A 57,671-nucleotide genomic window follows, 5' to 3' on the forward strand; every position below is an offset into this window, starting at 1 on the left:
GTTCGCCGAGCCCGAACTCCCGGATATCGTCTACCTGGAACAGCTGACCAGCGCCTTATATCTCGACCGGCGCGAGGACTTGGCACTGTATCTGTCGGTCATGGACCGGCTCAGTGTGCAGGCCGCGCCGCCGGACCAGTCGCGCGGAATCATCGCCGACTACGCACACAAGCGCTGAGCGGCTGATGATGTACCGCCGGTCGAATACGGCCCGGCGGTCGGCGGGGACCTGCGTCAGGCTTTGATGAAACTGGACGCCACCCGCCAGAACGTCGCCGGTTGCAACGTGTTGAAGTCCCAATCTTCGGCCAGCGCGTGCACTGTGGCGACGATCCGATCGATATCGAAATCGTGTCGCGTTGCGGCACCGGTCGATTCGATCGCGTCGATGACGAACTCGACGGCAGTTTCTCGCGACGAGGTGGTGATGGTATGGCCGTTGCGGCCGGAAAGTGTGTTCATATCAATACCGTTCGCCTGCGGGGTGGCCAGGATGATGTCGGCCTCGATGCCCCGGATGCCGGGGTAGCAAATTCGCGGCGATCTCGACCGTCGGCTCACTCACGCGGCCTCCCCTGAACTGTCCCGCTGTATAGCGGTGTGCGAGCGAGTCTAGGTCTATGTTACTTGCAGATGCAAGTACATCTGCACGATCGATTTCGGTGCAGCGACCCGTTCCGGGGCCGGCAAATCCTCAGTTGCGCAGGTCGGCGACGGCCTCGGCGATCGGAGCCGAGCCCGCGACCAGTTCGAGCGTGCTCTGCGCGGTATGGGCGGCGCCTAGCAGGGTCGCGATAACCGCCGCGACATCGGCGCGAGCAATATCTCCGCGTTCGAGCCGCGGAGTGGCCAGGGTTACCATGCCGGTGCCCGGGCTATCGGTGAGCCTGCCAGGCCGCAGAATCGTCCAGTCCAGATCGCGGCTCCGCAGATCGTCCTCGGCCTGAGTCTTGGCATCCAGGTAGGCCGCCCACACCTCGTCGCTGCCCGGTGCGGGCGGAAGCCCGGTGCCCATGGCCGATATCTGGACGAAGCGCCGGACACCCGCGCGTTCGGCGGCCTCGGCCAACAGCACCGAACCGTCGCGGTCGACGGTGTATTTGCGCGCGGTTCCACTGCCGGGTCCGGCACCCGCGGCGAAGACGGCTGCATCGGCACCGTGCAGGGTGACGGCCAGATCCTCGATGCGGGCGCGCTCGAGGTCAAGCACCACGGGTTCGGCGCCGGTGGCGTACACCTCAGGTGCATGTTCGGGATTGCGGATCAACGAGACGACGCTGTTGCCGTTGCCGGTGAGCAGCTCGGCGAGCAGGAGGGCGATCTTGCCGTGTCCGCCCGCGATCACAATGCGCATGCTGTGGTCCTTTCACCTCAACGTTCCGGTCCGCCGGGATTGCACGTGGCCTCGACGGTGGCCGGGTATCCCACATCCGGCCGCCATGGTTCCAGATTCCAGCTCGGTTTGCCCGGGGCCACCAGCCTGGCCCATTCCCAATGGCAGCGGAACTGGTCACGCATCCCGCGGCTGTCCGCGGTGGGGGCGGCAGCCACGATCTCGGCCCACGCCCGGTTCTCGCTGCCCGGGTAGGTGGTATCGCGTCCAGCGCGGCTGGGATACACCAGCAGCCGCGGGCCGTCGATGGTATCGGTCCACTCGACGCTGTCGATCAAAGGAATGCCCGCATACGGGTCGACAGCGGGCACCGTGGGCGGGGGCAGCGGGGCCGAGGTATGCGGGGACGAGGGTGGCGACATGGTGACATCGACGGAGGCGACGGTGGTGGACGAGGGGCTGGTTCCGGCGGGGACGGAGGTGCCTGCGCCGCAGGCAGTGAGTGTGACGGTCAGCGTCGCGGACAGCCCGGCGACGGTACGCGACGCTGTCAGCATGGCCGCTCCTCCCGGTTCTCCAACCTCTCGCCCGACGGGGGTGTAACCGAGCCTAGCCGGGAACATCCGGGTCGCCGGATTTTCGCGGTGTAACTCGCAGCGATAGCGGCAGTCCCGATAACGATAGCTCCCGCTACATCTGGGCCGGTCCTTCTTCGCCACCGCCGCCGAACCGGCCAGCCGTCGCCGAAACCGTTGTTCGCAAGCGGCGGCGCTGAGGTGTCTGGTGTCGAGAATCGCTTATCCGAGGATTGCGGTCAGGTCGAGGTGTGCGAGCCGGTCGTGGTCGGAGAGGATGTCGATGGCGGTGATGCGGTTGTTGTCGACGGTGAAGCTGATGACCGAGAACGGGTTGCCGTCGAGAGTGTTGACCAGCCCGGCGCTACCGTTGACGACCGCCGGGTGGACGGTGCAGAGAGTGGCCATGCGCTGGAAGGTTTCGGCTTGTCCTGCGACGGCGGTGGCGCCGCGGATCACGCGCATCGCCTCGCCTGCGTCGGCGCGCAACACCACATCGGGGTCGAGCATGCGGAGTAGTTCGTCGAAGTCGCCGCCGCGTGCAGCGGTGAGGAAGGCGTCGACGACGCGGCGTTGCCGGGGCAGGTCCGGATCGGGGCCCGGGGACGCACCCTGGACTCGGCGCCGCGCCTGGCTGGCCAGTTTCTTGGCGGTTTGCGGGGTGCGGTCGACGATGGGTGCGATCTGCTCGTAGGGCATGGCGAACATATCGTGCAGGACGAAGGCGAGTCGTTCGGCCGGGCTCAGCGATTCCAGCACGACCAGCAGCGCCAAACCCACCGAATCGGCGAGCAGCGCTTCGTGTTCCGGGTCGGGGGTGTGCTCGCTGGTGATCACCGGGTCTGGCAGGTGGCCGGTTTCGAGGGGTTCCTCCTGGCGGGTTTTGCGTGTGCGCAGCATGTCCAGGCAGACCCGCCCGACGACAGTGGTGAGCCAGCCACCGAGGTTGCCGACGTCGGTGGTGTCGGTGCGGGCCAGGCGCAGCCACGCCTCCTGTACCGCGTCGTCGGCTTCGGTGAGCGAGCCGAGCATCCGGTAGGCGACCGCCCGCAGGTGGGTGCGGTGCCCTTCGAACTCCTCGGCCAGGAACTGTTCATCGTGCACGGGGTCCTCCTCGATCTTGTCCCGTACCGATGACGAACCGGCGGCGACAAACGTGACCCTATCCCTTCGTTGGCCTGTCGTATGGCCGTCCGATCGCCTGGTCGACCCGTGCACGAGACGCGGAGCGGGGGCGCACTGCTCATCGGCGCTCCGAACAGCAGTTTCCCTGTGGCGGTCACGTTTTCTCGCCGCCGTACGTCAGGGCAGCAGAACACGATCCGCGGCGGCCGCCGGAGCAGGAAGCTCCCGCTGCGCGGCCGCTGGAGCTGCTACCGAAGGGAACAACACTGTGAATGCGTTCGAAGTACACGGCACCGTCGCCGATGGTTTCGACAACGTGCGGGCCGAGTTCTCCGCCGTCGTCGCCGAGGAGGGCGGGGAATCCGGCGCGCAGCTGGCCGCGTTCGTCCGCGGCCGTCAGGTGGTGGACCTGTGGGCGGGCCCGCAGGTCACCGCCACCACGCTGACCGGCCTGCACTCGTCGAGCAAAGGGGCCGCGGGCCTGGTGATGGCGCTGCTGATCCAGGACGGAGTGCTCGACATCGACCGACCGGTTGCCCACTATTGGCCGCGGTTCGCCGCTGCCGGTAAAGAGCACATCACGGTGCGCGACGTGCTTGTGCACCGCGCCGGGATCGTCGGCGTCGACGGTGGTTTCACCATCGCCGAACTGGCCGATGAGCAGGTCATCGCCGAACGGCTGGTGGGGCAGCGACCCTACTTCGCACCGCGCACCGTGCACGGCTACGGCGGGTTCGTCATGTACGCGATCCTCGGTCAGGTGGTGCGTGCGGCCACCGGGAGCACCGTCCAGGAGCTGTTCGAGCAGCGCATCCGCGCCCCTTACGGGCTGGATGTGTATCTGGGTCTGCCCGAGGAACTGGATCATCGCTACCTGCCGATCGAACCGTGGCGGGCCACACCGGAGATGGAAGCGGCCTTCGCCGCGAACTCGCCCACCCCCCACGGCATCGCGGGAATCTCCTACAACCTCAATGCGCGCGGCTTCACCGCCGCCGATGTCATGGCGCTGCCCAACGACACGAAGCTGCGCCGCCTCGGGCAGGGCTCGGCCGGCGGTGTCGGCAGTGCGCGCGGCCTGGCGGCAATGTATGCGGCGGCCACCACCGGCGTAGGCAGCCGGCCACCGCTGCTGACCCTGGAAACCATCGCCACCATTTCCGCAGTCCATTCCAGCGGTGCGGATCTGGTGCGTGGCGATCGTGCACCGTACGCGTTGGGTTTCGAAGCCAAGAGCTTGCTGCATCCGTTCCTCGGTGTGCACGCCTTCGGGCACACCGGCTCCGCCGGCTCGGACGGATTCGCCGACCCACACAGCGGACTCACCTACGGCTACACCCGCCGCCGCGCCGCATTCGCGTTCAACGCCCACGAAAACGCCCGGCTGGCCGCCGCCGTTCACCGCGCCGCGACCGACACCGCACTCGCCTCGGCCGCCTGACCCCTCCATCCACCCTCTTCACCACCAGGAGCAACACGACCATGTCTACCCGTTCCACCTCGTTGATCCGTTCCCGCGGCCTGAAACTCGCGCGCTGGGTTCCCGTGGCCGCCGTACTGGCCGAGACCGCGATCGGCGCGTACTGGGACCTCGCCCGGATCTCCTATGTCCGCGAGTCGTTCGACCACCTCGGCTACCCGATGTACTTCGCGACCATCCTCGGCGTCGCCAAGACCGCCGCGCTCGCCGCGATCCTCACCCCCGGCCATCCCCGTACCAAGGAATGGGCCTACGCCGGGCTGGTCTTCGTCTACGGCGGCGCCGCCACCTCGCACATGGCCGCCGGTGACGGCCCGGACAAGTGGGCCATGCCGCTGTTCTTCGTTGCCTGCACCTTCGCCGCCCGCGCCTGGCTGCCGCAGGGCACGTCCACCAACGCCACGCTGCGCGCACTCGGCGCCTCCTGGCGCCGCCCCCAGACCGCCTGACCCCACAGAGTTCCACCACAACAGATAAGGAAAACCACAACCATGAACGCGAACACCACCACACAGCAGCGCAGCGGTTCCCGTCTGCCCAACCCCCAGCAGCTCGTCCCCGAGCTCGGCGAGATCGGTGCGGCGCTGTTCAAAGCCACCGGCAACGGTTCGATCCCACCGACCACGATCAGTCTGGTCCAGCTGCGCGCCGGTCAGATCGTCGGCAGCACCTACCTGATTGTCCTGCACGCGGGCAACCTGCGCACTGCTGGTGCCTCCGAGGAACGGATCGCCGCGGTGGCGACCTGGCACGACGCCCCCTATTTCACCGAGGCCGAACGTGCCGCGCTCGCCCTGGTCGAGGCTGTCCTGCAACCGTCACCGCAGGGTGATCGGGTGCCAGATGAGCTCTACGCCCGCGCCACCGAACATTACGACGACAAAGCCCTGGCCACCCTCGCGATGGCCATCGGTCAGGTGAACTTCTTCGTCCCGCTGGCACTCATCGGCAAACCGTTGCCCGGCCGGCCCCCGGCCGAACAGTGGACACCCGTATCGGCCTGACAGTCCGACCATCTGCTGCGGGGCCGGGGCAAACCCCGGCCACGCAGCGTTGCTGCTCACTGTCTGCATGTGAGAGCCAGCCGCACGGCCCAATAGGCCCACGCCGCCAGCGAGACGATGCCGCCGCCGAGGCCGAGGATCACGACCGACACCGCGCCGGACGAGGCGGCCGCGATGGCCAGCAACGGGTTGCCCATCGACCCCGACACCTATATCGCCGACGCGCAATCCATCCGCGTCGGTAAGGAACTGGAAGCGCGCAGCATCACCGTCGAGTACCTCGACTGCTCGGTGTCGCGACTGTTCGGCGGCGCATTCCGCTGTACAACCCACCGCTGCTCCGCACCAACTGATCACAGCGATTCGCCAAACAACTCTGGCGCCGCCGCTGAAGAGCGGCGCGCTAGCCCACCTTCCGGTAGCGGTCGGATGGGGAGGCTGCGAACAGGAGAGAGGAAAAGTTGTGGCGCCAGCGCAGCGGCAACCGGTGTCGTTTCTCGATGAGACAGGTGAGACCGTGTGGCACCACTAGAATGGTCAGGCGTGGAGCCACCAATGGCGAAGGACTTCTCTGCATACGGACTGTCGCATTGGGTTGTGCTTGCCGTGTTCGCGGCGGGGGCGCTGGTGGTTGTCTTGGTCGGGCGAAGGCAGAGCAATCCTTGCGCCGCAATATGTTTCAGCCGGGCATTCGGTGCGGTGACGTTGGTGCTGTATGCGGTGATCTACCTCTCCACGTTGTTTCCACCAATGATCGGTCGCTCGGTTCCGCTGCGCTTGACCGATCTCGCGACCATCGTCGCCGGCTATGCCCTGTGGTCACGTCGGCGCTGGGCGTATGCGCTGACGTACTATTGGTGCCTCACCTTGAGTACGCAGGCGCTACTGACGCCGGCGTTGGAGAGCCCGGACTTCCCACATTACGAGTTCCTGGCCTTCTGGACGATTCACCTGCTCGTCGTTTGGGCGGCGATCTACTTGACCTGGGGTGTGGGTATGCGCCCGGACTGGCGCAGCTACCGGTTTGCTGTGGCAGCGACGGTGATGTGGGTCGCGGTCACCTTCGCTTTCAATTCCATCGCCGACACCAACTACGGTTTCGTCAACCGGAAACCTTCGACCCCGTCATTGCTCGATGTACTCGGGCCATGGCCCTGGTATCTGGGCAGTGTGGCTGTTTTACTGCTCGCTGTATGGGCGTTGATGACTTGGCCCTGGGTCCGAGCCAGTGCCTCGTCGGACAACCTTCGGTAAGTAATCCATGCGGCTCCTCGGCCGACAGCGAAGTCGCGGAGCGGTGTGATGTGTCCGCGCCGGCCGATCGAGCACTCGAAGCCGCCGCCGAGCGCGGCACCCACAAGGAGTTGCACACGCTCGGCGGTCGATACGCGGCGCTACTCGCCTGCGGAAGCGGCGACGCCGGCGCGGCGGCCGAAGAATGTGCCGTCGCCGAGCGAGGTGCCGCTGATGTAGCCCCATGAGTGCAGGCCCGATGTCGCGCGTCCGGCCGCGAAGAGGCCGGGGATCGGGGTGCCGTCGAGGTTGAGGACCCGGCCGTCGACGGTGGTGTGCAAGCCGCCGATGGTGAAGACCTCGGCGCCGCCACCGCCGCTCCCGCCGTACTCCGGCGGGGTGATGCCGCGCTGGACGTCGATCGCCGCGAACGGGGATCGCAGCGGCCGCAGCCAGCGGGCCGACTTACGGAAGTACGGGTCCTTACCTTCGGCGGCAAACCGGTTGTACTCGCCGACGGTGTTCTGCAGAGCGCCCTCGGGCATGCCGATCTCACGTTCGAGTTCCTCGAGGGTTTCGGCGACGAAATGTGGCTGCACGCCCCAGCGCTCGTCGACTGGCACCTCTTCGTAGGCTTGCTCGTCGAGGATCACCCACACCTTCAGGTTGTGCTTGAACAGTGCCGCCTGTCCCACCAGACCGGGATAAACGTCCTCGTTGATGAATCGCTGTCCGACACTGTTGACGATCATGCCGCGCACCATCATGCCCGGCACGAGTGAGATACCGATCTGGCCCGCGGACATGTGCCTCACCGCCGCACCGACGGCCTGCGCGATCGCGATGCCGCGGCCGTCGTCACCGCCGTCGCTGTTGACGCCCAGACCCACCAGTTGCGGGGCGTGCTGGGCGAGCATTTCCTTGTTGTCGGCGAAGCCGCCGGTGGTGATGACGACACCACGCCGCGCGCGATAGGTCACGGTCTCGTTGAAGTGGCGGGCCACGACGCCGACGACCCGACCAGCGTCGAGGATCAGCCGCAGCGCGGTGGTGTCCGTGTGCACCGCGACGTCGGTCTTGTCGACGGCTGCGCTCAGGACCGCCATGAGCACCTTGCCGCCGAAGCCGTCAGAAGTCACGCGGTGTCCGCGTGGGGCCGGTTCGGCGATCTCGTAGAACGGATAGGCGTTCTCGCCCATCCACATCAGTCCGTCGTCGGTGGGCGGCACCCACGCGGGGGAGTCCCACAGCGACGGTTTGAACGGCACCCCGTGGTCGACGAGCCACCGGTAGTGTGCGACGCTCTCGCGGCTGTAGAGCCCCACTTTCTCCTGGTCGGCGTCCGGGCCGAGCGCGGCGAGCAGGAACTTCTCCATATTCTCGGCGGTATCGGTGAACCCGCACGCCTCCTGGATCGGGGTGCCGCCGCCGAGGTAGATCTCGCCGCCCGACAACGCCGACGACCCGCCACCACCGCTCTGCCGCTCGAGCAGGATCACCTCGGCACCCGCGGTATTCGCCTCGAGTGCGGCCGCCGCGCCCGCACAGCCGTAGCCGATGATCAGGACGTCGGTCTCGTGGTCGTAGGCGTCGATCTCTGTGGCGTCGATCGGTGTGACGGGTACGCGTGCACTCATCCGGTTCTCCTGTCGTCGACACTGGCCTTCAGTGTGGTGACGGTCACAATAAGTTCGGCGCGTCGGGGCGAGTAGGGGATCGACCGGTGAGCGGGATACGGCGGCGAGTTCGTCTTCGGTGGCCCGGGCGCCCGTTACCGCCGCTGCCGAGCACGTCGGTGAGGTGATCGCCCCCGCTTCCCGCGGTCGACGGCGCGACTGTTATCTCCGAGGTCGCCTACGACCGCGCGACCATCACCGGCGTTGACGACAACCGAAGAAGACCGGGCGTACCAGGATCGGCGGCTAGGCGCATTCCGGGCACTTCGCCCGGTCGCCCGACAGAGCTGGGCGCTGTAATCCCCGACTGTGCAGGGTGTCTCGACCGCGGGCGGCGTCGCCCTCGACCGTCGACGGAGTCTTGTCGCTTGCGTCTGAACGCGGGGCGCGAAACACTGAACGGTTCGATCCAATGCGAAGAAGCGTAGAGGGATGGCTTGGGCGAGAAGGGGTTTCCGCAGTATGCGCGGAAGCAGCGTGACTCACCGTGGGTGGCGCGCCGCGGCAGCGTCGAGACCAGCTCGCTCGTTTCTTCGGTGAGATGGTTCGGACATGCCGCATGAACCGTGGTCGACGCTGGAGCCGGAGCGTGTGGAAGCGCCCGCGTCGACCCACTTTCCGGCGCCGGACTCGATGCGATTGCCCGAGGACCGGCGGTCGCTGAAAGGTTCGATGGTTCCTCGGCGAACGCTCGGAGTTTCACGAAATGCTCAACATAGCCAATGGAAAGGTGTGCAATGATCGCATCGACACAAACCCGACTGAAACAGCATGGTTTGGAAGTGGAATCCCTGCCCGAAGTCGAGGAAATTTTTCCTATCCAATTCCGTGAACCCATCGAGTTGGCCAGACGAACACTTGCCCTGCATGCGCTACTGGGCGTCATCTTCCACCCGCAACCAAAAGAAGTATCAGAATGGTTGAGTGCGGAGAATTTTCTGCACGAGTTGACAGATCGAGAAAGGTGGGCATTTTCAATAACCGAGTTGCCCGAAGAGGAGATGCTGTGGAAGCAAGCAGCGATGCAAACGAATCTACTGACCTGGCGAGCAGAGTCCCTGTATGTCCTGCTGTGGGCTTCAGGAGAGATTTCGAGCCTGCTCGGACCTGATGAAAGAATGGAAGGCTCACTGATCGCCGAATGCTTGCCTGCACTGGGCGAGCCCGTGCAGCCCTTCATTCAAAAAGCCGAAATGCGTCCCCGGCGGGAGATACTCGCAGAACTGCACTACTATTTCGTCCTCAATCATATTGCCGAGGAGATATATGAGCAAAGCGGAGAAAGTATCGACGGCTTGGAACCTATGGTGGTAGGAGAGCGGCTCTACGCTTTGCATTGGATTGCCTGTGCCGGCCAGTCGAAATGGGATGCCGACGAAGAATAGAAGACAGGAACGTCCACCCCTATAAATTTCGCACCTGAAAGGACGAATGCAACCCGCTGGGGTCACGCGCGCCTGACCGGATCGGTGGCCTCAGCTCGGCGTGCTGCCGAAACTGCCCTCCAGCCGGTTCCGCGAACCCGGGTGGATCAGTCGGGCCGCACTCACCAGACCGGTGGACGACCAGGTTCGCCGCCGGATCAACAGGCACGGTTCCGAACGCGGGATGCCGAGTAGTCGGCATTCCTCGGCGTCGGCCAGGACTGCCTCGACGATATGCTCACCACGCTCCAGCGGCGCTACCTCGCTGAGGTAGGTGTTCGGGGTCAATGCGGTGAAATCCTGCTCGAGATACTCCGGTGCCTCGGCCGGGTTGACGTAGCGGTCCTCCACCTGAATCGGCACGTCATCCTCGAAATGCACGAGCAGCGAATGGAACACCTTGCCCCCCAGGGCGTTACCCAGCACCGGATGGCCGAACTCGGCCTCCTCAGCCTGGACGAACACCACTTCGGTGCGGTGCCGGTGCCCGCGCTGCTGGATCTCGTCGGCGATGTTCTTCACCTCGAACAGCGGTGACGCTGTCTTGGTCGGCGCTACGAAGGTGCCGACGCCCATCACCCGGTGCAGGACGCCCTCGGCGGTGAGGTCGCGCAGTGCCCGGTTGATCGTCATCCGGGACAGGCCCAAGGCGTTGACGAGTTGGTTCTCGGAGGGGATCTGGTCGCCTTCCTGCCACCGGCCGCCTTTGATCTGCGACGTGATCAACTGTTTGACGCGCTCGTACGCGGCGAACTCGGTACCGAGTCCGTCGTACAATGCGGTCAGTTCCGCATCGACTATTTCGATCGCCATCACCGACATCCGTTCCCTTGCCTCGCCGGGTTTTTACACCGACACGTATGGTCATCGCACGAGCGCCCGCGGCTGCCGGCTCGCGGCCGAGTCCCGGTCGCCCGATTCCGGGATCGCCCCGAGGATACGTGGGGTCCGATCCGCTGGTCGGCCGTCGAAGTTGCCTTCATATCACTACCTTCCGGCGGAAGTGTCGCCGCTTCCGCCAGGGATCCTTGACAGACGCCTGTATATACAGGACTATACGCCTTATTCTCGTTGTAGTGGCTCGGCACACACCCGTCTTTTCGAGGAGAACTCATGATCGACGCTTCCACTACGCCCGAGCCCGGCCCGCGTCCCGTATCCGCCGATCACGGCAGCGAGCTGAGCACTCTCGGCTGGCAGCAAGAGGGCGCACTGCGGATGCTGATGAACAATCTCGACCCCGAGGTTGCCGAGCGCCCCGACGATCTCGTCGTCTACGGCGGCACCGGCCGGGCCGCACGCAGCTGGGCCGCTTTCGACGCGATCGTCCGCACCCTGAAGACGCTGAAATCCGATGAGACGCTGCTGGTGCAGTCCGGCAAGCCGGTAGGCGTCTTCCGCACCCACGAGTGGGCGCCCCGTGTGCTATTGGCGAACTCGAATCTCGTCGGCGACTGGGCCAACTGGGAAGAGTTCCGCAAGCTGGAGCAGCTCGGCCTGATCATGTACGGCCAGATGACCGCCGGCTCGTGGATCTACATCGGCAGCCAGGGCATCCTGCAGGGCACTTACGAAACTTTCGGTGCGGTCGCGCGTAAACGTTTCGGTGGCTCGCTGGCAGGCACCATCACGCTCACCGCGGGTCTCGGTGGCATGGGCGGCGCCCAGCCGCTGGCGGTGACGATGAACGAGGGCGTCGCCGTCTGCGTGGAATGCGATCCCGCGCGTATCGACCGCCGCATCGACCATGGCTACCTCGACACCAAGGCCGAGACGGTGCAGGAGGCACTGGATCTGGCGATCCGCGCTCGCGACGAGCGCAGGCCCCTGTCCATCGGCCTACTCGGCAATGCCGCCGAAATCTTCCCGCAGCTGCTGGCCATGGAAGCGCCGATCGACATCGTCACCGATCAGACCTCCGCGCACGATCCGCTGTCCTACCTGCCGATCGGCATCACACCCGAGGACTGGCACAAGCTCGCCGACAAGGACCCCGGCTGGTTCACCACCGAAGCGCGGGCATCGATGGCCGCACACGTCGAGGCCATGGTCGGCTTCATGGACAGGGGCGCGGAGGTCTTCGACTACGGCAACTCCATCCGCGACGAGGCCCGCAAGGGTGGATACACCCGCTCATTCGAATTCCCCGGCTTCGTCCCCGCCTATATCCGGCCACTGTTCGAGGAAGGCCTCGGCCCGTTCCGCTGGGCCGCGCTGTCCGGCGACCCGAAAGATATCGCCGCCACCGATCGGGCGATCCTGGAACTGTTCCCGGAAAACGAGCACCTGAAGCGGTGGATCACCATGGCGGGCGAGAAAGTGAAGTTCGAGGGTTTGCCCGCGCGGATCTGCTGGCTCGGCTACGGCGAACGGCATCGCGCCGGGCTGAAATTCAACGAGATGGTCGCCTCGGGCGAGCTCTGCGCGCCCATCGCCATCGGCCGCGACCACCTCGATTCCGGCTCCGTGGCCTCCCCCTACCGGGAGACCGAGGCGATGGCCGACGGCTCCGACGCCATCGCCGACTGGCCACTGCTCAACGCCCTGGTCAATACCGCCTCCGGCGCCTCATGGGTATCGATCCACCACGGCGGCGGCGTCGGTATGGGCCGCTCCATCCACGCCGGACAGGTGTGCATCGCCGACGGCACCGAACTGGCCGCTCAGAAGCTGGAGCGCGTGCTCACCAACGATCCGGGTATGGGCGTCATCCGGCACCTCGACGCAGGCTATGAACGGGCCGCCGCGGTTGCCCGCGAGCGCGGTGTGCGCGTCCCGATGCAGGAGGGCTGACCTTCCACCGGTCGCCACGACCCCGGAGTTGCGTGAGGGGCAGCTCCGGGGTCTTTCATCATGTTCCCATGGAACGACGCTGCCCCTGCGTTTCACAGCAGGGGCAGCGTCGCCGGAGGTTCAGTCCAGCGGGCCGATGACCGACTCCGCCCCCGCCACCAGCGCGCCCGAGGCGGCTAATCGGACGGCTTTCTCGATTTCAGGAGAGAGGTGGCGGTCGGTGCCAGGACCGTCGATGTGCTCACGGAGCACGGCGCGCACGGCCGCGGTCGCCGGGGACGGTTCGAGGGGGGCGCGCAGGTCAAGGGCCCGCGCCGCGGTCAGCGCCTCGATGGCGAGAACCCGGGTGAGGCCGTCGATGGCGCGGCGGAGTTTGCGGGCCGCCGACCAGCCCATCGAGACGTGGTCCTCCTGCATGGCCGAGGACGGGATCGAGTCGACGCTGGCCGGTGCGGCGAGGCGCTTGAGTTCGGAGACGATGGCGGCCTGGGTGTACTGCGCGATCATGTGGCCGCTGTCTACGCCCGGATCGTCGGCGAGAAACGGCGGCAGCCCGTGACTGCGTGCCTTGTCCAGGAAGCGGTCGGTGCGGCGTTCGCTGATGCTGGCCAGATCCGCAACCACGATGGCGAGGAAGTCCAGCACATAGGCCACCGGGGCGCCGTGGAAATTGCCGTTCGACTCGACCCGGCCGTCCAGGGTGACGACCGGATTGTCGATCGCGCTCGCCAACTCCCAGCCCGCCACCCGCTCGGCGTGTGCGAGTGTGTCCCGCGCACCGCCCGCGACCTGCGGCGCGCACCGCAACGAGTAGGCGTCCTGCACGAGGGTGCAATCCGGGGTGGCGTGACTGGCCACGATGGCCGAACCGGCCAGCAGACGTGTCATATTCGCTGCCGCTGTGCCCTGGCCGGGATGCGGACGCAACGTCTGCAGGTCGGGTGCGAAGACCTTGTCGGTGCCGAGCAGCCCCTCCACGCTCATCGCCGCGGTCACATCAGCCAGCCGGAGCAGCCCCCGCAGGTCATGGCAGGCCAGCACCAGCATGCCGAGCATGCCGTCGGTGCCGTTGATCAGGGCCAGTCCCTCTTTTTCCTCCAGTTCGACCGGCTCGATGCCCGCCGCCGACAGTGCGTGCGCGGCCGGCACGAGTTCACCGTCGGCATCGCGCACCGTGCCTTCACCGAGCAGCGCCAGGGCCACATGCGCCAACGGGGCCAGATCGCCCGAGCATCCCAGGCTGCCGTATTCGTGCACCACCGGCGTGATCCCCGCGGACAGCAGCGCCGCGTAGGTCTGCGCGACCACCGGCCGCACCCCGGTCCGGCCGGTGGCCAGTGTGGACAACCGCAGCAGCATCAGCGCGCGGACCACCTCGCGCTCGACCTCGGGGCCGGAACCGGCCGCATGGGATCGCACCAGGCTGCGCTGCAATTGCTTACGCAATGCCAAGGGAATGTGGCGGACCGCGAGCGCACCGAAACCGGTCGACACGCCGTAGACGGGCTTCGGGTCCGCGGCCAGCGCCTCGATGCGTTTGCGGCTGTCCCCGATGGCGGCCAGCGATTCCTCCGACAACCGCACCGGGGCGCCGTACCGGGCCACGCGCACCACGTCTTCCGGAGTCACCGCACCGGTTCCGACTTCGACAGGTTCGGTGGTGGCCGTTGCGTTTCGCACGGCGTCGCTGCTCACAGTTTCTTCTCCATTCCGTAGCAGGGATAGGACAACGAATTTCAGGCGGGATCGGCGGCGCGCAGGTTCGTCACCTCGTCCGGCTCGATGCGGCCCGGGCGCACCCACTGCCGGTAGGCGAGGAACAGCAGCGCCAGCCACACCGCACCGACGACCAAGGCGACCCGGCTGTCGGCGTCGAAGGCGATCACCACGATCACGAAAACCAGGAATCCGATGGTGATCAGCTGCCCGTATGGCCAGAACGGCACCGGGAACTTCAGGGCAGCGGTCTCGGCCGCATTCATGCTCCGGCGCGAACGGTAGTGCGACAACAGGATCATCAACCAGACGAAGATGGTCGCGAAGGTGGCGATCGAAGCGATGATCAGGAAGACCTTGTCCGGAATCAGGTAGTTCAGCAGTACGCCCACCAGCAGAGTGATGGTCATGATGACGACGGTCATCCACGGCACCCCGTTGCGCGACACCTGCCGCATCACCGCGGGCGCCTGACCGCGCTGGGCCATGCCGTACATCATCCGGCCTGCGCCGAAGATATCGCTGTTGATCGCCGACAGCGCCGCGGTGATCACCACGATGTTGAGCACTGTCGCAGCCGGCCCGATGCCGAGGGCCTGGAAGATCTGCACGAACGGGCTGCCCGCGGAGCCGATGCTCTGCCATGGGTTGATCGCCATGATCACGGCCAGGGTCAGGACGTAGAACAAGATGATGCGGACCGGAACGGTATTGATCGCGCGCGGGATGGTTCGCTCCGGTTTCTCGGCTTCACCAGCGGTGATCCCGATGATCTCGGTGCCGCCGAAGGCGAACATCACGATCGCGAAGCAGGCGACGAACCCACCGGTGCCGTTGGGGAAGAAGCCGCCGCCGTCCCATAGGTTGGTGAGTCCGGTGCTGGTGTCGTGGACCCCGAATCCGAAGATCAGGATCGCGATGCCGCCTACGATCATCGCCAGGATCGCGACGATCTTGACCAGGCTGAACCAGAACTCGATCTCACCGAACACCTTGACATGCAGCAGGTTGATCGCACCGATGAAGAAGATGATCGACAGCACCCAGATCCACCTGGGCACATCCGGAAACCATAATCCCATGTACACCCCGAATGCGGTGACATCGGCCAAGCAGACGACGACCATCTCGAAGGTGTAGGTCCATCCGGTCATGAATCCGGCCAGTGGCCCGAGGTGTTTGCTTGCGTACTCGCCGAACGACCCGGAGACCGGATCGCTCACCGCCATCTCCCCGAGCGCCCGCAACACGACGTAGATAGCGGCGCCGCCGATCAGATAGGCCAGCAGTACCGAGGGCCCGGCCTGGTTGATGGCTTCCGCCGACCCGTAGAACAGACCGGTTCCGATCGCCGATCCGAGTGCGATGAAGCGGATGTGGCGGGCGGTGAGTCCCCGCGTCAGCACGTCGGCGGTCTTGTTCACACCATTCTCCCGGGTTCTCCATGGGCAGCGATCGAGCAGATGCGGGCGACGAGCCATGTTGTGTGCCCAGTCACAGCGCCCTACATGTATAATCCTGTCTATACAGGAATGTCAAGCATTCCCGGCTTCGCCACTCTGGCGGTTCGATCCGCTCTGGGCAAATTCTGCGATCCGCGTCATAGCCAGGTGGTGTCGACTACTGCATCCAGGCCGCCACCGCAGGTGGCGCGCGGGCAGTGCGCCACACGATGCGATTACGCGTGGTACCCGTCGGTTCCGGCTCGGGTCATGACGATATTCGGCACAACCGCTCGGGAGGACAACCGCAGTAGCGTATCGATGATCTCGACGACGTCGTTCACCGTGAGCATCTGCTCAGGCGGGATCCGATCGTGGATCCAGGCGCTCATCTCGGTGTCGACGTAGCCGGGGGAGATCGCCGTGGCGGTGACGCCGTTACCGGATTCTTCAGCGTTGAGGGTTGAGATCAGGGAGATGAGCGCTGCTTTTGCAGCGCCGTATACTGCGAGCCCGGCCTCGGAGTACACCCCGGTGATCGAAGCCAACGCGATCACCCTTGCACCACGAACACGGTCGGCCGCAGCAGCGGCACGCAGCATGGGTAACGCGCCTTGGATGAGTTGCATAGGGGCCCGCAGGTTCACAGCGAGAGTTTTGTCGAAGCGGCGTATCGACGAGTCCGCAAGCGCCCCGCTGTGCCCACCCCGGCGTTGAGAATCAGCGTCGACAGGGTCCCGTATCGATCGGCGTGCTGCTCGAGTAACCGCTCGATGTCGCTGCTGTCGGACATATCGGCGACGACCGGGGTGACCTCCGTGGCACCAGCGGCGCGTAGCTCAGCGGCCACCACGTCCAGCCGCGCGGCGTCGCGCGCAGTGATGGTGAGCGAGAACCCTTGCTGGGCAAGCCTAGTGGCGACACCAAGGCCGATGCCCCGGGATGCGCCGCTGATCAGCGCGGACTTTACGTTTCCGGTCACTGTCGGTCTCCGTTCAGTGCGCGTAGGCCGGCCGCCATGAATTCGGGTGTCGCCTCGGCCGCCCGTTCGGCGGCGGAGCCTGCATCCGAGCCGCGGAGTGCTCGGTAGCTGATGCCCTCGCCGATGATGCCGAGCTTGAAGTTGGCCAGCGCGAGGTAGAAGCCCCAGTTTCCGAGGTCACGCCCAGATACGGTGGCGTAGGTCTGGGCAAGATCGTCGGACGTGGGCAGCCGATCGCTCGTCCATGCAGCGCGCGAACCGAGCACCAGATCGAACACCGGCGCCCGGTACACACACATCAGGGCGACATCGGTGAGGGGATCACCGAGGGCGGACAACTCCCAGTCGACAACAGCGCACACCCGGCCCGGATCGGCAGGATCGAGGATCGTGTTGTCTATCCGGAAGTCACCGTGCACGATCGAGGCGGCCGAATCGGCCGGTACCGCGCTCGATAACGCGGTGTACAGCCGTTCTACGTCGGGAAGATCGCGAGTCTTGACCCGTTGCCATTGCGAGGCCCACAGGTCCACCTGACGTGCTACGAATCCTACCGGCCGCCCGAAGTTTCCCAGGCCGACCTGCTGCGGGTTCACCGCATGCAGTTCCGCGAGCACCCGGACCAGCTCGGCCACGCTCGCGGTCACCTGTTGATCGGTGAGCGTGTCGAGGTCGTCTTGGTCACGAATAACGATCCCGTCGACGTATTCGACGACAGTCATCGGCGCACCGAGCGCGGCACCGTCCGGATCGAAGGCGATCGTTTTCGCAACCGGTACCGCCGAGCCGTGCAGCGCGCTGGTGACAGTGAACTCACGCGCCATATCGTGCGCCGAGGGCGTGAGGCCGGCAACGGGCGGGCGGCGAACCACCCATCTCGACGTGTCGTCGCGGGCGGCGAAGGTCAAGTTCGATCGCCCCCCGCTGAGCAACTCCACCCGCAACTCGCCGTTTACGTCGACGCCTCGTTCCCGCAGGAATCGCTCCAGCGCAACGGCATCCATGCCCGGCAAGCTCATGCGCTGCCTCGCCGGGCCCGCTTGGCCGCGCCCACTGCGCGTTTCGCGATAGCCCACCGGTGTACCTCGGAAGGCCCGTCGTAGATCCGGAACGGCCGGACCTCGCGTGACAACCGGGCCAGTGGCAGGTCGCCGGATACTCCGAGACCTCCGCACATCTGCACGCTCCGGTCGACGATCCGGAAGATCGCCTCGGCGGCAAAGGTCTTCGCGATCGAGGTCGCGTTCCCGGCAGGTTCTCCGCGATCGAGTTCCCAGCAGGCCCGAGTCAGCAGTGCACGGGTGGCTGCGATGTCGATCTCGTTATCGGCGACCATCTTCTGCACCATGCCGAGATCACCCAGACGTGAGCCGAATCCTTGCCGCTCGGCCACGTGCGCAACGGCCACGTCGTGCGCCCGGCGCGCGGCACCCAGCCAGCGCATCACGTGCGTCATGCGTGCGGGGCCGAGGCGCACCTGTGCGTACTCGAAGCCGCGGTCGACCTCACCCAGCACCGCCGAATCCGGCACCAGCAGATCGTCGAAGAACACCTCGCAGTGCCCGCCGATCATCGACCTGTCCAGTGTGTCGAGATGGCGTCCTACCCGGATTCCGGGGCTGTCGGCGGGTGCGAGGAACATCGTCGCACCGCCCCGCTGCCCGGGCTCACCGGAGGTGCGGGCCATGATGATGAAGAAACTTGCGCCGTCGGCGCCGGTGATGAACCACTTGTGGCCGCTGATCCGCCAACCGCCTGCAGCACGGACCGCGCGAGTGGCCAGCGCCGAGGGGTCCGAACCTGCGCCGGGCGCAGGTTCGGTCATCGCGAAGGCCGACCGAACCGTGCCACGTGCGAGTGGCTCGAGAAACCGCTGTTTCTGCTCCGGATCCGCGATGTGAGCGAGCATGTGCACATTGCCCTCATCCGGCGCGGCGATATTCAGAGCCGTCGGACCGAACAGTGAGTACCCGGCCTCTTCGAATACCGGCGCCCGGTCCGACATCCCCAGCCCGTACCCGCCGTACTCGACCGGAGCATGCGGTGCGAATACTCCCGCGTCCTTGGCGGCCTGCTGCAGCTCGGCCCGCAACGTATCGCCACCGGCCGCGGAGATGTCGCCGTCGTGCGCATCTTCCACCGGCAACACCGCCTCGCGAACGAAACTGCGGGTGCGTTCGACGAGGCGTTGCACATCGGGGGGATAGGACAGATCGATCGTCATGAACCCACTCCTAGCTATTCACGACCGAACGCTCGCTCGGTTAAAGATCTCTTGAACGATGTCATGATCACGGCAAGGGTGTCAATTGGGGTTCGAAAGGCGGCGTATCGTTCAGATATTCTGAACATATGCACCGTGATGAGGCAGTGATCGGAGCCCGAGTGCGACAGGCCAGGAGGGGCGCGGGCCTGTCGCTACGTGAAGCCGCCCAGCGCAGCGATGTCAGCCCAGCTACGCTCAGCGCCATCGAGAACGGTAAGACGGGTGTCTCGGTCGCACGCCTGCGCCGGCTTGCCGCGGAATTCGGCACCACCGTGCGCTGGCTGATCGGTGACGAGCAGCCCACCACGGCCGAACCGCTCAACCACAGAAAAGCAACCCCGGGCCCGAGCCCCTCGTCACCGTACGACTGGCGCAAATTTCCACCACTCGACATCGACCCTGTGCTGGCGGCCGCCATAGAGATTTTCGTCGAAACCGGCTACCACGGTGCGACGATGCGATCGATAGCGCACCGCGCAGGTATGAGCGTTCCCGGGGTCTATCATCACTACCGCGACAAACAGGAACTACTTGTCCGTGCGCTCGACCTGACCATGGACGAGTTGCACCGCCGAGTCGACGCCGCACGAAGCGAAGCGACAACCGGCCGCGATCGCCTGGTTCACGTGGTCGAAGCGCTGGCGTTGTTCCATACCCACCGCCGCGAACTCGCGTTCATCGGAGCCAGCGAGATGCGGAGCCTGACACCCGCCAACAGACTTCGAATCGCCGAATCGCGTAACGCTATCCAGTATCTGGTCGACGACGACATCGACGCTGCCCTTGCCGAGGAGGGGTTGAAGATCGACCACGCTCTCGTCGCCGGGCGCGCGATTGCCACCATGTGCACCTCACTGCCGCAATGGTTCCGGCTCGACGGGCCCGAAACGCCCGAGCAGATAGCTGCCGAATACGCAGGGTTCGCGCTCGGATTGCTCGGCATCCGCCGAACCCAGGTTGCCGCGCCTCGAGCCGAGAAACTGCCACGCACTGGGCGTTAACGGGCCTGATACCAGTCTCGCGGGGTACGGTGGGCGCGCCGCTGGGCCTCTCACTGCGGGAAGAGGGCCAGAACCTCCGACATCACCTGCCGGGCGACGTCATCAGTGGCCGAGGAGACCTCGACGACTGGAACACGGGGGCCGAAAGCAGTGCTGTCGAGAGGTAATTCGGGGCCGACGACGGCTGAGTAGATCGGGATGCTGCGGTCGTAGAGCGAGGTGGAGCGGAACACAGTGCGGTTATCGATCTTCTCCTCGGTGCTGCGGGCCCGCACCTGGTCGGGAACGCGATACTCGTAGCCCACCGTGACGGTTTCGTCCCGGTACCGGAACAGGCATTGGGTCAGCCGGTGCTCATCGGTATCGGCGGTGCCGGTCAGTCGCGCGCGCACCGCGCACGGATCGGCGCCGAGCAGCACCGTGAGGACGGTATCGGGTGAGGTGCCCTGGGCTGGTGACTGCCGCCAGCGCTCGATCATATCGGGCAGCAAACTATCGGCGATCGCACATGGATCGTGGTCCGGAGCCGAGAGACCGAGGTAGAACGCGGCGCCCGCCGGGAACCGGGCGGTGGCGCCGCAGGCGCGCGGATCGGTGTCGCTGTCGGGGACCAGCAGGACGTTCACATCGCCCAGTTGTTTGCGGGTACCGCGGCTCGGGACGAGTGCGGGCAGCAAGGTCGTATGCCAGGTCAGGGTGCTGGCTTCGCCCGCGGCCGCGTGGCCGAGGTCGGCCTGGCACGAGTCCAGGCCGACCGTAACGTTCCGGATATCGCCGAGGCCGAGGTCGTCGAGGGTGTCGCGGGGGAGTAGTGCGCAGACGTCGATCTGGCGGGTCGCCTGGGCGACGGCCGCATGCTGTTGCGGGGTGTCGGCGGGGGCTGACCAGAATTCCGGCGGTGGGGCGGGTGACGCCGGTGATCGTGCGCCGCCGGTTCGGGTGCCGGTATCGTCACCGCAGCTCGCCACGGCGAATAACAGGGCTGTGACGAGCGTGAGCGTGCGATATATCGTCACCCTGACCTCCCTGTGTGGGCTGAGCCGGATGGTTGTCCGGCGTCGAGTCTGCGCGCATGAGCAACCGCAGCGCAATTATCCCGGTGTCTTCGGCCGGTCGGAAATGTCGGGCCGGAATAGAGCGCGGCGCGGGCGACTTGCACCCGGTATGACGCAGTTCGATCCCCGTGCCCTGCTCAGCGAAAGCCGGCTCGGCGTGCTGGCTACCATCAAATCGGACGGTCTGCCGCAGCTCTCGCCGGTGACCCCCTACTTCGATCGGGACGCCGGAGTCATCTACGTCTCGATGACCGAGGGGCGAGCCAAGACCGTGAATCTCCGCCGGGATCCGCGTGCGGCTCTGGAGGTCACCCGGGCCGACGGGTGGGCTTGGGCCACCGCAGAGGGCTCTGTCACCCTCATCGGTCCAGGCGCCGATCCCCATAGTCCAGAGGTCGAAGCATTGGTGGATTACTATCGCGCAGCCGCAGGGGAGCATCCGGATTGGGACGGATACCGCGCTGTCATGGTCTCCGACCGTCGGGTTCTGATGAAAATGTCGGTGGAGCGCATCTATGGTGAAGCCTTACGCTGACCCACTGCCCCCGAACCGGAACCATCGGGTCAGCGAGCTTTGCTCCGCGGCCTCAACCATCGATAGTCGCGGTCATCTCGCCGTCAGGTTCGTGATTCGTCCGTTGGGATGATCAGCAGGACAACTGCTTTCAACAGTGGCAGAAAGCGGTGTGGTCACGGTTCGACGATCACACAGTGGCCGACTGTTGCAGCAACGCGGTTTCCTCGAGCAGTGGGTGGCATCGACCGATGTGCGTGGGCGGTGCCGTTGGAGGATCGCCTGCCGGGTGCGCAACCCCGTGTACAAGGGGCAGCAACGACATCGGGCGGGCTGCTCAGCCGAAGTGGACCTCGGGGTTTGCGGGACTCGGGGCGTCGAGGATTGGCTGCGGCATGTTGCGCAGATGGTTGTCGAGGAAGGCGGTGACGTATCGGCGTGTCAAGTCCATCGCGCGGTTGCCGTCGATGGTTGTCTCCGGGACCTCGATACCGAGAGCCGTGGCGATCGGCGCGTAGTCGGTGAAGGACGAGTGTGACGTGCCGTCCACCGACAACCAGCGTTTCCAGCCTGTGAAGGCGTCATAGATCGCGGCCCATTTGGCGCCGTACTCGCCGTCGGGTGCGTGGTGTGGTGCGCCCATCATCAGGAACGGGCGGTCGACAGCTCGTCCGTAGGGCGTGGCAGGGAACGTTCCGTCCAGGTTGAACCCCACACGGATCCTGTCGTCTTCGGCGAGCGCGTACGGCGCGGTGAAGCCGCCCGCGGAGTGGCCGCCCATGGCGATGCGGGTCGAGTCGAGTGGCAGGCGTTCGGCCAGTTCGTCGAGGACGAAGGACACGTCCTTCGCGCGGTTGAGCGCGACCGCCGCGCCGTCCGGGCGACCTCGGCACGCCTGGCATTCGGTGATGCGGCCGTCCGGGAAGGTCACGGCGGCGGACTCGTAGGTGTGATCGATGCCGATGACGAGGTAACCGCGGCTGGCGAGTTCCTCGGCGAGGCCGGTGAGCGAGGCACGCGGCATGGTGAAGCCGGGTGAGAGCACCACTGTGGGTAGTGGCAGGCCCCATCGTGGCGCGTCGACATAGGCGTGGGTTCGTATCGTGCTGAACGCCTCCGGCGCGACGCCGGTAACGCCCAGCGAGGCGATGATGAGTGCCGATTCCTCGGGTGTGGCGTAGGCGTCCGGCCTGCCGACCGGCGCTTGGGCGGGATACCAGGCGGAGACCATCAGTTCGCGGTCACGATCCGGGACCCACGGGTCGGGTCGGTCGTCGACCAGGTGGAATTCTTGGACGCCGACCGGGAACAGTCCGGTCGGGGCGGGCAGCACCGAACCGAGCTCGGACTCGGATGTGGTGGGCGCAGCAGACCCGGGCACGGCAGCCGCGGTCCACAATGCTGGGGCGAGAATTGCTGCGAGGGCGAGGAAACGGGTGAAACCCATGGACTCACTTTCGATCGAAACGATCTTGTCCCGTCGAGTCTCGCCTTCAGCCTTGCCTCTTCGCATCGGGTAGATCCCCGAAACCGACCCTGATGAAGCCCATAATCGAAAGATAACTCCGAACATCCCAGCCCACTCGGACGCGACTCGGTGGACCGGAGATCGTAGAGCCGTGGGTTGACATGCGGCATGACAGCGTGTCCCTGCATACTCGTGACGTGGCGAACGACCAGAGGCGCAGCACAATGGTGGACTGCGACGCCGTGCTGGACGACCCGGTGGGTGAGTCATTGCGTGGTCATCACGCACACCTGGCCCGTCGGCTCGGCCGGGCTGCCACCTACCTGCCGGAGGTAGCGACCTTCGCTGCGGTAGGCACCGACCCGGACCCGCAGGAGTGGGCCGACCTGGCGCGGCTGCTCGGTCGAGGCGAGCTCGCCGACATGTTCAGCTGCGCGGCGCAACCACCGCCGGGCTGGGAGCCGGTCTTCGTCCTCGAAGGCCGCCAGATGATCTGGCCCGCCGGCAGCCGACCACATCATCCGCATGCCGAGACCGATACCGGTGTGGTCGAGTTGGGCGCGGACAGCGTGCCCGAGATGCTCGACCTCGTCGCGCGGACGCAACCGGGGCCGTTCTGGTCGCGCACCCACGAACTCGGCACCTATCTCGGTATCCGCGATCACGGCACGCTGGTGGCGATGGCAGGCGAACGACTCCGGCCACCGGGATGGACCGAGATCAGCGCCGTCTGCACCGCACCCGAAGCCCGCGGACGAGGCCACGCCGCCCGCCTGGTCCAGGCACTCGTCGCGCGGATAGTGGCTCGCGAGCAACGTCCGTTCCTGCATGTGGCCGAGACGAACACCGCCGCGATCACCCTTTACGAGCGGCTCGGCTTCCTGACCCGCAAACACGTGACCTTTCAGGGGTTCCGCACGCCGTAAAGTACTCGGCGCCGGGGATAGGTGCGGGCGGTGAAAAGGCTCGCCCCTCAGCAGTGCAGCACGTCCGCCGGACACGTCCCAGCGAGCGGGACACGCCCGGCGACGGCGTCTCTCCTTGCCAGTACCAGCCGATCCCTGCCCCACAGATCGGTGTCATACGCGTCGGTGTCATACGCGTCGACGCGCCGACTCAGAATTGGTCCGTCCACAACGGGCGAGATATGTGGGAGGAGAAAACCACTCCTTCCACTTTCAATGTATAGCGCACCCCGGGGCTTGCGGCAAGACCCGGGTGATGCCGCAGAATTGCCCGCCGAAGCCAGAACCTGCGGAAATGGGGTAACGAATTGCGTGTGTCGTTTGTCGAGGCATGGGTCGCGCGGGGACGCCGACCTGGTGATGGGTGGCCGCCACGCCCGCGCCGCCGGGGCGACAGTGGCCCCACGAAACGAATCTCACATCGGAGCTGATGACGTGACCTCCCTGACTACCAGCGCGTTCGACATCCCTGACCACCTCTCCCGCAAGGCCGACCCGACGCTCATCGCCGCCGACGAACAGCGCTTCGCGGCCATCGCGGAAAGCCTCGAGCAATCCATCGCCGACCTGAACAAACGCCTGGACGCCACCCGCAAGGCGCCCGGCCGCTTAGGCCAGGAGGTTATGGAGCGGGACTTCGAGATTCACCGGCTGACCGCACGCCTACGCACCCTGCGCCGCTTCGGTGTGGACCTGTGCCTCGGACACATCGTCAGCGCTGACGACCCGGAGCCGGTGTACATCGGACGACTCGGCCTCCTGGACAGCGCGGGAAATCAGCTGCTGGTCGACTGGCGCTCCCCTGCGGCCGAGCCGTTCTTCGGAGCGACCCATGCCAACCCGATGGGTCTGACACGTCGCCGCAGGTATCGCTGGACTCGGGGCCGGATCAGTGATTACTGGGACGAGGTGTTCACCCCAGAAGGGTTCGAAGGCAACGCCGCGCTCGATGACCAGTCCGCCTTCATCGCCAGCCTGGGTAGCAACCGTTCGGCCCGGATGCGGGACGTACTCGGCACCATTCAAGCCGATCAGGACGCCATCATCCGTGCAGGATCGCGCGGTGCTCTCGTCGTCGACGGCGGACCGGGTACAGGCAAGACCGTCGTCGCGCTGCATCGCGCCGCTTATCTGCTCTACTCCGACCCCGCACTCCGGCACGGCGTGCTGTTCGTCGGTCCGCATGAGCCTTACCTGGCCTATGTCGCCGACGTCTTACCCAGCCTCGGCGAGGAGAGTGTGCAACTGTGCACCGTGGGCGACCTCGTCGCCGAGGGCGCGGCAGCAACAACCGAGGCCGACCCGGAGGTGGCGCGCCTGAAGTCGTCTGTGGAAATGGTGCAGGCGATCGAAGCGGCCGTCAGGTTCTACGAGGAGCCGCCAAGCAAGGGAATGATGGTGGCGACCGAGTGGTCGGACATCTGGCTGAGCGCCGACGACTGGGCCGAGGCGTTCGAAGCACCAGAACCTGGTACTCCGCACAATGAAGCACGCGAGCAGATCTGGGATCTACTGCTGACGATCCTGGTGGACAAGTACGACGGCGATATTCCGGCCGCCCAGCTCAGGAAATCGCTGCTGCGAAACGACGAATTGCGCACGGCCCTCGACAACGCATGGACGTTGATCGAAGCAGCAGATCTCGTCGGGGACCTGTGGTCGGTACCCGCCTACTTACGGAAGTGCGCGCCCTGGCTCAGCCCCGATGAGGTCCGGAAGCTGCAACGCGCGAACGCCCAGCAGTGGACCGTATCCGACCTACCGCTGCTGGACGCAGCACGCCAGCGGCTCGGAGACCCGGAAGCGGCCCGCCGGACGCGCCGGTACAAGGCCGCTGTGAACGCCGAACGCGAACGCATGTCCAGCGTCATCGACGACCTGATCGCCTCCGACGACTACGGCGACGGTGAGGGCTTGATGACGCAGCTGCGGCAGCAAGACCTACAGGAGATGCTGGTCGACGATGCCGCACTGCCAAGGACGGACCCGGACTTGCTCGCCGGCCCCTTCGCGCACATCGTCGTGGACGAAGCACAGGAACTCACCGACGCAGAGTGGCAGATGTTGCTGCTCCGCTGTCCATCCCGGAGCTTCACCATTGCCGGGGACCGTGCCCAGGCCCGGCACGGGTTCACCGAGTCATGGCAGGAACGACTAGAGCGGATCGGGCTGGAGCGGAGCAGCCTGGCCTCCCTGAGCATCAACTACCGGACACCGGAAGAGGTCATGGCCGAAGCCGAGCCGGTCATCCGCGCCGTACTTCCGGACGCCAATGTGCCGACCTCCATCCGCAGCAGCGGCGTCCCCGTCGTACACGGATCCGCTTCGGACCTGGATTCGATCGTCGACACCTGGCTCACCGAGCATGCCGACGGGATCGCCTGCGTTATCGGTGTTCCGACGTTCCGCGCGACTCCCCGCGTCCGATCGCTGACGCCGGAGCTGGCGAAGGGGCTCGAGTTCGACCTGGTCGTGGTCAACTCAGATGCGTTCGGCGAGGGCGTCGGAGGAGCGGTCGACCGCTATGTCGCTATGACCCGAGCGACCCAGCAACTCATCGTCCTCACGCGCTCCTGACGTCGTCGATCAACTACCTGCAGTCGATCTTCGGGCAGTGGTCGCTTCACGGATCTTCAGGGCGCTGAAGGCGGTGTGAACATCGCGTCAGGTTGCGCGGTCGGGTGTCGGGGCCAGCATCCAGGGTTGGCGGGACTCCAGGAGTCCAACGGCGATGAGTTTCGCCGTGGTTTCCAGTCTGTATCCACACACACTGCACTCGAGGAGAACACAATGACCGCTACCTACACCTTCGACGTCTTCTCCAGCCTCGACGGCTACGGCTCCTACGGCCCCGACGGTGACTGGGGCGGCTACTGGGGCAAACAAGGCCCCGAGTTGCTCGACCACCGTCTCGCCGTGTATGGCGAGGAGCAGCGGATGGTTTTCGGGGCCCACACGTACCGGGAATTTGCGCGGATGCTGGCCTCTAGCACCGAGGGGTCCGAAGTCCGTGATCCATGGGTTACCCGGATGCGGAGTATCCCGGCAACGGTGGTGTCGACCACGCTGGACGGTCCTCTCGACTGGCCGAACGCGACCCTCGTGAGCGGTGACGCCGTCGACGTCGTCGCCCGGCTCAAGGAGGAATCCGAGGTGCCGTTGCGCTCGCACGGGAGCTTGTCGATGAACCGGGCGCTGATGGCCGCCGGCCTGGTCGATCACCTCCAGGTGACGCTCTTCCCTGTGATCACCGGTCGGACCGGAATGGCCCCGATCTTCCAGGGTGCGGCCGACTTCGACCTCGAGCTGATCGAGAGCCGGACGCTCGACGGCAACATCCAAGAGCTCATCTACCGGCCCAGCCTGCATGTCTGAGCCGTCCATGCACCCACCCGCGCCGAGAACCGGTCCCCCGCGCGTGACCCGGCTCTCGGGCTGCTCGGGTGCCTCCTACTGGCCTGCACCTTGCCGCTGTCCTCGATGCTCACCGGCGCGGCGGTCGTGGCCGCCGGAACGCTCGTCTACGGCCTGCGCCGCATCCTCACCGATGGCCCGACGATACGGCAGGACGACAGCACTCACCACTGAACCGAAAGAGGGGTACCCGTTCATGTCCACCACCGGCTTCCGGACGACCCGCTCGACAGCGATCTCCGCGCCCGCGGCGGTGGTGCTGATTCGCTTCTACGTCGGCGCCGGACACTAGTTGCTCGACGTTCGGCTTAACACAGCTGCGGTCACCACGCCGACACCCTCACATCGACCCGTCCGCAGCGTCCTCGCTGCGATCGCCGAGGACCTCACGCGCCAGTTCCCGCAACGCACGCCGGCCCTCGGCCAACGCTGCCTGCTCCGCTTCCGTCACCCGGGTACACCCGCCGCGCCCGGCCAGTTCCTCGGTCAACCACGCGCCGTGCACATCCTCGATGGCCGCATGTCATCGTCCCATTGAGCGGAACGGGCCGTCGGACGGCACCGTTCGGCAGTGCACGATGAAGGCCCCGGCGCGAACGGGGACCCACAGCAAGGCGCGGAAGTTGGTCATGGCACAGCGACTCTCGGGCAGGAACGCCCTGGTAACCGGCAGTAGCCGCGGGATAGGGCAGGCGATTGCGCAGCGCCTGGCTGCGGAAGGCGCGACCGTCGTCGTCACTGCTCGGTCCCATTCCCCGAGCCCGTCGATCCGCAACGGTGAAACTCATGTGCTTTCCGGTTCCCTGGCGGAGACCGTGCAGCTGATCGAGGCCGTGGGGGCCGGGCGATCGCGATCCCGGCAGACCTGGAGGACGCGCAGCAGCGCGCCGGCCTTGTCGACTGCGTCGTCGAGGAAATCGGTGGCCTCGACATCCTGGTCAACAACGCGGGTTTCGCCGACTACTGCGCGATCGAGAAGATGAGCGACGCGACGTTCCACCGGACAGTTCAGCACTACCTCGAGGTGCCGTTCGTGCTCAGTCGCGCCGCGATCCCGCATATGCGCAAGCAGGGCGGTGGCTGGATCGTCAACATCGGATCATCTACCGGCCTCAGCCCCATCAGGCCGTTCCGCGAGTACAACAAGACCTCCGGCGACGTCGTCTACGCCTCGGCAAAGGCCGCGCTGCACCGGTTCACCCAGGGCCTGGCGGCGGAACTGCTCAACGACGGCATCGCGGTCAACGCGGTGGGACCATCGACGGCCATCATGACCCCGGGAGCGGCCGCGCTGCTGCCGGAGGGCTACGACACCGAGCCGGTCGAGTACCTCGCGCAGACGGTGCTCGAGATGTGCACTGTGCCGGCCGCCGACCGTACCGGCCTCCTGGCCTTCAGCCTGCACTTCCCGTGCGCGACGAACACCCCGGTCATGTCGCTCGACGGACGCACCGAACTGCCTCGCCGGGAACCGCCTGTGTGGGCGAACCCGAACATTTTGCCGGAGGGCATGTGATAGGCAGCGCCTCGCTGCGATAGCAGACTCAGACGCCGATGTGCACGTGGGCAGCCCACCCACCCCGACACCTTTGCCACCGCCAAAACTCTTGCGGTTTCGATCTGCATGGCAGGCGACGCGCGAACCGCAATCGACATGCTCCATGAGGCATACAAGGCAGCGCTACAGTCCGGTCAGCGGCCCACTCTCCAGTTCGGCCTCGGCGAGCAGCCGTTTCAGTGTCGAGTTCTCTTGTTCGAGGTCTGCGAGTCGTGTAGCGACATCGGCTTCAACCCGCCGAACCGGTTACGCCACTACGTAATACGTCGGACCGCGATCAGATCCACCGGAAATCAGGCAGTCTCGTTTCATGGGATTGCCTGGGTGAGTTCGATTATGGGTGTGTTATCGCTGTGAGGAGTGGGTTTCCGCACCTTCGCCACGAGATCGAAGTGCAGGTCGGAGGTGTGCGGGGTGGCTCCGAGTTGTGATGGGCTGCCACCGTTTCATGTCACCAATCGCCCGTTGCCGGTAATGATCAACCCCATGTTCCTCAGCGCTTGGTTGTTACTGTCCCAGTAGGACTGATGATCACTCGGCTTCCAGCCCAGCGAGGTCCAGGGGCCGCGGGTTGAGTCGGTACTGAACACAGTACTGCCGAAGCCGGGACTGGTGGGGGGCGTGCCGTGGGTTTTGGGCATCAGCCGGAATGAATCGTGTTTGGCCGAGGTGGAGAATACGTGACGGTCGATATCGGCAGGGTCGACGCCGACCAGGCGCAGGTCGGCAGCGCGCTGAGCGCCTACTCCGAAGCTTCCTGCGAAAACGATGTTGTCGGCATGCAGCGGTTGCTCGGCCGCGTGCCCAGTGAGGACGGAGGCGTAGGAGAAGCCGATGACGGTGTTGTTCGACTGTGACCCCTGGTGCGTTATGCGCAGTCCTTCCTGGAAGTCGCGTAGTAACGGCGCTCCTTTCTGCGCGTAACCAGCATCGACGATTCTGCCGGCGAACGGTATGTCGTACCCGGACCACGCGATTACCGATGTTGCAGCGTTCGGATCCGCTGACAGGGCGGCCTGACGTATCTTCTCGGATGTGTCGGGTAGCCAAGGGATCATATTGGTTTTTCTCCCGGCAGGAGCGGCGAAGGTCACGACGTTCTCGGCGGTGTCGGGGTTTCCGATGGAGATCGCCGTATGGAATTCGTCATCAAGCAATGACAGGTAACGTCGTGGTGATTCGTCTGGTGACTCGAGTGCCTTCTCGATCTGGCCGTAGAATTTCACGGCCTCGGTGTCGTCTGCTGCGGCGGCTCGTTCTTCGAGCATGGTCAGGGTCTGTCGGTTGTAGTGGTCGCGGTCGGTGTGTGGGATACCGTTACGGTTGCCGATGAACGGATCCGCCCGATACAGCGCGTCCTTCTCTGCAGTCGATAGGCTGGACCACAGAGCGTGAAGATGTTCGGGGCCCCCGGGCTCGATGAGCCGGGCTGTCTGCGGAGTCGATGTGACCGCGGAGCCCTCGACGATAATCCTGCCCTCGTGATCTCTGGAGCTGAATTCGTCGATAGCACGTCGTAGTCGTCCGCTGCTTCCTTTGAAGCAGCCTTCGCCGATACCGATACTGAGATCACGAAACGCCTTCACAAGTGCGTCCTCGACGCGAAGCATATGCGCCTGGAGGATCCACTTGTGAAAAGTATGTACCACGGCTCTCCTCGGCTACCGAGCACGAGTGCGCAATGTCGTCATGGCGAGTCGGGCGAAGTGCGACCAGGCCGGTTCGGGTATCGGCTATCGCGGAGCTGAAGACGTCTATCACCTCGCCATCGCCATAGAGAAGGTCGAGGTCGATGCTGTAGAGCACGACGGTGGCAAAGGTCTTTGTCACACAGCGTATCGAGGTCGATGGCAGCGCTCGATGTGGTTGTCACGGGCGGATCCAGTCGTGATCGGGCGGTCGCGTGGCAGTTGGCATGCCTGCACGGTTTGAAATTATCCTTGCATAGATTAGCGAGTGTGCAATCCTCGTGTGAGCGACTGGTTCTGACCGGAGTAGAGGCCGGTGACGAGCCCGTTGCCGATGCGCACCGCCAGAACGGAGCGCGTGATGAGGGCACTCGTGCGTCCACTGTGTTGATCGTGGTGTTCACGGTGAGAACTTCGAGCCTCCAGACCACCTCACCCGTGGCTCCGAGCTGACCCGACGAGGGGCGCCCAAACGCCGGATTTGTCGCGCTGGAAGCGAATTCGTTGAAATACTTGCCCTGGGCTGGCCGAGGAGAGCATCCACTCTCTCGAGGCGGCCACCGATACCGATCGACGGCCATCCGGCCGGTACCGGCCATCATCATCGAGTTTTACGAAGGGCGCCATGAATAACGAAGACACCCGATACAACAATGAAGTCACCCACTACATCGATAAGGCGCTGCCGTGGCAGATCGAGGTGTGCCGGCAGTTGCGCAGTATGGTCCATGAGACGATCCCGGCGGCCGAAGAACAGATCCAGTACGGCAAACCACACTTTCTGAAGAACGGACGGCATGCCGCGGTGATCCACGTGGCGAAGAGCAAGGTGTCGTTCATGGTGTTCAACGCCTCCGAGGTCGAAGCGGTCAAAGGAGTGCTCAGGTCGATGGGCAATGGGGAACGCAAGACCGCCGATATCGTCGAGGGGCAAGATGTCGATTACGACTTGCTCGCCGCGATCTTGGCGAAGGCGAGCAGCAGCCTCTGAGCCGACTGCCACCGCGTCGAGCACCGACACGGTGGATGACCGGTTGGCCATGGCCCGCAGATACTGCGATCGGATGTCTTGCCCCGGCTCGTCCACCGGACGGCTGACCTCGCCGACAGCAGGTGCGTGAGTTCTGCGAGGGCTCGCCCGCGCTGGTCACCGGGATCGGGAAAGGCAGAACCGTCAGGTAACCGGTGGTGTGCCGACCTGTGGTCGCGTGCCGCGTTCACGAAGCGAGCGTGACCGCGATCAGCTCGGCCCGATCCGCCACCGCACCTTTCCGCATCGCCTCGGTGAACCCCTGGTCCCCGAGGTGATGTCGTGCTGTCTGCTCGATGCCCGCCACGTCCGGATGGGAACGATCGGGCAGCCCGCGTGCCGCGTTACTCGCCGCGAGCAGCCGTGCGGCCTGCTCGTACTGTTCGGCGCGCAACGCCAGATCCGCGATTCCGACGAGGACGTGGGCCATCAGGGGCGCGTGCCCCGTCGCCGACGCCGCCTGAAAAGCTGCGTCGTAATGGGTCGTCGCCTCGGCGAGATCCTCGGTGAGGCAGCCGAGCAGGACATGCACTATCGCACTGATATTCGGCTGTTCGGCATCGCTTCCGAACAGTGCGCGCGCGAGGTCGATCTGCTGATGTGCCAGCGCGGTGTCACCGCTGCACCTCGCCAGCTCTGCCCGAGTCAAAGCGACTTCGGCCAAAACCGTCGGCCAGCCGGTCTGATCCGCGCACCGCTGCGCTTCGGCCAGGGCTGCCGCGCTCTCCTCGGTCCGGCCGAGCAACTGGTACAGCTGCGCCTGTCGTGCTCGCATCGCGACCACGTCCTCGAGCGCGCCCACCTCGGTGACCACCGCGATCGCCTCATCGAACAGCGTGACGGCGCGGACGAACTCGCCGCGCATCGCGATCCGGTTGGCCAGCTCGGTCAGCGCGAACGACATCCCCCATCGCTCGCCGAGGGCACGGAACTCGGTGAGCGCCTGGGCGAAGAACTCGTCCGGCTCCGACCCGGCGTGGCCGAGCACGGTACGCAGCTTGCCCAGCTGGAGCCGGGCCAGGGCCCGCACCCACGGATCGTCGTCGTGCAGCACCGATTCGAAGGCGGGCAGAAATTCGTGCGGCCCTCCCAGCATGCGTTCCAGCGCGGCCGTGAACCGCAGCGCCGGATGGCCGCCGTCCACGTCCCGGCCGAACCGGTGCGCCTTGCGGATCCAGTCCGCGACCTGCTGCTCGTCGTTGCGGCCCGAGGACACGAAATGCACGACCAGCCCGTACACCACCGCCTTGGTCTCGTCGTCGACTTCGCCGGGTAGCTCGGTGGCCGCGATGACCAGCTCGGTGCCCTCGCCCTTGTGCCCGCCCAGCCACCAATACCAGCCCGCGGCTGCGGCGAGCCGCATCGCCCCGGCGGCGTCCCCGCTCGCGAGCGCGCCGCGCATCGCTACCGCGAGGTTGTCGTGCTCGGCTTCGAGCACGGCGAGCCACGCCAACTGTTCGGCGCGGCGCAGGTGTGGTTCTGCGGTGGCCGCCAAACCGGTGAAGTAGTCCAGGTGTGCGCGGCGGGCCGCCTCCGCCTCACCGGATTCGGCGAGTCGGTCGGCGGCATACTGCTTGATCGTCTCCAGCATGCGGAAGCGCGGGCTGTCGTCCGCGGTGACCAACAGCAGCGATTTCTCGGTCAGCGTGGTCAGCAGTTCCAGGACCTCCCACTGCTCGACCTTATTGTTGTCGGCGCAGACCTGTTCCGCCGCTTCCAGGCTCGCGCCACCGGCGAACACCGCGAGTCTGCGCAACACCAGCCGTTCGGCGTCGCTGAGCAACTCCCAGCTCCAGTCGACCACTGCGCGCAAGGTGCGATGTTGGGGAATCGCGGTGCGGCTGCCGCCGGTCAGCAGCCGGAACCGGTCGTCGAGGCGGTGCGCGAGCTGGTCGAGGGACATGGTGCGCAAGCGGGCTGCGGCCAGTTCGATCGCCAGCGGAATCCCATCGAGTGCCCGGCAGATCCGGGCCATGGTCGCCGACGTGCCCGCGTCGTCGGCGAGGTCCTTGCAGACCGCACTCGCCCGGTCCCGTAGCAGCGCGACGGCGGGAGAGGACTCGATCGCGTCAGGGTCGGCGTTCGTGGCGGGCAGAGCCAGTGGCTCGACCTGCCACAGCGCCTCACCGGTGATACCGAGCGGTTCCCGGCTCGTCGCGAGGATCCGCAGCCGCGTGCACTCGCCGAGCACGTGGTGGGCGAAGGCGGCCGCCGCCTCGATGATGTGCTCACAGTTGTCCAGGATCAACAGGGTTTCACGATCGCGGATCGCCGCGATCAGCCGATCCATCGGTTCGGCATTCGGTGCGCTGCCCAGTAGCGCGTCCCTGAGCCCGAACGCGGCCAGCGCCGACTGTGCCAGATCACTGCTGCCGTCGGCGCCGGCCAGCTCCACTAGCCAGGCACCGTCGGGCAGGTCGCCGAGCATGGTGCGCGCGGTCTCCACCGCCAGCCGCGTTTTCCCCGATCCGCCCGGCCCGGTCACGGTCGTCAGCCGGTGTGCTGCAAGGAGTTCGCGGACCGCAGCGATATCGGCGTGCTTGCCGACGAAACTGGTCAGCTCGGCGCGCAGGTTCGTGATGCGTTCCTCGGTCCGCGCCCCGACCTCGCCCCGCAGCAGCGCGACATGCAGTGCGGACAGCTCCGGCGACGGGTCGACGCCCAGTTCGTCGGCCAGTGCCTCCCGGGTGCGCTGGTACACCGTCAACGCCTCCGGGCCACGGCCCGCGGCGCCGAGAGCCCGCATGAGCGCGCCGGCCAGCCGCTCCCGCACCGGGCGCTGGGCGACCAGGTCGGTCAGCTCGGCGACCAGTTCGGGCCCACGACCCAGCCGGATCTCCGCCTCGTACAGGTCTTCCATCGCGGCCAGCCGCAGCCCGTCGAACCGGGTGATCACCGCGACGACGTCGGCGCCGTCCCCGAGGTCCTGCATCGGCGCACCGCGCCACAGGTCCAGTGCCTCACGCAGCAGCCGAGCCCGATGCGCGTCGTCGCCGCTCCGGGCTCGGTCGAGCAGCTGATCGAACCGCACGGCATCGACGGTGCCCGGGTCCACCACCAGCCGGTACCCCCCTGCCTGCACATCGAGGGAACCGTCGGGCAACACCCGGCGCAATCGGGAAACCAACGCCTGCAAAGCGTTCGTCGCGTCGGCGGGCGGCTGCTCACCCCAGATCCAGTCGACCAGCTTCGTCTTCGGAACCGCACGACCGGGTTCGAGCGCCAGCGTGATCAACAGCGCCCGCAACCGAGCGCCCGGCACCTCCAACAATCCGCCGTCGTCTGTTCGGATCTCCAGCGGCCCAAGCAACCCGATCTGCACCCGCCCATTGTGCCCGGGCTGGCCCCCTGTCCAACAGGCCGGACGTCATGTCAGCGGGGGCGTCAGGTGGGTGTCAGCTCTGTATCAGCTGCTCCCACGACAGTAGTCACATCAACGAAACAGCAACCGCAGTTCACGGGCTGCGGAAGCGGCACCACGATCTCGAGGAGACAACCATGTACACCTTCCACACCCCGCAGCCGATCGCCGTCACCGTCGATGTCCTGGCCGCCGACGTCACCGTCATCGGATCTGATCGCACCGACAGCGTCGTGGTGGTCCGGCCCGCCGACGAGTCCAAGAAAGCCGATGTGCGTGCCGCCGAGCAGACCGTGGTCGAGTTCGCCGGGGACGTCCTGAGCGTGACCACGCCGAAGACCTGGCGCACCTACACCCCGTTCGGCGGGAACCCGGCGATCGCGGTGACCATCGAGGTCCCCGCGGGCTCCGAGCTGACGAGCACCACCGGTGTCGGCCGGGTGCTCGGCGTCGGCGAGCTCGGCCACTGCGAGCTGACGGTGTCGCTGGGCGACATCACCGTCGAGCGTCCGCAGGGGTCGGTGACCGCGAAGACCGCCAAGGGCGACATCCGCATCGGCGCCGCGGTCCGCGGCGAGCTCCGGCTGGAGACCTCGGTCGGTGAGCTCGAGGTGGGTATCCGTCCCGGCAGCGCAGCACGGCTGGAGACCGACGCCCCGCTCGGCAGCGTGCAGAAAACGTTGGCACCGGTTGGTGCGGAGCCAGCGGACACCGTGCGAGTGTTCGCGCGGAACGCGCTCGGCGACATCATCATCCGGCACGCCGACGCCGCATAGGACACGACTGTGCTGGAACTGCATGTGGACCGGGAGCGCTGCATCGGCGCAGGCATGTGCGCGCTGACCGCTCCCGCGGTATTCGACCAGGACCCCGACGACGGCCGGGTGCTGCCGCCGGCTCGCACTCCCGCAGGGGAGTGGGAGCCGGCGGTCCGCGAGGCCGTCCTGTTGTGCCCGTCCGGGGCGATCACCGTCCGTGACTAGACCCGATTCTGCTACCCGACAAGGAAATCCGATGACAGAAACCGTTTCCGTGCCGCACGGCCTTCCCCTGCAGCGCGACGCGGGCCCGTTCGACCCGCCGAGCGAGATCACCCGGCTGCGCGCGGTCCGCCCGGTCAGCCCGCTGATCTTCCCCAACGGCCACGAAGGCTGGCTGGTCACCGGCTACGAGGCAGTGCGCAGGCTGATGGCCGACACCCGGTTCAGCTCCCGCCAAGACCTCGGCATCGTGCACGTGCCCTACGAGACACCGGGCATGCCGGTCGCTACCGAGCCGTCGCCGCAGATCCCCGGTCTGTTCGTCGCGATGGACCCGCCGGACCACACCCGGTTGCGGCGCAAGCTCACCGGCGCGTTCACCGTCCGGCGGATGCGGGCGCTGGAAGAGCACATCGCCGAGATCGTGGAGCAGCATCTCGACGCCATGGAGCGGCTCACCCCGCCGATCGACCTGGTCGCGGAGTTCGCGCTGCCGGTGCCGTCGCTGGTGATCTGCGAGCTGCTCGGCGTGCCCTATGAGGATCGGGCGACCTTCCAGGTCAACTCCGCCAAGTTCCTGGTCAAAGACCAGACGCTGGAGGAGAAGATGGGCGCGTTCGGCGCGATGAACATGTACCTGGCCGAGCTGGTCACCCGCAAGCGGGCCGAACCCGGTGAGGACATCCTGTCCGACCTGGCCCGCGACCCCGATCTCGGCGTCGACGAGCTGACCGGCATCGCCTTCCTGCTGCTGCTCGCCGGGCACGAGACCACCGCGAACATGCTGTCGCTCGGCACCTTCGCGTTGCTGGAGCACCCCGAGCAGCTGGCGCACCTGCACGCCGATCCGGAGCTGATCCCCAATGCGGTCGAGGAACTGCTGCGCTACCTGTCCGTTGCCGATATCTTCTACCGCTACGCCACCGACGATATCGAACTGTGCGGCGAGACGATCCCCGCCGGATCGACCGTCGTCGTCTCGCTACTGGCCGCCAACCGCGACCCGCTGCGTTTCGACGATCCCGACCGGCTCGACGTCTACCGCAAGGCCCGCGGTCACACGACCTTCGGCCACGGCATCCACCAGTGCCTCGGTCAACAGCTGGCCCGCATCGAGATGCGCGCCGGTTTCGCAGGCCTGCTCCGCCGCTTCCCGACCTTGTCGCTCGCCGTCCCCGCAGCCGAGGTGAAGCTGCGGACCGACATGAACATCTATGGGGTGCACGAGCTGCCGGTCACCTGGGCGGCCGGGTAGCGACAACCAGGAGGCGGATCTCGGCGTTTCGGGAGTCTCGTTGTCACCGACGGCTCGGTTCCGGCGCCGTCGGTGAGTTGCGTCGGCGAGCGCGGCCGGGTTGCCCTGCTTGCAGCTCGCGAGCGGCCCGGGGCGCTGGAACCGCTCTCGGTCAGGTGACCTGCGACCGCTGGGCCAGCCGCAGGTTCGACATTGTGGTGAGGGCGATGTCGTGAATCATGTCTTCCTGTCCACCGACCAGCCCGCGGCGGCCGCATTCCATGAGTAGGTCCCGGACGTCGAGGTCGTATCGCTCTGCGGCGATTTCGGCGTGCCGGAGGAACGAGGAGTAGACGCCGGCGTAGCCCAGGGTGAGGGTCTCCCGGTCGACCCGGACCGGACGGTCCTGTAAGGGGCGGACGATGTCGTCGGCGGCGTCCTGCAGTTTGAACAGGTCGCAACGGTGTTCGAAGCCGGAGAGATTCGCGACGGCGATGAACGCCTCGATCGGGCAGTTCCCGGCGCCGGCGCCGTGGCCGGCCAGCGAGGCGTCGACTCGATACACACCGTTTTCTACACCGACGACGGAGTTCGCGACCGAGAGCGAAAGGTTTTCGTGGGCGTGGATGCCGATCTCAGTAGCCGGATCGAGCACGTCGCGGTAGGCCCTCGCTCGAGCCGTGACATCGTTCATGGTGAGCCGGCCACCGGAGTCGGTCACGTAAACGCAGTGGGCGCCATAAGATTCCATCAGTCGGGCCTGCCGCGCGAGTTCGGCCGGTTCGGCCATGTGAGACAGCATCAGGAACCCGGAGACGTCCATGCCGAGCTCGCGCGCGGCCGCGATGTGCTGTGCGGAGATATCGGCCTCGGTGCAATGGGTGGCGATCCGCACCGACCGGACGCCCAGCTCGTAGGCGTGCTTCAGGTCGTGGACGGTGCCGACGCCCGGCAGTAGCAATGTGGTGAGCCGGGCGTGCTTCAGGACCGACGCGGCGGCCTCGATCCAGGTCCAATCGGTGTGCGAGCCGGGACCGTAGTTCACCGAGCCGCCGGCCAGGCCGTCGCCGTGGGCGACTTCGATCGCGTCGACTCCGGCCTCGTCCAGTGCGATGACGATGCGCCGGACGTCCTCAGGGGTGATGCGGTGGCGGACGGCGTGCATACCGTCTCGGAGGGTGACGTCCTGGACGAAGATCGGCGTGTTCATACCGATACCTCCTGCAGCTTGCCGGCGGCGATACCTTCGGCGACCTGGACGGCGGCCGAGGTCATGATGTCGAGGTTGCCTGCGTAGGCCGGGAGATAGTGGGCGGCGCCCTCGACTTCGAGGAACACCGACACCTGGTGCGTCGGCCGCTGCGCGCCCGGCGTGAGCAACGTCTCGACCGGCTGGTCAGCGGGGACCGGGGTGATCTGGACCTGCTGCCCGAGCCGGTAGCCCGGTACATAGGCGGCGACATCGGCGACCATCTGCTCGACACCGGCGCGGATCTGCTCGTGCATGGCCACATCCGGGGCGTGCACCAGGCAGAAGACGGTGTCACGCATGATCAGCGGCGGCTCGGCGGGGTTGAGGATGATGATCGCTTTTCCCCGCTCAGCGCCGCCGACCTGCACGATCGCCGCCGACGTTGTCTCGGTGAACTCGTCGATATTGGCGCGGGTGCCCGGACCTGCCGACTTCGAGGCGATGGAGGCAACGATCTCGGCATACCGTACCGGGGCCACCCGCGAGACCGCGGCGACCACCGGGATCGTCGCCTGGCCGCCGCAGGTCACCATGTTGACGTTCGGGGCGTCGAGGTGTTCGGTCAGGTTGACCGCGGGCACCACATACGGTCCGATCGCAGCCGGAGTCAGGTCTATCAGTCGCTTGCCGAACGGGGCCAGCACGGCAGCATTCGCCGTATGTGCCGTGGCCGAGGTGGCGTCGAATACGATCTCGATGTCGTCGAACCCAGGGAGCTCGATCAGCCCGCGCACGCCCTCATGGGTTGTCGGAAACCCGAAGCGGCGAGCTCGTGCCAGTCCATCGGAGTCCGGGTCGATCCCGACCATGGCACCCACCTCCAGATACCGGCTGGTACGCATCACTTTGATCATCAGATCGGTGCCGATATTGCCTGAGCCGATAATCGCCACTCTTATCCTGCGATCGGTTGTCGTCATGGCTCCTCCGCGACGGTGAACGACACCGCGCCGAGATCCGACACGGTGCAGCGAATCGTGTTGCCGGCCACGATCGGACGCATCGGCCCGAGCGCGCCGGAAAGGATGATTTGGCCCGCCCGCAACGGCTCCCCGAGTTCGTGTGCCTGACGGGCCAGCCACACGACGGCCGCGACCGGGTCGCCGAGGCAGTCCTCGCCCGAACCGGTGGACACTTCCACACCGTCGATCGTCATTGCCATGCGGGCCTCGCGGGGTTCGAACTCGTCGAGCCGCCTGCGGGCCCGGCCCAATACAAAAGCGCCCGCCGAAGCGTTGTCGGCGACGGTGTCGCCGAAGCTGATGTCCCATCCCGCGACTCGGCTGCCGCAGATCTCGATCGCCGCGACCGCGTAGTCGATGGCCGCGCGAACCCGGGCATAGCTCAGATCACCCTCGGTGAGGTCCTCGGCCAGCACGAAAGCGATTTCCCCCTCGGCGCGCGGCTGGAGCACCGCATCGGCGGGGACTGCATCGCCATCTGTGAACGCCATGTCGTCGAACAAGTCCCCGAAATCGGGCTGCCCCACTCCCAGCTGCGCCTGGACCGCGGCGGAGGTGAGACCGATCTTGCGGCCGATGAGCTGGGTACCCGCCGCTCGTCGTGCCTCGCTGACCAGCCGTTGGACGGCATACGCCGCACATATGTTGTCGCGTCCGATCAGATCGCGGACGGGCGCCACCGGGACCCCGGTTGCCGTGGCGTTCCGGAGCCGGGCCGCTGCGGTCTCGATGGCCGCGGCGCCGACGGTCAGGGCGGTGCCGGACATGGCGCCAGCCGGGTGATCAGACATGGGGATCGCCTTCCACTGCGGTGAGAATGCAAGCTGCGTTGTGCTGAACGGGATTGCCGGTGCTCAGTTTTCGGCGACGAAACCAGCGACGAGCCGGTTGAATTCCTCGGCGTGCTCGATCATTGCCCAGTGGCCGCAGCGGTTGAGCAGCACCGCCCGGCTATCGGGGATGTGGGCAAGCAGCAAGAGCGTGTTCTCGTAGGACACCACCCGGTCGTCCTTGCCGTGGATCAGCAGCGTGGGTACGGAGATGTCGGCCAGTTTCGAACGGTCGACCCACACTGGGATCGGCGTGCCCTGGGCGAGGCCGGCCACATAGTTGTGGAGGTGTTCGGGGCGTGCCAGCGCGGCGTCGGAGCGGGCCTTGACGAGTTCGGGTGTGGCAAAGCGCGCTTTGTCGTAGGTCATCACTTCGACCAGGCGGCGCATGTTCGCGGGAGAGGGGTCGTGATAGGTCTCGATCAGCACCTTCAACCCCTCGGAAGGACCGTCGCCTGCACCGAACAAGGTCGGTACCTTGCCGATCGGCGGGCCCATTGTGACCAGGTGGGTGACCCGTTCCGGATGGTCGATGGCCAGTCGCAGTGCGGTGTGGCCGCCCATCGAATTGCCGACGAATGCGGCCTTCTCGATACCGAGGGTGTCGAGAAACTGTACCGCCGCCCCGACGTGGTCGAGCCGGTCGACGGTGACCGCGTCCGACTCACCCCAGCCGGGCATGTCGACGGCATAGACATGGAACCGTTCGGCCAGCCCTGGGATGTTGCCGGCGAAGTTGGACCAGCCGGTCGCCCCCGGGCCGCTACCGTGCAGCAGCACGATCGGCTGCGCGTCCACCGGCCCGGCCTCGTAGTAGCGCAGCGTCCAGTCTTGCGTGGTGACCGTGCGGGCCGCCGAGTCCTGCGTGATCGACATCAGTGGATCTCCTCCTTGTGCGCAGTGTTGGTGAACGGCGCGCGGCCGAGCAGTTCGTGGACGACCTCGGGTGCTCGGTGGCCCCAGCTGTGCAGTCGGTCGTGTGTCCGGACTTGCCAGGTCTCGTCGTCGATCAGCAATCCGCCCCAGCCGTATTCGACCGAGAAGCCGGACGGGGTGCGGACGTAGAAGCTGAACATGTTGTCGTTCGGGTGCATGCCCAAGGTCATCTCGAACGGTTGCCCGGCGTCGAGGCAGCGGTCGTATGCCGTGCCGACGTCGCGGATGTCGGTCACCTCGAGCATGAAGTGATGGGTGCGCTTGGGATGCGGCATCTCGCCGAACGCGACCGAATGATGGCGTGGGTTGCAGTGCAGGAAGATCAGGTCCGCCTGGACGCCCGGCGCCAGCTCCTCGACGACGACGTCGCTGATGCGGAAGCCGAGCACGCCCTCGTAGAAAGCCAGGTACTCCTCCCGCGCGACCCCTTTGGCCAGCAGCACCTGGTGCCCTGCACCTCCGGCGCCGGTGACGAATGTGCCGAGCAGAACCTCGGAGCGGAAGGGCGTGGCGGCGTCGGCGAAGCCGGTCACCAGTTCGATGCGGTTACCCATCGGATCGGTCGTCAGCATGATCCGGTCGACGTGGCGGGCGGCGGCCAGGGCGGGGTCGCCCTCGGTGACTTCGGAGCCGGCGGCGCGGAGCCGCTCGGCAAGCTGGTCGAGTGCGGCGCTCGATTCGACCTCGTATCCCGACACGATCAGGTCGTCGGCCGGTCCCTGCTGGACGCGCCAGCGAAATGCCTTCGAGTCGGTGCGAAGCATGAGCGCGTCCGTGGTCTCGTCGCCGAGCTGCATGCCGAGCAGGTCGCAGGCGAACCCCCGCCAGGCGGCAAGGTCGATGGCCTCGTAGACGACGTAGGCGAGTTCTTTCACTCCGGTCATGGTGATGGCTCCTGGGCTGGCGTTGGGTTTTCAGAAGACGGGAACGGCGAGGCCGTGCACGTCGTCGGCCGCGACGAAGCGATCGGGGCGCACCGCAACGGCACGGACGCCGTACCGCTGCAGCCAAGGGCGAACGACGTCGTCGAGATCGACGAGATCGTGCGCGCCCTGCGTATGGGCATTGCGCGGGCGAACCGCCGCGTAACGCGCACCGAGCGCGTCCCACGCTGCCTTCTCCTCGGGAGTGAGGAGGGTGGCCGGGTCGACGTCGTCGCCGAGCAGCACGAAGCGGTCGCCGAGCAGATCGTCGAGCCGGGTCATCCGGCCGGCGGTGTCGCCGACGATCGGTTGCGGCACCATCCGGCCGATGATGCTGGCATCGCCCGTCTCACCGCGGATCCATCCGGCGGTGAGGGTGGGCGGCGCGATCAGCGGCGGCTCGTGCGGCGTCACCAGGCCCTCGGGGACCGCGTTCATCGCCTCGACCTCCGCCGGGGTGGCCTCCTGCTTGATGACGCGGCCGAGCTGGACGGCGATGTCGGTGTAGAACTGGGCGTTGGGCCTGCGTTCGGCCTCGTAGGTGTCCAGCCATTGCTCCGGCAGCATGCCGCTGAGCACCCTGCCGAGCTTCCAGCCGAGGTTGTGGGCATCGCGCATGCCGGTCTGCATGCCGGCGCCTGCCCACGGCGGCATCAAGTGGGCGGCGTCACCGGCGAGGAAGACCCGGCCGTTGCGCCAGGTGTCGGCCATCCGCACATGGTGGCGGTAGAACGCATACCGGTGGATGTGCACATCGGCATCGGTTACCCCGATGGCCTCGAGCAGGGGCCAGACCTCGGCGTCGGTCGGGAAGTCGGCCTCGGACTCCCCGTGCATGAGGGGGATCTCCCACCGGTGATTTCCTCCCGAGAGCGCGATATCGACGACCGGGCGCTTGCTGTCGGTCCAGAAAGTGAGCACATCGCGGTCGGGCCACCAGCGCCGGACCGCGCAGTCGATAACGATCCACAACGTATCGACAGTGTCGCCCACCAGGGTGGAGCCGATCCAGCCGCGGGTTCGCGAGGAGCCGCCGTCGGCGCCGATGGCGTAGCGGGTGCGGAACGTACGGATCTGCCCGGTGGCGGCGTCGGTGGTCGTTATGGTCACCCCGGTCGCATCCTGGTCGACGCCGGTCACCTCCGCGCCGTACTCGACAGTCAGCCGGTCGCTGTATTCATCGGTGGCCGCGCGCAATTCGGCCTCCATAGTCGGCTGGTAGATGTTGTAGAACCGGGGCGTGACACCGAGGGTGCTGGGTGGATGCTCGATCCGCATCACTTCGTGGCCGCCGTAGGTGACCCAGCGCAGCATCCGTTGCGGATCGATGACTTTCTTGATCCGCTCGTCGATGCCGAGGCTCTGGAAGATGCGCATCGTCCAGTCGTTGATGGTGACAGCGCGGGCACGCGGATAGATATCCCGGTCGCGCTCGAAGGCGACAACCGAGGCACCCTGGCGAGCGAGGGTGAGGGCGCCGATCACTCCGGTGGGGCCATATCCGATGATCGCGACGTCGGCGTCGAAATCCTGACTCATGGGGGTCTCCCGGTTCCGCAACCGGCCACTTTCGGACCGATCGTTCCATTCCTTGTCTGTCAGAGTCACATGTGACCGCTGACACGGCCAGCAGATTCCACGATGCAGAACGGGGCAGGTCCCGCCGTATGCGATGCCGGCCCGCATCGCACAGCGTGGTCTGCGGCCGGCTTGGTCCTTCTAGGCTGGCCCGCATGGAGCCCCCTCACCTCAGCGCCGGGATCAACGGGTCGGCCGGCAACCGGCGCGGACGCCGCTCACGTGCGGAGATCCTGGACGCGGCCTCCCGGCTGATGGCCGAACGCGGATACGCCGCCACGACCATCTCGGTCCTGAGCGCCGAGACCGGGTTGCCCAAGAGCGCGATCTATCACCACTTCCACTCCAAGAGTGGCCTGTTGTCGGCGGTGATGGCACACGGCGCCTTCGGCTTCTTTCAGGCAATGGCGCAGGCGCAGGCAGCCCCTCCGGAGGGCGGCACCGTTCGGGAGCGACTCGGCTGGTTCCTCCGGAGCACCGGAGAAGTGTTCCTGAACCACGCGGACTTCCTGCGGCTGCACCTGATTCTTCTCATGAGCGCGGAGGTGGCCGAGGCAGAGGTGGGCTCGATGATCGAGCAGGTCCGCCGAGACGGACGCAGGCACATGAACCGCATGATCGCCCAGGCATTCGCGGCCGAGGGGCCCGAGATCGCGCAGGCGGTCGCCGACGAACTCGACTATTTCGGTATCGCCGGCTTCGACGGCGCCTTCGTCGCCTGGCAGGCCGACCGTTCGCGCGGTCTCGGCGAGCAGCTGGAGCGGCTCGCCGATGCACTGGCCGCGATAGGCGAGCAGACCGCAGCCAGGCACCGCGGCTGAGGCGGGCCAGGCGTCACGTCAGGTCGCGCTCGAGCCGAGCGGCAGCGGCGTGCAACGTGGCGACACACCGGAGCAGGGACTGTTTGTCGTAGCGGATGCTCGGCAGCGAAACCGACAATCCCGCGACAGCGGCGCCGCTACTGTCGCGCACGGCCACACCGACCGCCACCACCCCTCGCCTGGAGCGGCCGTCGTTGACTGCGAACTCGTGCGGCGGACCTTGACCATCTCACGACCCAATTGCTGCAGGTCGGGTGGCTGTTCTGGTCGCTCGACGAAACGTTCGGGAGCGTAGAACGCCTCGGGCTCGGCGGCCGGAAGCTCAGCGAGCAAGACCAACCCCCTGGAGATGCGATGAGCCGGGAACACCATGCCTTCGCGGCTACCCGCCCGAAGCGCGTGGCGGGATTCGACGCTGGCGACGAACCGAACCGTATCGCCGGTCCGGAGGGCCGGATCGGCGGACTCGCCGAGTTGTTCGACGATGCGGCGCAACTGCGGTAGTGCGGAAATTTACGGTTGGGAAGCGGCAGACCGGGAGCGCGCGGCCAGTTCGAGCAGCGGACCGACGCGGTAGAAGCGGTCGGGCTCCTGCACTGCGAAATCACGGTAGATCAGCATCTGCAACAGCCGGTGCGCGGTCGATGCAGCGACCCCGATGCGCTGCGCGACCAGCCGTGCGCGTCGGTCTGGTCAAGGAGAGTGGGAAGCTCCGGCTGGTGCACGTCGCGCCATGTCCGAGAAGGCCGTCATCCCGCCTCGATACTGTGCACCTATGACCGAGAGCACTGTATCCATGCGCACCGGCCGCCCCCGCGACACCCGAGTCGATACTGCGTTGCTGGCGGCGACAGCGGATTTGATCGCCGAGCGCGGATACAGCGCGGTTACTCTGCAGGCGGTCGCAGATGCGGCGGGGACGAGCCGACCGGCGGTGTATCGACGGTATACCGACCTCGCTGATCTGGTTGCGTCCATGCTGATGGAGCGGTTCGGCCTACATCCCGGTGCCGAGGATCTCGGCGGGATCGAAGCGGAACTGCTGGCGATTCAGCAGCATCAGCGGGAGCTGTTCAACGACGTGGTCATGCGTAAGGCCCTTCCCGGGTTGATCGCAGACTTGGCTTGCAGTCCGGAGCTCGCACGGCGGTTTCATGAACGGTTTCTGGGGCCACGCCGGCTTTCGACAGCGTCCATTCTGGAACGTGCGGTCATACGCGGGGAGATCGCCCCGGGGACCGATCCGGAGTGGCTCTGTGATCTGATCACCGGCCCCATGCTGATGCGTGCGATCGTTCCGACATTGGGCCCGATCGATGCGGAACTGGTTCGGCTGACGGTACGTTCAGCGCTCGACGCCGTCGGCTACCGCGAGCGCTGAACCAAGTCATACCGCGTGGTCGAATTTATGGTTGACATCACATTTCGGCCACCCTAAATTAGTTACGATTCGTAACGTAATCTAAGGAGCGGGCATGCGGATCGATATCGAGTTCGTCAGCAACGGGGTGACGTTACGTGGCTGGTTGTACCGCCCGGAAACGTCCTCCGGCGAGACCCCCCTGGTGGTGATGACGCATGGTTTCGCCGGCGTCAAGGAATGGGTCGCGCCGTTCGCCGAGGTGTTCAGCGCCGCTGGGCTCGCCTGCCTGGTCTACGACCACCCGGGGTTCGGCACTTCTGATGGCGAACCGCGCTACGAGGTGGACCCGATGACCCAGATCGAGGGTTACCGAGACGCGGTAACCTTCGGCCGCACCTTGGACGGGATCGATCCGGAGCGGATAGCGGTCTGGGGAACGAGTTACGCGGGCGCGCACGTACTGGTCGTGGCTGCCACCGACCGGCGGGTACGGGCCGTCGTGGCCCAGGTGCCGCTGACTGCCGGTTGGGCAACGTTCACCCGGCTGGTCCCCTCGGTCATGCTGCCCACCGTGCACGCGGCCATCGCCGCCGACCGATCCGGACGGCTTGCCGGAAAACCACACGAAACGATCAAAGCGGCCTCGAACGATCCCACGGAGATGGTGGCCATGCCCGGCCTCGAGGTCTACGAATGGCTGATGGCAAACGGTCCGCAGATCCCCACCTGGCGTAACGAGGTGACCCTGTCCAGCGTGGACAAATTCCAATCCTATGCTCCCGAGGCATTCGTATCGCGGGTATCGCCCACCCCGCTGCTCATGGTTGTCGCCGAGCAGGACACGTTGACTCCCACCGAGGTTGCCCTGCGCAGCTACGCTGAGGCCCTCGAACCCAAACAACTCGCGCTGATACCGGGTGGTCATTTCGCCGTATACGGGGAGCAGTTCGAGCGGGCTTCGACTGTTGCACGCGAATTTCTGCTCAGCCGGCTCAACGGCTGACGCCACCGCTGTCATGTCCTCACCCGAGAACAGAAAGGTCTTCCTCGGCGGCCGCGAGCGGGTGGCTCGGGTGAACGCGGTATTCACCTGCCCCGCTGCCGGCACCTGACGGGGATCGTGCTGTGATGGGCGCCGACCTCGCACTCCTCGGGCTGGCCCTCGGGTTGATCGGGCTTACTGTGGCACTGTTCTGGCAGTAGGAGGTGACCACCGCCGCATGGATGTACCTGGAACCCCGCATGATTCGCCGTCTACGTCGCCACTGCCCCGGCGGAATAGGTAGCAAACTGTCGGTGATCACACATGGATCGTGGTCGGGAGCCGGGGAGGCCGAGGCATGCACCCCGCGGACTTTCCACCCAGCTGGAAAACCGATGATCTTGTTCGACCTGCGGCGCTGTCTTGAAGCAGCGTTGAGGCCATGTCTTCAGCCCCGACTTCACGATCCGAAACACGGCCGTTGCTGCCGGTCGGCTCGTCGCTGTCCGATTCCCGATTGTTCCCGGTGAGTTATGACTCCAACCAATAAATACCAGTCGGTTGCATGGACGTGATCGAGCTGGCAAGCTGCTGGCAAGCAGGCGGACGAGATGTCGCAGGCATGCTGTAGGTGAAGGATAGTGAATGAGCGTTGACCAGCCCCGGTCTCGAGCCCGGTGGTACCTGCACCTGTGCCGCGAGGTTGCGGTGACCAGCTTTCAGGGCGGGTAACTCGTTGGACCGAGTTACCCTGACGCTTCTCATCCGGCTGGCTGTTGCCGCCGAAACCGTCGGGAACAGCCCGATTTCCGGCAGGCGAACGCCCCGCTGACCAGCGAAAAATCATGCCATCTATCCGGTGGTTCTCAATCGATCGGAAGCTGACCGATCGGTTGTTGCCGATCCGCTTCGCAACTGACTGACTCACTGAGCCCGGCGTGGTTACGCCCCCGGGTTTCTCCGCCGACCCTGAAACCCGGGATGTGACACGTGGAAACCAACAACAGCGCCTCGTCCGACCGCACACTGGAGTACCTCAAGAAGGTTACGGTCGAATTGCTCACCACCCGGGACGATCTGACCAGGCTGCGGGACAAGCTCGACGAACCGATCGCGATCGTCGGCATGGCGTGCCGCTACCCGGGTGGTGTGGAGTCGCCAGACCACCTGTGGGACCTTGTTCGCTCCGGGGGCGATACCGTCACCGAATTTCCGCGTGACCGCGGCTGGGATGTGGACCGGCTGTACGATCCCGATCCGGATCGGTTCGGCAAGACCTACACCCGGTCCGGCAGCTTCCTACGCGGCGTAGGTGATTTCGATGCCGGCTTCTTCGAGATCGGCCCGCGCGAGGCGGCCGCGATGGATCCGCAGCAGCGGTTGCTGCTGGAAGCGGCGTGGGAGGCGTTGGAGGACGCCGGGATTGATCCGGTGTCCCTGCGAGGCTCCGACACGGGTGTCTACACCGGTGTCATGTATCAGGACTACGACCACACCGCGCGAGCCGCCGGTCCGGCCGCCGAAGGCTACGGCGGTGTCGGTACTTCCGGCAGTGTGGTGTCCGGGCGGGTCGCCTACACCCTCGGCCTGGAAGGGCCTGCCATCACAGTGGACACCGCGTGTTCGTCCTCGCTGGTGGCGATCCACCTGGCGTGCCAGGCACTACGCCGTGGTGAGACATCAATGGTGCTGGCCGGCGGCGTGACGGTCATGTCGACACCCCAGCTGTTCATCGAGTTCGCCCGGCAGCGGGGACTGGCGCCGGACGGCCGATGCAAGGCGTTCTCAGCGGCCGCGGACGGGGCCGGTTGGTCCGAGGGTGTCGGGCTGCTGGTGTTGGAGCGGTTGTCGGATGCCCGGCGGCTGGGGCACAACGTACTGGCGGTGATCCGCGGTTCGGCGGTGAACCAGGATGGTGCCTCGAACGGGTTGACCGCGCCCAACGGCCCCTCCCAGGAGCGGGTGATCTCCGCGGCGCTGGCGGCGGCCGGGCTGTGACCCGCCGATGTGGACGCGGTGGAAGCGCACGGGACCGGTACGGCGCTGGGCGACCCGATCGAGGCGCAGGCGCTCATCGCGACCTACGGACAGGACCGCCCGGAGCCTCTGCGTATCGGGTCGCTGAAGTCGAATATCGGGCACAGTCAGGCGGCCGCCGGGGTGGGCGGGATGATCAAGATGGTGCAGGCGTTGCGGCATGAGGAACTGCCCAAGACGCTGCACGTCGACGAATTGTCGCCCCATGTGGATTGGTCGGCGGGCACGGTGCGCGTGCTGACACAGGCGGAGCAGTGGCCGGCCGGTGCGCGGGTGCGACGCGCGGGAGTGTCCTCATTCGGGATCAGCGGCACCAACGCGCATGTGATCGTGGAGGAGGCACCTGTTGCCGCCGAACCGGGCGCGGACGAGACCGGAGGTAGCGCCGATTCGCCGGCCGCCGTGTCCGCCGAGGTGACCCCGCTGGTGGTGTCGGCCAAATCCGAACCTGCCCTGCGGGCTCAGGCCGAGCGGCTGCGACAGTGGTTGTCCGGCCATCCGGATACCGACGTGTGGAGTGTGGCGTCGGCTCTGCTGGAACATCGGACCCGGTTCGCGCGGCGGGCCGCTGTGGTGGGCCGGGACCGGGCCGAATTACTGGCGGGGCTGGCGGATCTGGCGTCGGGTTCGGTGTCGCCGGCAGTGGTGACCGGCTCGGTAGGTTCCGGAAAGACGGCATTCCTGTTCACCGGTCAGGGTGCGCAGCGGGTGGGAATGGGTGCCGGTTTGTACGCGGCGTTCCCGGTTTTCGCGCAGGCACTGGACGAAGTGTGCGGACAATTCGATGCGCTGCTGGGCGGGTCGCTGCGGGAGGTGATGTTCGCCGATCCGCAGGGTGTGCTGGAGCGGACGGAATGGACGCAGCCGGCCTTGTTCGCGTTCGAGGTGGCCTTGTTCCGCCTGGTCGAGTCGTTCGGTCTCGCGCCGGACATGGTGGCGGGGCATTCGATCGGGGAACTGGTCGCGGCGTATGTGGCGGGTGTCTGGTCGCTGGCGGACGCCTGTGCGCTGGTGGCGGCCCGGGGCCGGTTGATGGGCGCGCTGCCCGAGGGTGGGGCGATGCTGGCCGCCGCCGTTACCGAGGATCGTGCACTCGAGATCGTGGCGGCTTTCGGGGATCGGCTGGCGCTGGCCGCTGTCAACGGTCCCGCTTCGGTGGTGCTTTCCGGTGACGCCGACGCCGTCGAGGAGGTGGAGCGCCGGCTTTCCGGTGACGGTGTACGGACCTCGCGGCTGCGGGTCAGTCATGCCTTCCATTCGGCTCGGATGGATCCCATGCTGGCCGAGTTCCGCGCTGTCGCCGAGCGGTTGACCTACCGGCAGCCTGCGCTGGCGCTGGTGTCGAATGTGTCCGCCGGTGTCGCCGCAACGGCGTCGACCGATCCCGGCTACTGGGTCGAACAGGTCCGCGGTTGCGTCCGGTTCGCACCAGGGGTGGACGCGCTGGTGGCTGCCGGGGTACTGCGGTTCGTCGAGATGGGCCCGGACGCGGTGCTCTCGGCGATGTCGCGCGAATGCCTGGCCGAGCATCCTGGGGTGGACGCCGAGTCATTGGTGGTGGCCACGTCCCGGCGGTCGGTCGACGAGGTGAGCCAGTTCGTCACCATGCTGGCCCAGGCCGACGCCGCCGGCCTGGAGGTGGACTGGCGCCCCTTGTTCGCCGGCCGGGAGATCAGCCGGGTAGCGCTGCCCACCTATGCGTTCCAACGGCAGCGGTACTGGCTGGAGCCGCTGGGCGGGGGCGCGGCGCCGGGAACTTCCGATCACCCGATCCTGACCGGCGTGGTTCCGCTGGCGGGCAAGGACGAATGGCTGTTCACCGGTCGGATCTCGGCGGCTGATCAGCCCTGGTTGGCCGATCACAGCGTATTCGGTTCGGTCGTGGTGCCGGGGACCGCGTTCGTGGAGCTGGTACTCACCGCAGGGGCGCGGCTGGACGCCGGTTCCGTCGAGGAGCTGCTGCTGGAAGGTCCGCTGGTGCTGACCGGTGACGCCCCGGTGGACATCCAGGTGGGTGTGGAGCCCGCCGACGAAGCGGGCAGGCGCCGGTTCTCTATTCACTCCCGCGTGGCCGGGGACGATGATGTCACCGGTGGCGAGTGGAGCACACACGCCAGTGGTGTGCTGGTCCCCGTTTCCGAGGCCGTCCCGACGTGGGTCGCCGCCGAGACGTCGGGGGACTGGCCGCCCGCCGGGGCGGAACCAGTCGCCTATGACGCGCTCTACGACCAGCTCGCCGATCTGGGGTTCGGCTACGGCCCGGCGTTTCAGGGATTACGGTCGGTCTGGCGGGATACCGGCGATCTGCTCACCGAGGTGGCGCTGACCGACGACGCCGGTACGGCGGCCGCGTACGCGATCCATCCCGCGTTGTTCGATGCCGTGTTCCATGCGGCCATCGCCGAACTCGCGCTGGATCTGCCTGCGGGCCGGCTACCACTGCCGTTCTCGTTCGGTGGGGTCCGGTTGTATCGCACCGGGGTAGCGGCTGTCCGGGTACGCGTCATGCTGACCGGATCCGACCGGATCCGGCTCGTCGCGGTCGATGACGCCGGTGCTCCGGTACTCAGTCTCGACTCGCTGGCTTCCCGTCCCGTGGACGCCGAAGCGTTGCGCGGCGCGGCCGGAGAGCGCCCGTCACTGGCGGAGGTCGAATGGGTACCGGTGTCGGCCGGGACCGGTCATCCGACGGTGCCGGTGGCGGTGCTGGGGTCCGGCGCGGTCTCCGGTGCCGGAAGCCGGTTCGCCGATCTGGCCGAGCTGCTGGCCGCGCAGACGCTTCCCGAGGTCGTGGTATGGGCGCCGGTCGGCGGCGATTCCGGTGCCGACGATACTGTCGCTCGCACGCATATCGGGGTTACCGCGACACTGGAACTGTTGCGTCAGTGGCAGACCGATCACCGGTTGTCGGCTGCTCGGCTGGTCGTGCTGACCCGAGGCGCCGCCGCGGTATCCGGCGAGTCGCCGGACCCGGCCGCAGCTGCTGTCGCCGGTTTGCTGCGCAGTGCGCAGTTCGAATACCCGGGCCGGTTCGTGCTGCTCGACGTGGCACCGGGCGCGGACCCGGACGAGGAGACGGTCGCCGCCGCGGCGGATTCGGAAGAACCGGAGCTGGCGGTCCGCGATGGTGTGCGGTACGTGCCCCGGCTGCGACGTCGGGCCGGCCGGACCGGAGGCGCGGCACCAGACTTCGGCACGGGCTCGGTGTTGATCACCGGCGGCACCGGTGGGCTCGGTGCCGAGGTGGCCAGGCATATCGTGGCAGCGCACGGAGTGCGTCGCCTGGTTTTGGTATCGCGCCGTGGCGACCGCGCTCCCGGGGTGCCCGCGCTGGTCGACGAGCTGGCCGCGGCCGGTGCGCAGGTGCGGGTGGCCGCGTGCGATGTCGGTGATCGCACTGCGCTGGCCGTGCTGCTGGCGGATCTCACCGGCGAATTCGCTCCGAGCGCGGTGATCCATTCGGCCGGTGTTCTCGACGACGGCACTGTCGAAACCCTGACCGCCGAACAGCTGGATCGGGTACTGGCGGCGAAAGCGGATGCCGCGTGGAACCTGCACGACGCCACCCGTGACCGGGAGTTGGCCGCCTTCGTGTTGTTCTCCTCGCTCGCGGGCGTTGCGGGATCACCAGGGCAGGGCAATTACGCTGCGGCGAACGCCTTCCTGGACGCGTTGGCCGCCCAGAGGCACGCGGCGGGCCTGCCCGCGGTGTCGATCGCGTGGGGTTCCTGGAACCAGGGCAGCGGTATGACCACTGCGCTGGACGGCACCGCGATGGCCAGGATGGCGCGAATGGGGGTACGCCCGCTCGCTACCGCCGACGGTCTGGCCTTGTTCGATCAGGCGACCGCTGCGGCCGCGCCGATGGTCGTCGCCACCGATTTCGACACCGAGGCACTTGCGGCGCGGGCACGCGAGGGCTCGCTCCCCCGGGTACTGCATGCGATGGTGACCGTGCCGGTGCGGCGGGCGGCGGATACCACCGGCTCGCTGGCTCGCCGGTTGGCGGCTGCCGCGCCGGCCGAGCACGAGACCATTGTTCTCGCGGTGGTGTGTGCGGAGGCGGCCGGCGTGCTCGGGCACATCTCCGCTGACGCGATTGATCCCACCGCGCCGTTCAGTGAACTGGGTTTCGATTCGCTGGCCGGCGTCGAGTTCCGCAACCGGCTGGGCAAGGCAACCGGCGTGCAACTGCCGTCGACGCTGGTTTTCGATCACCCGACCGCCACGGCGGTGGCCGCATTCGTGCTGTCCAGGGTCGGCGAGCTCGAGTCCGCCGATGCTCGGCCGGTGAACCGGGTGGTGCGCCGGGTCCGGACCGATGAACCGATCGCGATCGTCGGTATGGGCTGCCGCTATCCGGGGGGTGTCGAATCGCCCGCCCAGCTGTGGGATCTGGTGACCGCCGGAACCGACGCGATCACCGACTTCCCCTCCGACCGGGGCTGGGACCTGGACCGGTTGTTCCATCCGGACCCCGACAACCCGGGGACCTCGTATCTGCGTTACGGCGGGTTCCTCACCGACGCGGGTCATTTCGATGCCGGTTTCTTCGGTATCGGTCCCCGAGAGGCGACGGCGATGGATCCGCAGCAGCGGTTGCTGCTGGAGGCGTCGTGGGAGGCGCTCGAGCACGCGGGAATCGACCCGGCGTCGTTGCGGGGCAGCGACGCGGGTGTGTTCACCGGCATCTCATACCTGGACTACGAGGAGATCGCCAAAGCCTCGGGTGCCGGTGTCGAGGGCTATATCGGCACCGGTTCGGCGAGCAGCGTCGCCTCCGGGCGGGTGGCGTACACCTTGGGTCTGGAGGGACCGGCGATCACCGTGGACACCGCGTGTTCGTCCTCGCTGGTGGCCATTCATCTGGCCGCTCAGGCGTTGCGTCAGGGCGAATGCTCGATGGCGCTGGCCAGCGGTGCCGCGGTGATGTCGACACCGTTCCTGTTCACCGAGTTCTCACGGCAGCGGGGTTTGGCTCCGGATGGTCGGTGTAAGGCGTTTTCGGCGGCTGCGGACGGGGTGGGTTGGTCCGAGGGTGTGGGTGTGTTGGTGTTGGAGCGGTTGTCGGACGCGCGGCGGCTGGGGCATGAGGTGTTGGCGGTGGTGCGGGGTTCGGCGGTGAATCAGGACGGTGCGTCGAATGGTTTGACGGCGCCGAACGGTCCGTCGCAGGAACGGGTTATCGCGGCGGCATTGGCCTCGGCGGGGTTGGCGCCGTCGGAGGTGGATGCGGTGGAGGCGCATGGTACGGGTACGCCGTTGGGTGATCCGATCGAGGCGCAAGCCCTGATCGCGGCTTATGGGCAGGACCGGACCGAACCGCTGTGGGTCGGGTCGCTGAAATCGAACATCGGGCACAGTCAAGCGGCCGCCGGGGTGGCCGGGGTGATCAAGGTGGTGCAGGCGCTACGCCACAGCATGCTGCCGAGGACGCTGCATGTGGACGCGCCGTCGCCGCATGTGGATTGGTCGGCCGGTGCGGTGCGGTTGCTCACCGAGGAACGGTCGTGGCCGGGTTCGGCGGACCGGGTGCGCCGGGCCGGGGTCTCCTCGTTCGGGATCAGCGGCACCAACGCCCACGTCATCATCGAGGAAGCACCGGCCGGACCGGTGGGCTCGGCGGTGACCGTAGCCGATGGCCGCGGCCCGGCGGCGGGAGCGGTGCCGCTGCTGCTTTCGGCGAAGTCGGTGCCGGGGCTGCGCGCCCAGGCGGCGCGGTTGCACGACTGGCTGATCGCGCACCCGGAAGCGGAGCTATCGGATATCGCGTACTCGCTGCTGACAACTCGTTCTCGACTGAATCGGCGCGGGGCGGTGGTCGCCGGGGAGCGGGAGACGGCACTGGCGCGGCTGACGGATCTGGCCACCGGCTCGACCGGCGTGGGCGTCGTCGACGGCACATCTGTCGACGGCAAGATCGCGTTCCTGTTCACCGGGCAGGGCGCCCAGCGACCGGGCATGGGTGCCGGACTGTATTCGGCCTTCCCGGTCTTCGCCGCCGCCTTCGACGAGATCTGCGCCGAGTTCGATCGACTGCTCGGACCATGGCCGGACGGTGCAGGCCTGAAGGACATCGTCTTCGGTTCGGCCGAGCAGGAGTCGATCCATCGGACCGAGTACACCCAGCCGGCGTTGTTCGCGTACGAGGTGGCGTTGTTTCGGCTGGTGGAGTCGTTCGGAATCAGTCCGGATGTGCTGATCGGGCATTCGATCGGCGAACTGGTCGCCGCATATGTGGCCGGGATGTGGTCGACCGCGGACGCGTGTGCGCTGGTGGCGGCGCGCGGTCGGCTGATGGGTGCGTTGCCGCCGGGAGGCGCGATGCTGGCAGCGGCGATCCCGCAGCCGCGCGCGGACGAGATCATCGCCCCCTTCGGTGAGCGGCTGTCGGTCGCCGCTGTCAACAGTCCGTCGGCGGTCGTGTTCTCCGGTACCGAGGAAGCTGTCGCCCAGCTGGAGGCGCTGCTGTCCGCCGAGGGGGTGCGGGTGTCCCGGCTACGGGTGAGCCACGCCTTCCACTCCGGGCTGATGGATCCCATGCTCCCCGAGTTCGAGGAGGTGGTGGCCGGGGTGAACTACCGCCGTCCGCTGCTTCCTGTGGTGTCCAATGTGTTCGGGGTCGTCGGCGGTGAGGCATTCGCCGATCCGCTGTACTGGGTGGGTCATGTCCGGGATACGGTGCGGTTCGCCCAGGGCGTCGACCATCTGGTGGACAGCGGAGTGTCGCGGTTCCTGGAAATCGGCCCTGACGCCGTACTCAGTGCGATGACCAGGCAGTGCCTGCCCGCAGACGTGGAATCGAGGGCTCTGGTGGCGGCCGCAGGCCGGCGCGGCGCCGACGAGGTGACGCAATTCCTGGCGTTCCTCGGCCAGGCGCACAGCGCGGGTATCGAGGTCGATTGGGCGCCGCTGTTCGCCGGCTACGCACCGGCGCGGGTCGAACTGCCGACCTACGCCTTCCAGCGGCAGCGCTACTGGCTGCACACCGGCCGCCCGGCCGCCATGGGTGGACTCGGCCATCCGATCCTGACCGAGGCCGTGCCGGTGGCCGGTAGGGACGAGTGGCTGTTCACCGGAAAGTTGTCCGATCCGGGTCAGCCATGGGTCGCCGAGCACCTGGTGTTCGGCACGCCGGTGGTGCCGGCGACCACCTATCTGGAAATGGCCTCGGCGGTCGGAACGCGGCTCGGCGCCGGGGTGATCGAGGAACTGCTGCTCGACATTCCGCTGGTGCTCACCGAGAACCCGGTCGATATCCAAGTGGCGGTGGAAGAGGCCGGGCCGGATGGCCGCCGCCGCTTCACCGTCTACTCCCGGTCGGAGCGGACCGAGGACGCGCAGGACTGGGTCGCGCATGCCGGTGGTGTGCTGGCCGAAGCCGACGCCACACCCGATGCCGGTACCGGATGGGACGAGGTGTGGCCGCCGGAGCACGCCGAGCAGCTCGATGTGGCGGACCTGTATCAGCGGATCTCCGGACTGGGTATGGAGTACGGGCCGGTGTTCCGTGGGGTACGCGCGGCCTGGCGGCGTGGGCAGGAAATGTTCGCCGAGATCTCACTCGACGACGCGGTGGTCCCACAGCCGGGCGGCTTCGGGATCCATCCGGCATTGTTCGACGCCTGCCTGCACCCGGCGCTCGACTTCGTCATGGACGACGTCCCCGCCGACCGAGTTCCGCTGCCGGTGCGGTGCGCGGGTGTGCGATTGGCCAGGACCGGTTCCGGACCCCTGCGGCTGCGGATTGATTGGCACGGTGGCTACGGGATTCGGATGGAGGCCGTCGACGAGGCAGGCGACCCGGTGCTGAGCGTCGACTCGGTGGTGGTTCATCCGGTCGAGCGGCGCACGGTGGAGCGGGTCCGCTCGGCGGGCGCATTGCCGCTGTACGGCCTGGAGTGGTTGCCGGTTCCGGCGGCGACCGAGGTGGTCGAGGTGTCGGTGGCGGTGCTCGGCGGGGCCGATATCGCCGGGGCCGAGCACCGATTCGCCGATGTCGGTGCTGCTGCCGAAGCAGCGCGGGGGTCGGCGGCACCCGACGCGGTGGTGTGGTGTGCCGAGACGGTGCCCGATGCTGCCGAGACGATGCCCGGCATGGCCCGGCGCGGTGTCCTGGAGATGCTCGCCCTGGTGCGGTCCTGGCTGGCGGATACCGGACCGGCCCGGACCCGGCTGGTGGTGGTGACGCACCGGGCGATGGGTCCGGCCGGGGAATCGCCCGACCCGGCGGCAGCGGCGATCGCCGGACTGGTGCGCAGTGCGCAGGCCGAACATCCGGGCCGGATCGTCCTGCTCGACCGGGACGGCGAGCTCGACCGTCGGCTCGTGTCGGCGGCCATCGCCGCGAACGAGCCGCTGCTGGCGGTACGCGACGGTGCCCTGTTGGTGCCGCGTGTGAGCCGCCGTCCCGCCGCGGTGGACCCCGTGCCGATGTCTTTCGGCACAGGCACGGTGCTGGTCACCGGCGGCACCACCGGCCTGGGCGCACTGGTGGCGCGGCACCTGGTCGCGGCGCACGGGGTGCGCCGGCTGCTGCTGGTTTCCCGCCGAGGCCGCGACGCCGAAGGGGTACCGGAGCTGGTTGCCGAGGTGTCCGCGCTGGGTGCCGCGGTGGATGTGGCCGCCTGTGACGTGGCGGATCGAGCTGCCCTGGAACAGTTGCTGGCC

Annotated in this window: 44 protein-coding genes and 6 pseudogenes (2 of these 50 running past the window's edge); 23 read left to right on the forward strand and 27 right to left on the reverse strand. The window is 66.8% G+C overall.

Annotation, left to right across the window (positions count from 1 at the left end; translation table 11 throughout):
* Positions 1-178 carry the final stretch of a Sco1979 family transcriptional regulator gene (locus B0T44_RS12485; protein WP_077115260.1) on the forward strand. The gene continues 710 nt to the left of window position 1, outside the view, so only the last 178 of its 888 coding nucleotides appear in the window; its start codon lies off the left edge, out of view; its stop codon occupies positions 176-178.
* 56 nt (positions 179-234) lie between these two features.
* Here the strand turns inward: B0T44_RS12485 and B0T44_RS12490 are convergent, their stop codons facing one another.
* The 4 genes from B0T44_RS12490 to B0T44_RS12505 all read right to left on the reverse strand — a co-directional run bounded on the left by B0T44_RS12490 (position 235) and on the right by B0T44_RS12505 (position 3,012).
* Positions 235-462 carry a hypothetical protein gene (locus B0T44_RS12490; RefSeq protein ID WP_077115455.1) on the reverse strand — a complete coding sequence of 76 codons (228 nt, stop codon included), beginning with the start codon at positions 460-462 and terminating at the stop codon, positions 235-237.
* 232 nt (positions 463-694) lie between these two features.
* The gene (locus B0T44_RS12495) at positions 695-1,354 is read right to left on the reverse strand and encodes an NAD(P)H-binding protein (RefSeq protein ID WP_077115261.1); all 660 of its coding nucleotides are present in this window, start codon (positions 1,352-1,354) and stop codon (positions 695-697) included.
* Between the two features lie 17 nt (positions 1,355-1,371).
* A complete protein-coding gene (locus B0T44_RS12500; protein WP_077115262.1) occupies positions 1,372-1,890 on the reverse strand; it encodes a DUF2599 domain-containing protein in 519 nt (172 codons plus the stop codon).
* 240 nt (positions 1,891-2,130) lie between these two features.
* The gene (locus B0T44_RS12505) at positions 2,131-3,012 is read right to left on the reverse strand and encodes a sigma-70 family RNA polymerase sigma factor (RefSeq protein WP_077115263.1); all 882 of its coding nucleotides are present in this window, start codon (positions 3,010-3,012) and stop codon (positions 2,131-2,133) included.
* A 289-nt stretch (positions 3,013-3,301) separates the two neighbouring features.
* On the opposite strand from B0T44_RS12505, the gene B0T44_RS12510 reads away from it, so the two are divergent.
* From B0T44_RS12510 to B0T44_RS12520, 3 genes are read left to right on the forward strand one after another with little or no spacing between them, the layout of a single operon-like run.
* Positions 3,302-4,474: a serine hydrolase domain-containing protein gene (locus B0T44_RS12510; RefSeq protein ID WP_077115264.1), complete on the forward strand. Its 1,173-nt coding sequence runs from the start codon at positions 3,302-3,304 to the stop codon at positions 4,472-4,474.
* Positions 4,475-4,515: 41 nt separating this feature from the next.
* Positions 4,516-4,962, forward strand: a complete 447-nt coding sequence (locus tag B0T44_RS12515) for a DoxX family protein (RefSeq protein WP_077115265.1) — start codon at positions 4,516-4,518, stop codon at positions 4,960-4,962.
* Positions 4,963-5,004: 42 nt separating this feature from the next.
* A complete protein-coding gene (locus tag B0T44_RS12520) occupies positions 5,005-5,517 on the forward strand; it encodes a carboxymuconolactone decarboxylase family protein (RefSeq protein ID WP_077115266.1) in 513 nt (170 codons plus the stop codon).
* A 56-nt stretch (positions 5,518-5,573) separates the two neighbouring features.
* On the opposite strand, the gene B0T44_RS27140 is transcribed toward B0T44_RS12520, so the two are convergent.
* Positions 5,574-5,714, reverse strand: a complete 141-nt coding sequence (locus B0T44_RS27140; RefSeq protein WP_175647942.1) for a hypothetical protein — start codon at positions 5,712-5,714, stop codon at positions 5,574-5,576.
* 358 nt (positions 5,715-6,072) lie between these two features.
* Here B0T44_RS27140 and B0T44_RS12525 point away from each other — a divergent pair, with 358 nt between their 5' ends.
* Positions 6,073-6,771, forward strand: coding sequence for a YwaF family protein (locus B0T44_RS12525; RefSeq protein WP_077115267.1), 699 nt, complete (start codon positions 6,073-6,075; stop codon positions 6,769-6,771).
* Positions 6,772-6,911: 140 nt separating this feature from the next.
* Here the strand turns inward: B0T44_RS12525 and B0T44_RS12530 are convergent, their stop codons facing one another.
* Positions 6,912-8,387, reverse strand: a complete 1,476-nt coding sequence (locus tag B0T44_RS12530; RefSeq protein WP_081512033.1) for an FAD-dependent oxidoreductase — start codon at positions 8,385-8,387, stop codon at positions 6,912-6,914.
* A 776-nt stretch (positions 8,388-9,163) separates the two neighbouring features.
* On the opposite strand from B0T44_RS12530, the gene B0T44_RS12535 reads away from it, so the two are divergent.
* A complete protein-coding gene (locus tag B0T44_RS12535; RefSeq protein WP_077115268.1) occupies positions 9,164-9,811 on the forward strand; it encodes a DUF4272 domain-containing protein in 648 nt (215 codons plus the stop codon).
* Between the two features lie 90 nt (positions 9,812-9,901).
* On the opposite strand, the gene hutC is transcribed toward B0T44_RS12535, so the two are convergent.
* Entirely contained in the window at positions 9,902-10,663 is a 762-nt protein-coding gene (gene hutC, locus B0T44_RS12540) for a histidine utilization transcriptional repressor HutC (RefSeq protein WP_497006526.1), read from the reverse strand.
* A 300-nt stretch (positions 10,664-10,963) separates the two neighbouring features.
* Between hutC and hutU the strand changes: the two genes are divergently transcribed.
* On the forward strand, positions 10,964-12,643 hold the full coding sequence (gene hutU, locus B0T44_RS12545) for a urocanate hydratase (RefSeq protein WP_077115270.1): 1,680 nt from the start codon (positions 10,964-10,966) through the stop codon (positions 12,641-12,643).
* A 120-nt stretch (positions 12,644-12,763) separates the two neighbouring features.
* Here hutU and hutH read toward each other — a convergent pair whose 3' ends face one another.
* The 5 genes and pseudogenes from hutH to B0T44_RS12570 all read right to left on the reverse strand — a co-directional run bounded on the left by hutH (position 12,764) and on the right by B0T44_RS12570 (position 19,007).
* Entirely contained in the window at positions 12,764-14,338 is a 1,575-nt protein-coding gene (gene hutH, locus B0T44_RS12550; RefSeq protein WP_175647943.1) for a histidine ammonia-lyase, read from the reverse strand.
* 41 nt (positions 14,339-14,379) lie between these two features.
* Positions 14,380-15,783, reverse strand: a complete 1,404-nt coding sequence (locus tag B0T44_RS12555; protein ID WP_077115271.1) for an amino acid permease — start codon at positions 15,781-15,783, stop codon at positions 14,380-14,382.
* Positions 15,784-16,037: 254 nt separating this feature from the next.
* A pseudogene (locus tag B0T44_RS12560) lies at positions 16,038-16,783 on the reverse strand (SDR family NAD(P)-dependent oxidoreductase).
* On the reverse strand, positions 16,780-17,802 hold the full coding sequence (locus B0T44_RS12565) for a phosphotransferase family protein (protein WP_077115272.1): 1,023 nt from the start codon (positions 17,800-17,802) through the stop codon (positions 16,780-16,782). Before B0T44_RS12565 ends, B0T44_RS12560 begins: the two are co-directional and overlap by 4 nt.
* The gene (locus tag B0T44_RS12570) at positions 17,799-19,007 is read right to left on the reverse strand and encodes an acyl-CoA dehydrogenase family protein (RefSeq protein WP_077115273.1); all 1,209 of its coding nucleotides are present in this window, start codon (positions 19,005-19,007) and stop codon (positions 17,799-17,801) included. Before B0T44_RS12570 ends, B0T44_RS12565 begins: the two co-directional genes overlap by 4 nt.
* Before the next feature lie 128 nt (positions 19,008-19,135).
* Here B0T44_RS12570 and B0T44_RS12575 point away from each other — a divergent pair, with 128 nt between their 5' ends.
* Positions 19,136-20,050, forward strand: coding sequence for a TetR-type transcription factor C-terminal domain-containing protein (locus tag B0T44_RS12575; RefSeq protein ID WP_077115274.1), 915 nt, complete (start codon positions 19,136-19,138; stop codon positions 20,048-20,050).
* 50 nt (positions 20,051-20,100) lie between these two features.
* Here the strand turns inward: B0T44_RS12575 and B0T44_RS12580 are convergent, their stop codons facing one another.
* The gene (locus B0T44_RS12580) at positions 20,101-21,066 is read right to left on the reverse strand and encodes a peptidase (protein ID WP_175647944.1); all 966 of its coding nucleotides are present in this window, start codon (positions 21,064-21,066) and stop codon (positions 20,101-20,103) included.
* 148 nt (positions 21,067-21,214) lie between these two features.
* Between B0T44_RS12580 and B0T44_RS12585 the strand changes: the two genes are divergently transcribed.
* Positions 21,215-21,640 (forward strand): PPOX class F420-dependent oxidoreductase, encoded by a 426-nt coding sequence (locus tag B0T44_RS12585; RefSeq protein WP_077115275.1) that lies wholly within the window; start codon positions 21,215-21,217, stop codon positions 21,638-21,640.
* Positions 21,641-21,956: 316 nt separating this feature from the next.
* On the opposite strand, the gene B0T44_RS12590 is transcribed toward B0T44_RS12585, so the two are convergent.
* Positions 21,957-23,066 (reverse strand): alpha/beta hydrolase family protein, encoded by a 1,110-nt coding sequence (locus tag B0T44_RS12590; protein ID WP_077115276.1) that lies wholly within the window; start codon positions 23,064-23,066, stop codon positions 21,957-21,959.
* Positions 23,067-23,284: 218 nt separating this feature from the next.
* On the opposite strand from B0T44_RS12590, the gene B0T44_RS12595 reads away from it, so the two are divergent.
* From B0T44_RS12595 to B0T44_RS26515, 4 genes are all read left to right on the forward strand, one after another.
* The gene (locus B0T44_RS12595) at positions 23,285-24,013 is read left to right on the forward strand and encodes a GNAT family N-acetyltransferase (RefSeq protein ID WP_342749214.1); all 729 of its coding nucleotides are present in this window, start codon (positions 23,285-23,287) and stop codon (positions 24,011-24,013) included.
* Between the two features lie 474 nt (positions 24,014-24,487).
* Positions 24,488-26,629, forward strand: coding sequence for an RNA polymerase recycling motor ATPase HelR (gene helR / locus B0T44_RS12600; protein ID WP_077115277.1), 2,142 nt, complete (start codon positions 24,488-24,490; stop codon positions 26,627-26,629).
* Positions 26,630-26,842: 213 nt separating this feature from the next.
* On the forward strand, positions 26,843-27,427 hold the full coding sequence (locus B0T44_RS12605; protein ID WP_077115278.1) for a dihydrofolate reductase family protein: 585 nt from the start codon (positions 26,843-26,845) through the stop codon (positions 27,425-27,427).
* Positions 27,428-27,517: 90 nt separating this feature from the next.
* A complete protein-coding gene (locus tag B0T44_RS26515; RefSeq protein WP_254893677.1) occupies positions 27,518-27,640 on the forward strand; it encodes a hypothetical protein in 123 nt (40 codons plus the stop codon).
* Positions 27,641-27,806: 166 nt separating this feature from the next.
* On the opposite strand, the gene B0T44_RS27145 is transcribed toward B0T44_RS26515, so the two are convergent.
* Positions 27,807-27,971: a hypothetical protein gene (locus B0T44_RS27145; protein ID WP_175647945.1), complete on the reverse strand. Its 165-nt coding sequence runs from the start codon at positions 27,969-27,971 to the stop codon at positions 27,807-27,809.
* A 124-nt stretch (positions 27,972-28,095) separates the two neighbouring features.
* Here B0T44_RS27145 and B0T44_RS12610 point away from each other — a divergent pair.
* A pseudogene (locus tag B0T44_RS12610) lies at positions 28,096-28,982 on the forward strand (SDR family NAD(P)-dependent oxidoreductase).
* A gap of 177 nt (positions 28,983-29,159) precedes the next feature.
* Here the strand turns inward: B0T44_RS12610 and B0T44_RS28700 are convergent.
* Positions 29,160-29,278, reverse strand: a pseudogene (locus B0T44_RS28700) (IS3 family transposase); the annotation flags it as partial.
* Between the two features lie 192 nt (positions 29,279-29,470).
* The gene (locus B0T44_RS12620; protein WP_139347679.1) at positions 29,471-30,634 is read right to left on the reverse strand and encodes an alpha/beta hydrolase; all 1,164 of its coding nucleotides are present in this window, start codon (positions 30,632-30,634) and stop codon (positions 29,471-29,473) included.
* Positions 30,635-31,337: 703 nt separating this feature from the next.
* Here B0T44_RS12620 and B0T44_RS12625 point away from each other — a divergent pair.
* A complete protein-coding gene (locus tag B0T44_RS12625; RefSeq protein ID WP_077115281.1) occupies positions 31,338-31,703 on the forward strand; it encodes a DUF1801 domain-containing protein in 366 nt (121 codons plus the stop codon).
* A 226-nt stretch (positions 31,704-31,929) separates the two neighbouring features.
* On the opposite strand, the gene B0T44_RS12630 is transcribed toward B0T44_RS12625, so the two are convergent.
* Positions 31,930-35,064: an AfsR/SARP family transcriptional regulator gene (locus B0T44_RS12630; RefSeq protein WP_077115282.1), complete on the reverse strand. Its 3,135-nt coding sequence runs from the start codon at positions 35,062-35,064 to the stop codon at positions 31,930-31,932.
* A gap of 176 nt (positions 35,065-35,240) precedes the next feature.
* Between B0T44_RS12630 and B0T44_RS12635 the strand changes: the two genes are divergently transcribed.
* From B0T44_RS12635 to B0T44_RS12645, 3 genes are read left to right on the forward strand one after another with little or no spacing between them, the layout of a single operon-like run.
* Positions 35,241-35,879 carry a DUF4097 family beta strand repeat-containing protein gene (locus B0T44_RS12635; protein WP_077115283.1) on the forward strand — a complete coding sequence of 213 codons (639 nt, stop codon included), beginning with the start codon at positions 35,241-35,243 and terminating at the stop codon, positions 35,877-35,879.
* 9 nt (positions 35,880-35,888) lie between these two features.
* Positions 35,889-36,086, forward strand: a complete 198-nt coding sequence (locus B0T44_RS12640) for a ferredoxin (RefSeq protein ID WP_342749213.1) — start codon at positions 35,889-35,891, stop codon at positions 36,084-36,086.
* A gap of 31 nt (positions 36,087-36,117) precedes the next feature.
* Positions 36,118-37,338: a cytochrome P450 gene (locus B0T44_RS12645; RefSeq protein WP_077115284.1), complete on the forward strand. Its 1,221-nt coding sequence runs from the start codon at positions 36,118-36,120 to the stop codon at positions 37,336-37,338.
* 151 nt (positions 37,339-37,489) lie between these two features.
* Here B0T44_RS12645 and dmpG read toward each other — a convergent pair whose 3' ends face one another.
* From dmpG to B0T44_RS12675, 6 genes are all read right to left on the reverse strand, one after another.
* Positions 37,490-38,527 carry a 4-hydroxy-2-oxovalerate aldolase gene (gene dmpG, locus B0T44_RS12650; protein ID WP_077115285.1) on the reverse strand — a complete coding sequence of 346 codons (1,038 nt, stop codon included), beginning with the start codon at positions 38,525-38,527 and terminating at the stop codon, positions 37,490-37,492.
* Complete coding sequence (locus tag B0T44_RS12655) at positions 38,524-39,489, reverse strand: acetaldehyde dehydrogenase (acetylating) (RefSeq protein ID WP_077115286.1); 966 nt, start codon at positions 39,487-39,489, stop codon at positions 38,524-38,526. Before B0T44_RS12655 ends, dmpG begins: the two co-directional genes overlap by 4 nt.
* Positions 39,486-40,322 (reverse strand): 2-keto-4-pentenoate hydratase, encoded by an 837-nt coding sequence (locus B0T44_RS12660; RefSeq protein WP_254854142.1) that lies wholly within the window; start codon positions 40,320-40,322, stop codon positions 39,486-39,488. The genes B0T44_RS12655 and B0T44_RS12660 overlap by 4 nt, the downstream gene beginning before the upstream one ends.
* Positions 40,323-40,385: 63 nt before the next feature.
* Complete coding sequence (locus B0T44_RS12665) at positions 40,386-41,237, reverse strand: alpha/beta fold hydrolase (protein ID WP_077115288.1); 852 nt, start codon at positions 41,235-41,237, stop codon at positions 40,386-40,388.
* Positions 41,237-42,181 (reverse strand): VOC family protein, encoded by a 945-nt coding sequence (locus B0T44_RS12670; RefSeq protein ID WP_077115289.1) that lies wholly within the window; start codon positions 42,179-42,181, stop codon positions 41,237-41,239. Before B0T44_RS12670 ends, B0T44_RS12665 begins: the two co-directional genes overlap by 1 nt.
* Before the next feature lie 30 nt (positions 42,182-42,211).
* On the reverse strand, positions 42,212-43,759 hold the full coding sequence (locus B0T44_RS12675; RefSeq protein WP_077115290.1) for a bifunctional 3-(3-hydroxy-phenyl)propionate/3-hydroxycinnamic acid hydroxylase: 1,548 nt from the start codon (positions 43,757-43,759) through the stop codon (positions 42,212-42,214).
* A 194-nt stretch (positions 43,760-43,953) separates the two neighbouring features.
* On the opposite strand from B0T44_RS12675, the gene B0T44_RS12680 reads away from it, so the two are divergent.
* Positions 43,954-44,619: a TetR/AcrR family transcriptional regulator gene (locus B0T44_RS12680; protein ID WP_077115291.1), complete on the forward strand. Its 666-nt coding sequence runs from the start codon at positions 43,954-43,956 to the stop codon at positions 44,617-44,619.
* Between the two features lie 13 nt (positions 44,620-44,632).
* On the opposite strand, the pseudogene B0T44_RS27545 reads toward B0T44_RS12680, so the two are convergent.
* From B0T44_RS27545 to B0T44_RS28560, 3 genes and pseudogenes are all read right to left on the reverse strand, one after another.
* Positions 44,633-44,809, reverse strand: a pseudogene (locus B0T44_RS27545) (IclR family transcriptional regulator domain-containing protein); the annotation flags it as partial.
* A gap of 77 nt (positions 44,810-44,886) precedes the next feature.
* Positions 44,887-45,114 (reverse strand): annotated as a pseudogene (locus B0T44_RS28705) (IclR family transcriptional regulator domain-containing protein); the annotation flags it as partial.
* An 18-nt stretch (positions 45,115-45,132) separates the two neighbouring features.
* Entirely contained in the window at positions 45,133-45,294 is a 162-nt protein-coding gene (locus B0T44_RS28560) for a helix-turn-helix domain-containing protein (RefSeq protein ID WP_217697451.1), read from the reverse strand.
* 100 nt (positions 45,295-45,394) lie between these two features.
* On the opposite strand from B0T44_RS28560, the gene B0T44_RS12690 reads away from it, so the two are divergent.
* The 4 genes and pseudogenes from B0T44_RS12690 to B0T44_RS27565 all read left to right on the forward strand — a co-directional run.
* Positions 45,395-46,000: a TetR/AcrR family transcriptional regulator gene (locus B0T44_RS12690; RefSeq protein WP_175647946.1), complete on the forward strand. Its 606-nt coding sequence runs from the start codon at positions 45,395-45,397 to the stop codon at positions 45,998-46,000.
* A gap of 94 nt (positions 46,001-46,094) precedes the next feature.
* Positions 46,095-46,985 carry an alpha/beta hydrolase gene (locus B0T44_RS12695; protein ID WP_077115293.1) on the forward strand — a complete coding sequence of 297 codons (891 nt, stop codon included), beginning with the start codon at positions 46,095-46,097 and terminating at the stop codon, positions 46,983-46,985.
* Positions 46,986-47,954: 969 nt separating this feature from the next.
* Positions 47,955-49,178: pseudogene (locus B0T44_RS28710) on the forward strand (beta-ketoacyl synthase N-terminal-like domain-containing protein); the annotation flags it as partial.
* A 30-nt stretch (positions 49,179-49,208) separates the two neighbouring features.
* Positions 49,209-57,671, forward strand: the 5' portion of a protein-coding gene (locus B0T44_RS27565; protein WP_438269023.1) for an SDR family NAD(P)-dependent oxidoreductase. The gene runs 6,933 nt beyond the window's last position; the window shows 8,463 of its 15,396 coding nt (coding positions 1-8,463); it begins with the start codon at positions 49,209-49,211; its stop codon lies off the right edge, out of view.

Origin of the sequence: Nocardia donostiensis, assembly GCF_002081715.1 — a bacterium.
Lineage (GTDB): Bacteria > Actinomycetota > Actinomycetes > Mycobacteriales > Mycobacteriaceae > Nocardia > Nocardia donostiensis.

Bases quoted from the DNA above. Each gene is read 5' to 3' on its own strand.
- B0T44_RS12490 (WP_077115455.1), bottom strand. From the start codon at position 462: ATGAACACACTTTCCGGCCGCAACGGCCATACCATCACCACCTCGTCG.
- B0T44_RS12495 (WP_077115261.1), bottom strand. From the start codon at position 1,354: ATGCGCATTGTGATCGCGGGCGGACACGGCAAGATCGCCCTCCTGCTC.
- B0T44_RS12500 (WP_077115262.1), bottom strand. From the start codon at position 1,890: ATGCTGACAGCGTCGCGTACCGTCGCCGGGCTGTCCGCGACGCTGACC.
- B0T44_RS12515 (WP_077115265.1), top strand. From the start codon at position 4,516: ATGTCTACCCGTTCCACCTCGTTGATCCGTTCCCGCGGCCTGAAACTC.
- B0T44_RS12520 (WP_077115266.1), top strand. From the start codon at position 5,005: ATGAACGCGAACACCACCACACAGCAGCGCAGCGGTTCCCGTCTGCCC.
- B0T44_RS27140 (WP_175647942.1), bottom strand. From the start codon at position 5,714: ATGGGCAACCCGTTGCTGGCCATCGCGGCCGCCTCGTCCGGCGCGGTG.
- B0T44_RS12525 (WP_077115267.1), top strand. From the start codon at position 6,073: ATGGCGAAGGACTTCTCTGCATACGGACTGTCGCATTGGGTTGTGCTT.
- B0T44_RS12530 (WP_081512033.1), bottom strand. From the start codon at position 8,387: ATGAGTGCACGCGTACCCGTCACACCGATCGACGCCACAGAGATCGAC.
- B0T44_RS12535 (WP_077115268.1), top strand. From the start codon at position 9,164: ATGATCGCATCGACACAAACCCGACTGAAACAGCATGGTTTGGAAGTG.
- hutC (WP_497006526.1), bottom strand. From the start codon at position 10,663: ATGGCGATCGAAATAGTCGATGCGGAACTGACCGCATTGTACGACGGA.
- hutU (WP_077115270.1), top strand. From the start codon at position 10,964: ATGATCGACGCTTCCACTACGCCCGAGCCCGGCCCGCGTCCCGTATCC.
- B0T44_RS12565 (WP_077115272.1), bottom strand. From the start codon at position 17,802: ATGAGCTTGCCGGGCATGGATGCCGTTGCGCTGGAGCGATTCCTGCGG.
- B0T44_RS12570 (WP_077115273.1), bottom strand. From the start codon at position 19,007: ATGACGATCGATCTGTCCTATCCCCCCGATGTGCAACGCCTCGTCGAA.
- B0T44_RS12575 (WP_077115274.1), top strand. From the start codon at position 19,136: ATGCACCGTGATGAGGCAGTGATCGGAGCCCGAGTGCGACAGGCCAGG.
- B0T44_RS12585 (WP_077115275.1), top strand. From the start codon at position 21,215: ATGACGCAGTTCGATCCCCGTGCCCTGCTCAGCGAAAGCCGGCTCGGC.
- B0T44_RS12590 (WP_077115276.1), bottom strand. From the start codon at position 23,066: ATGGGTTTCACCCGTTTCCTCGCCCTCGCAGCAATTCTCGCCCCAGCA.
- B0T44_RS12605 (WP_077115278.1), top strand. From the start codon at position 26,843: ATGACCGCTACCTACACCTTCGACGTCTTCTCCAGCCTCGACGGCTAC.
- B0T44_RS12620 (WP_139347679.1), bottom strand. From the start codon at position 30,634: ATGCTTCGCGTCGAGGACGCACTTGTGAAGGCGTTTCGTGATCTCAGT.
- B0T44_RS12625 (WP_077115281.1), top strand. From the start codon at position 31,338: ATGAATAACGAAGACACCCGATACAACAATGAAGTCACCCACTACATC.
- B0T44_RS12635 (WP_077115283.1), top strand. From the start codon at position 35,241: ATGTACACCTTCCACACCCCGCAGCCGATCGCCGTCACCGTCGATGTC.
- B0T44_RS12645 (WP_077115284.1), top strand. From the start codon at position 36,118: ATGACAGAAACCGTTTCCGTGCCGCACGGCCTTCCCCTGCAGCGCGAC.
- dmpG (WP_077115285.1), bottom strand. From the start codon at position 38,527: ATGAACACGCCGATCTTCGTCCAGGACGTCACCCTCCGAGACGGTATG.
- B0T44_RS12655 (WP_077115286.1), bottom strand. From the start codon at position 39,489: ATGACGACAACCGATCGCAGGATAAGAGTGGCGATTATCGGCTCAGGC.
- B0T44_RS12660 (WP_254854142.1), bottom strand. From the start codon at position 40,322: ATGTCTGATCACCCGGCTGGCGCCATGTCCGGCACCGCCCTGACCGTC.
- B0T44_RS12665 (WP_077115288.1), bottom strand. From the start codon at position 41,237: ATGTCGATCACGCAGGACTCGGCGGCCCGCACGGTCACCACGCAAGAC.
- B0T44_RS12670 (WP_077115289.1), bottom strand. From the start codon at position 42,181: ATGACCGGAGTGAAAGAACTCGCCTACGTCGTCTACGAGGCCATCGAC.
- B0T44_RS12675 (WP_077115290.1), bottom strand. From the start codon at position 43,759: ATGAGTCAGGATTTCGACGCCGACGTCGCGATCATCGGATATGGCCCC.
- B0T44_RS12680 (WP_077115291.1), top strand. From the start codon at position 43,954: ATGGAGCCCCCTCACCTCAGCGCCGGGATCAACGGGTCGGCCGGCAAC.
- B0T44_RS12690 (WP_175647946.1), top strand. From the start codon at position 45,395: ATGACCGAGAGCACTGTATCCATGCGCACCGGCCGCCCCCGCGACACC.
- B0T44_RS12695 (WP_077115293.1), top strand. From the start codon at position 46,095: ATGCGGATCGATATCGAGTTCGTCAGCAACGGGGTGACGTTACGTGGC.